This is a genomic window from Dictyoglomus sp. DH, from assembly GCF_055181375.1.
The window spans coordinates 1,037,505-1,095,175 of record NZ_CM143706.1 but is presented as its reverse complement, the minus strand read 5'-3'; the positions used below and the strand labels follow the sequence as shown (position 1 = coordinate 1,095,175).

The following is a 57,671-nucleotide window of genomic DNA, read 5'->3' as shown; positions in this document are numbered from 1 at the left end:
CAGGTACAGGTATATGAGCACCTAATCTATATACTGCAAAAATAAAAAGAGTAAAAAGTATCTTTTTCCTTAAATCTGGTATTCTAAAAGCCCTAGCTAAAGTATCAAACACTATTCAATCACCTCAGCTTTTCCGCCCACACTTTCTATCTTCTCTCGGGCTTTTTCACTAAAGGCATGAGCTTTCACAAAAAGAGGTTTAGTTAATTCACCATCACCAAGAATTTTTACACCATATCCAATTTCTTTTATTATTTTTTTCTCCAAAAGTATATTAGGATCAACAATCTCATTTGCATCAAACTTTTCCTCTAAAACTGAAAGATTTACTACAGTAAACTTTCTACGGGGAGGATTTGGAATACCATCCATTTTGGGTAATCTTCTAGTTAATGGGGTTTGACCACCCTCAAAACCAGGTCGTACACCATCTCCAGTCCTTGCGTTCTGACCACTCATACCTCTTCCTGCATATTTACCAGAAGCAGCATACCCACATCCCCATCTCTTAGGTCTTTTACGAGATCCTAATTTAGGCTTTAATTCAAATAATTTCAATTTTCTCCCTCCCTATTTTGGGTATTCTCTTCCTTAGGTTTTACATCTATTATCTCTCTTATCTTTTTATCTCTCATTTCAGCTACTTCAGGAATAGATCTAAGTTTTTTAAGAGCTTCAAAAGTAGCTTGAGCAAGGTTTATAGCTGTGGTAGAACCCAAAGCCTTAGCTAAAACATTTTTAATTCCTGCAAGCTCTAAAACTGCTCTCGCAGCTCCACCAGCTATAACACCTGTTCCAGGTGCAGCAGGCTTTAAAAGTATTTTAGATGCTCCTAATTTTCCATATACTTCATGTGGAATGGTACCTTTGCTTATTGATATCTTCACAGCATTCTTCTTAGCCCTTCTTACAGCTTTTCTAATAGCATCTGGCACTTCAGCAGCTTTTGCTATACCTACCCCAACAGTACCCTGCTCATCACCCACTACAACTAAGGCTCTAAAACGCAAATTTTTACCACCAGCAACCACTTTAGCTACTCTTCTTATCTCTATAACTCTTTCTTTAAAGACAGGTTCTAACTCTTTCAAAGAAGTTCCCTCCTTTTTTAGAATTCAAGGCCAGCTGCCCTTGCACTATCAGCAAGAGCCTTGACTTTACCATGATATAAAAATCCACCTCTATCAAAAACTACTTTTTTAATTCCCTTTTCTAAAGCTCTTTTTGCTATCACTTCACCCACTAATTTTGCAGCTTCTATATTCTTAGTAGATTTTAACTGTGATCTTAATTCCTTTTCCAGGGAAGAAGCCGATACTAAAGTATGACCTTTCGTATCATCAATTATCTGAGCATATATATATCTCAAGCTTTTAAAAACAGCTAATCTTGGTCTTTCAGGAGTCCCATAAATCTTTTTTCTTATTCTTAAATGCCTTACCTTTCTAAGTTCCTTTCTTGATCTTTTTATAATCATAATGTCAAACCTCCTACTTCTTACCAGCCTTACCAGCTTTTTGTCTAATCTTTTCGCCTTCGTATCTTACACCTTTCCCTTTATATGGATCTGCTGGTCTAATTCTTCTAATTATAGCTGCAAACTGCCCCACTAGTTCTTTATCAATACCCTTCACACTTATTTTAGTATTATCTTGTACTGTTACTGTAAGCCCTGTAGGAATATCAAGCTCTACGGGATGAGAAAAACCCAATTCTAACACAAGTTTATTGCCTTGTACCCTTGCTCTATATCCTGTGCCCTGCAATTCCAATCTTTTCTCAAATCCTTGTGTTACTCCTATTACCATATTATTTATTAAAGCTCTTGTTAAACCATGTAAGGCTTTAGTAAATTTTTCGTCATTAGCTCTCTCTACTACTATTTGGCCATCTACTTTCTTTACAGATACAAGAGTATGGAAAGTTCTTTCCAGCTCTCCTAAAGGACCTTTTACCTTTACCAAATTTCCATCACTTATTTCTACTTGTACATTTTGTGGTATTGGTATAGGTTTTCTTCCTATTCGTGACATATTTTACTCCTCCTTTTCTACCATACCATACAAATAAGCTCTCCACCGACCCCTAAAAGTCTTGCCTCTTTATCTGTCATAATTCCTTTAGAGGTAGATAAGATAGCAATTCCCAAACCTCCAAGAACCCTTGGAATTTCTTCTCTCTTAACATAATATCTCCTACCGGGTTTACTCACTCTTTTCAATTCCTGAATTACGGGAGTTTTTCCCTTATATTTTAGATAAATCCTAATATATTTTTGTGGGATCTCTCCTATTACCTCATATTTTGCTATATATCCTTCCTTAAGCAAAATTTCTGCAAGCTTTTCCTTAATTCTTGAATGAGGAATATCAACAGTAGGATGTCGTCTCATATTTGCATTTTTAATTCTAACTAACATATCAGCAATAGGATCTGTTACGTTCATAGCAACCCTCCTTACCAACTTGCTTTCCTAACACCTGGTAATTCGCCTTTTAAAGCTAATTCCCTAAAACATAAACGGCAAAGACCAAACTTTCTTATATATCCTCTTGGTCTTCCACATATTCTACACCTATTATATTCTCTGACTTTATACTTCTTAGGTTTAAGCCATTTTACAATTTGCGATTTCTTAGCCACAATTTCCTCCCTCGCTTTTCAAATTATTTTTTAAATGGCATTCCAAGAAGAGAAAGAAGCTCCTTAGCTTCTTCGTCTGTTTCTGCTGTTGTCACAATGGTAATATCCATCCCTCTTATTCTATCTATCTTGTCATATTCTATTTCAGGAAAAACTAACTGTTCTTTAAGACCTAAGGAGTAATTACCCCTACCATCAAAAGAATTAGGTGAAACACCTGAAAAATCTCTCACTCTTGGCAAAGCAAGATTTATCAATTTGTATAAGAAGGCATACATTCTTTCTCCTCTTAAAGTTACCTTTAATCCTATAGGCATTCCTTTCCTTAAGTGAAAGTTTGCTATAGATTTACGGGCTTTTCGTACAATAGGTTTTTGCCCTGTAATGATACTGAGATCTCGGGCTGCAGCTTCAATTGCTCCTGGATTTTGTACTGCTTCACTTACTCCAATATTTACAACAATCTTTTCAATTTTAGGTACAGCCATTGGATTTTTATATCCGAACTTCTTCATCATTGCAGGAATTACTTCTTGAATATACTTTTGCTTTAAAACTTCCATTATTACATTCCTCCCTTATTAAACACGATCAATAATTTCTTTACATTTAGAGCAAACTCTTACTTTTTTTCCATCTTCTAAAAATGTATGCTTTATCCTCGTAGGTTGGTTACAACGAGGACATATAAGCATCACTTTACACCTATATAAAGGTGCAGGTTTCTCAACTATTCCACCTTGCCTCATTTTAGCAGAAGGACGTACATGTCTTTTTACAATATTAACCCCTTCGACAACTATTTTCTCTTCAGCAGGAAGAACAGAGATAACCTTTCCTCTTTTTCCTTTATCTTTTCCTGATATTACGAGAACTAAATCACCCTTCTTAATATCCATCTCTATTCACCTCTATATGACTTCTGTTGCTAAAGAGATAATTTTCATAAAATTCTTTTCCCTTAATTCTCTGGCTACTGGGCCAAAAACTCTTGTTCCTCTTGGATTACCATCCTTATCAATTATTACTGCCGCATTATCATCAAACCTTACATAAGATCCATCTTTCCTTCTTATAGTTCTTCTTGTTCTAATAACCACAGCATATACTACATCACCCTTCTTGATATTAGCTCTTGGAACAGCATCTTTTACGCTGGCCACTATAATATCTCCAACCTGAGCTACTCTCTTTTTTCCTAAAATTCTAAAGCACATTATCTCTTTAGCTCCACTATTATCTGCTACTACCAATCTAGTTTGAGGCATTATCATTTAAATCACCTTCCCTTATACTGTCATTAGTAATATTCTCTTCCACGTTTTCCCCAGATAAGGTAGGTATTAATTCTGCTTTTTTCAAGATCTTTACTAATCTCCATCTTTTTTCTTTTGATAGTGGTCTTGTTTCCCTTATTAATACAATATCACCTTCACGAGCTTCTTGAAGCTCATCATGAGCCTTATACTTTTTCCTTCTTGTTACTGTTTTCTTATATAATGGATGAGTATAAGTCTGTTCTACTAAAACAACAATAGTTTTTTGCATTTTTGCACTTACAACTTTTCCTATCATTTCTTTTCTCTTGCCACTCATTTAATCTCTCTCCTTAAATTAAGATTTTTTAAGTTCACGCTCTCTCAGAATAGTAAGAATTCGAGCAATATCTTTTCTTATTTCCTTCAATCTATGAGGATTAGTTAACCCACCTGTTGATTGTTGTACTCGGAGATTAAAAAGCTCTGATCTCAATTTCTTTAATTCTTCCATTAACTCTTCATTGGTTTTTTCTCTTAACTCCATAGCTCTTCTCCCCATATATTAATCACCACCCAATTCTCTTGTTACAAATCTTGTCTTAATAGGTAATTTACTCCCAGCTATTCTTACTGCTTCCATGGCTTCTTCCTTAGGGATTCCTCCAATTTCAAAAAGTATTGTACCTGGCTTTACTACTGCTACCCATCCTTTAACATCACCTTTGCCTCCACCCATTCTACTTTCTGCAGGCCTTGCTGTTACAGATTTGTCTGGAAAAATCCTAATCCATATTCTTCCATTTTTCCCAGCATGTCTTGTAAGAGTTCTTCTTACAGCCTCTATTTGTTCACTCGTTATCCATGCTGGAGCTAAAGCTTGTATACCATAATCACCAAATACTACCCTATTACCACGCGTAGCTACTCCCTTCAATCTTCCACGATGTTGTTTTCTATGTTTAACTCTTTTAGGCATCAACATCGTAATTCACCTCATCTTTCTCATACATATCTTCATCTATAACCTTTTGAGGTGTAGCCTTTTCCGGTAACTCTTGAATAGGTTCTTTATGAAGTTCAGGAATATCTCCTTTATATATCCAAACTTTTACTCCTATTACTCCTGATATAGTGAAAGCCTCCGCAAAACCATAATCAATATCAGCAGTTAAAGTCTGCAAGGGAATACGGCCTTCTCTAAACCACTCTGATCTTGCAATTTCTGCACCATTAAGTCTTCCACTACACATTACTTTTATACCCTTTGCTCCAGCCCTTAAAGCTCTATTTATTGCTTGTTTCATTGCTCTCTTATAACTTATTCTTTTTTCTATTTGCATTGCTATATTCTCAGCTACAAGTTGGGCATCAAGTTCTGGATTTTTTACTTCTATCACATTAACAAAAACATTTTTATTAGTTAATTTAACAAGATTTTTCCTTATATTTTCAATTTCACTTCCACCTCTTCCAATGAGTACACCAGGCCTTGCAGTATGAATTGTTATATCAACTCTATTTATAGCTTTTCTCTCAATCTCAACACGTGATATTCCTGCTTGGTAGTAGTTCTTTTTAATATAATTTCTTATAGCCCAATCTTCATGTATTAAGGAGGAATAATCAGATTTTTCAGCATACCAATGACTTTTCCAATCTTTTGTTATACCTAATCTAAAACCATAAGGGTGTGTCTTCTGCCCCATATTATTCTTCCTCCTTCTCTTTTAAATAGATTACTATATGACTATTTCTAATTTGTATAATATCTGCCCTTCCTCTTGCACGTGGATTTAACCTCTTCCAACGTGGACCCTCATTTACAAAAGCCTTTGATACATATAATCTTTCAGCCCTAAGTCCATAATTGTGTTCAGCATTTGCTTTAGCAGATCTCAAACATTTTAGTATAAAATGTGCAGCTTTATGAGGAAGGTTTTCTAAAATAGCCTCAGCCTCACTAACCATTTTACCCCTTACAAGATCAATAACCCTTCTTGCCTTGTAAGGAGATATTCTAATATATTTGCTTTCAGCCTTTACTTCAATCATCTAAATTCAACCTCCCTACTTAATCGCTGTAATACGAGCAGTAGGTATTCTGTGACCTGTAAATGTTCTTGTAGGAGCAAATTCTCCCAATCTGTGCCCTATCATATTCTCTGTAATATACACTGGAATATGCTTTCTTCCATTATATACAGCAATAGTATGTCCTACCATTTCTGGAACAATAACAGATCTCCTAGACCAAGTCTTAATAATTCTTTTTTCGCCTTTCTCATTTAACTCTCTTATCTTTTTAAGAAGTTTTGGATCTACATATGGACCCTTTTTTAATGAACGACCCATGAGCTCCTCCCCTTTACTTCATTTCTTTTTTGTCATTTGCTCTTTGAATTATGAAACGATCAGAAGGCTTTCTCTTTTTCCTTGTCTTGTACCCAAGAGTTGGTTTACCCCAAGGAGTAAGAGGTCCTGGATGACCTATAGGTGCCTTACCCTCACCACCTCCGTGAGGATGATCTACAGCATTCATAGCAGAACCTCTTACATGAGGTCTTCTACCAAGCCATCTGCTTCTCCCTGCTTTTCCTAAGGATATGTTCTGATTATCCACATTACTTACCTGACCGATAGTTGCTCTACAATTTAAATCAAACAACCTTATTTCGCCCGATGGGAGCCTTACGTATGCCCATTTTCCTTCTTTACCTAAGATTTGAGCAGCTGTTCCAGCAGCCCTTACAAGTTGACCGCCTCTTCCAGGATATAACTCCAAATTATGAATCAATGTTCCATCAGGAATATTCTTTAAAGGAAGATTATTCCCTACTTTAATATCAACATTTTCGCCAGACATAATAATATCTCCAACTTTTAAACCTTCTGGTGCTATAATGTATCTTTTCTCTCCATCAGCATAATATAATAACGCTATCCTGGCAGTTCTATTTGGATCATACTCTATACTTGCTACTTTAGCTGGTATTCCATCTTTATCTCTCCTGAAATCAATTATTCTATAAAGTCTCTTATGACCACCACCTCTAAATCTTGTAGTAACATGGCCAAAATTATTCCTTCCACCACTTTTCTTAAGTGGTTTTAGCAGAGATTTTTCAGGTTCTTCTTTAGTAATCTCTGAAAAATCAGGCAATATTAAATGTCTTAATCCAGGTGTAATAGGTTTAAACTTTTTAAGTCCCATTCTTTTCTACCTCCTATACTCCACTAATAAGCTCTATTTTATAACCTGGTTCTAAAGTTACTATGGCTTTCTTTCTTGTTGAAGTAAATCCTTGAGAAAGACCCAATCTACGTCTTTTTGGTTTTTCGTTTATTATAGCCACCTTTTTAACCTTTACCTTAAAAATTTCCTCAACTGCTTTTCCAACTTCTATTTTATTTGTATCCTTAGCCACTTCAAAAACATACTTACCTTCTTTAGCCAAATTTAAACTTTTTTCAGTAAGAACAGGCTTTATAATAACAGTGTATGGATCTCTCATTTCAAAAATGCCTCCTCTATTACAGGTATAGCATCAACAGTCAATACCAAATAATCATATTTTAATAAATCATATACATTAAGACAAGATGCTACCATCGTTTTTACATTCTCTAAATTCATAGCAGCTCTTTTTAATGTTTCATCTTTTTGAGGTATACCTATAAGTACTTTTGCTTCTTTTAATCCAAAATTATTTAATATATTTACCAACTCTTTTGTTTTGGGTTGTGATAATTCAATTTTATCCAAAATATAAAGGTTATTTTCCTTAAGCTTAGTAGATAATGCAGATCTTATTGCAAGTCTTCTCACCTTCTTAGGAATCTTATAAGAATAATCACGAGGTTTTGGACCAAAAGGTCTACCTCCACCTACCCAATGAGTAGCTTTTCTATCACCCTGTCTTGCATGACCTGTACCTTTTTGAGGCCAAACCTTTCTACCACTTCTATTTACCTCTTCTCTCCTCTTGGTAGAATGAGTACCCTGTCTACCATTAGCTAAATGCATGACCACACATGTGTAGAAAAGGTCAGGTCTTTTCTCTATTCCAAATAATTCATCTTTTAACTCAATCTCTCCAATCTTTTCTGCTTTTTGGTTATATACAGGTACTTGAATCATTTTTCTATCCCCTTCCTATTACTTTATATCCTTAACAGCCTTTCTGATAATTAATAAATTACCTACAGGACCAGGAACAGCACCTTTAACCAAAATTAAATCTTTTTCTTTATCTACCTTTACAATCTTTAGATTTTGAACAGTGATAGTTTCATTGCCCCATCTTCCTGCCATTTTCTGACCTTTCATTACATGCTGAACTCCACCAGCACCAATTGACGCTCTTCTTCTATGAAATTTAGAACCATGAGACATTCTACCACGTGCAAAATTCCACAATTTGATATGTCCAGTATATCCATGCCCTTTACTCTTACCAGTTACGTCAACCAATTCTCCTTCTTGAAATATTTCTACTTTTATCTCTTGACCAGGAACAAAATCTGAAGTATTAAATACTCTTACTTCCTTTATAACTTTAAAGGGCGGAAATCCCAATTTTTTAAATATACCTAACAATGGCTTATTTAGCTTACTCTCTTTACACCTTTCAAACCCTAATTGAATAGCATTATATCCATCTTTTTCTTTAGTTTTTACATTTAATATAAGGCAAGGTCCACTCTTTATTACTGTTACTGGTATAACCTCGCCATTTTCACCAAAAATCTGGGTCATTCCAACTTTTCTGCCTAATATAGCTTTTGTTGTAGGAGCAGCCATAGTCTTTACCCCTCTCTATGTTTTAATTTCAACTTCAACACCAGCTGGAAGCTCTAAATTCATAAGAGCTTCCACTGTTTTTGCTGTTGGATTTTCTATATCAATTAGTCTTTTATGAATCCTTATTTCAAAATGTTCTCCAGAGTTTTTATTCACGTGTGGAGAACGTAATACCCAATATCTTGTAACCTTTGTAGGAAGAGGAATAGGGCCAGAAATCTTAGCCCCAGTTCCTCTTACTGTTTCTATAATCTTTTTAGTTGATTGATCAAGAACTCTGTGATCAAATGCTTTTAATTTAATTCTTATTTTTTGTCTATCTGAATAACTACTCATGTCTACTGATCGCCCCCATTATTCAATAATTTTAGTTACGACACCTGCACCAACAGTCTTTCCACCTTCTCTGATTGCAAATCTTAAACCTTCCTCTAATGCTACAGGCTTTATTAACTTTATCTCCATCTCTATATTGTCCCCTGGCATTACCATCTGTACTCCCTCAGGTAATTTTATCTCCCCTGTTACATCAGTAGTCCTGAAATAAAATTGTGGCTTATATCCACTGAAAAATGGCGTGTGCCTTCCCCCTTCTTCCTTCTTTAATACGTATACTTGCGCCTTGAAATGCGTATGTGGCTTTATACTCCCTGGCGCCGCTACTACTTGTCCCCTCTCTACTTCATCTTTGTCTATCCCTCTTAATAATATCCCTATGTTGTCTCCAGCTATCGCTTCATCTAATTGCTTCCTGAACATCTCTACCCCTGTTACTACACTCTTCTTTATCTCATCTGTTAACCCTACTATCTCTACTTCATCCCCTACCTTCACTCTTCCTCTCTCTACTCTCCCCGTAACTACTGTCCCTCTACCAGTTATGCTAAATATGTCCTCTATTGGCATTAAAAATGGCTTGTCTACATCTCTCTCAGGTAATGGTATGTAACTGTCTACCGCATCCATTAATTCCCATATCGCATCTACCCACTTGTCCTCCCCTCTCTTCGTGTTCGGATTCTGACTCATTACCTCTACCGCTTTTAATGCTGACCCCCTTATTACTGGTACTTCATCCCCTGGATATCCATACTTCGTTAATAAGTCCCTTACTTCCATCTCCACTAAGTCCACAATCTCTGGATCATCTACCATGTCTATCTTGTTTAAAAATACTACTATGTATGGCACGTTTACTTGCCTCGCTAATAGTATGTGCTCCCTCGTCTGCGGCATTGGCCCATCCGCCGCTGATACTACTAAGATCGCTCCATCCATCTGTGCAGCCCCTGTTATCATGTTCTTTATATAGTCAGCATGCCCTGGCGCATCTATGTGCGCATAATGCCTGTTTGGTGTCTCATATTCCGCATGATATAAGTTTATCGTCACTCCTCTCGCCCTCTCCTCAGGCGCTTTATCTATGTCTTCATACTTCAATGGCTTCGCTAACCCTTCCGCCGCTAATACCATCGTTATGGCCGACGTTAATGTCGTCTTACCATGGTCTACGTGACCTATCGTACCTATGTTTACATGTGGCTTCGTCCTTACAAATTTCTCCTTCGCCATCCTTTATCTCCTCCTATTCATTATTTTTTAAAATTTGAAGATAAGATTTTTTCCTGAATATTTAATGGCATTTCTTCATAATGAGAGAACTCCATTGAGAATATTCCTCTTCCCTGAGTTAATGAACGGAGAGTTGTAGCGTAGCCAAAGATCTCAGCAAGAGGAACAAGGGCTTTTATAACTCTTGAATTATTTATAAATTCAATTTTTTCTATTCTTCCTCTTCTGCTATTAAGATCTCCTATAACATCACCCATATATTCTTCAGGAACAATTATTTCTAACTTCATTATTGGTTCAAGAAGAACTGGATCACCCTTTAAAACACCATCTTTAAAGGCTTGTGAGGCTGCTATCTTAAATGCCATATCTGAAGAATCTACTTCATGATAAGACCCATCAAAAAGAGTAACTCTTATATCAGTGACAGGATACCCTGCTAATACACCTCTATCTGCAGCCTCTCTCACGCCTGCTTCAACAGCAGGAATGAATTGCTGCGGTATAACACCACCCACTATCTTATTAACAAATTCAAGTCCGCTTCCCCTTGGTAATGGCTCAAACTCAAGCCATACATGCCCATATTGACCTCTACCACCAGTCTGCCTAATGTATTTTCCTTCCATCTTTACTGGTTTTCTTATAGTTTCTCTATAGGAGACCTGAGGTTTACCCACATTAGCATTAACCTTAAATTCTCTCTTCAAACGATCAACAATAATCTCCAAATGTAACTCTCCCATACCATGAATAAGAGTCTGACCTGTTTCTTCATCATAAGTTACCCTAAAAGTAGGATCCTCTTCTGCAAGTCTTTGTAAAGCAAGACTAAGTTTGTCTTGTTCCTCGGTACTCTTAGGTTCAATTGCAACAGAAATAACAGGTTCTGGAAATGACATTCCTTCAAGAATTATAGGTCTATTCTCATCACATAAAGTATCTCCAGTGGTTGTATATTTTAAGCCTACAGCAGCAGCTATATCTCCTACATATACTACATCAATATCTTCTCTATGATTTGCATGCATTTGAAGAAGCCTTCCAATCCTTTCTTTTTTACCTTTCGTAGAATTATAAACGTAGCTCCCTTTCTCTAATTTACCTGAGTATACTCTAAAATAAGTTAACCTCCCTACATAAGGATCAGTCATAACCTTAAAAGCAAGAGCAACAAAAGATTCATCTTCGCTAACTATTCTTATCTCTTCTTCTCCAGTTATAGGATTTATACCTTTAACAGGTGGCAAATCCAATGGAGAAGGTAAGTAGTCAATAACAGCATCAAGCAAGGGCTGAACACCCTTATTTTTAAAAGCAGATCCACATAATGCTGGATATAATATTCCCTCAATAGTTGCTCTTCTTAACACCTTTTTTAGTTCTGATACAGGAATATCCTCTCCTTCTAAATATTTCTCTAAGAGCTCGTCATCGAGCTCTACAATTTTTTCAACAAGTTTATGTCTGTATTCTTCTGCTTGTTCTTTTAACTCTTCAGGTATTTCTGTAATTTCCCACTTAATACCAAGATCATCATAATAAACAATTGCTTTTCTCTCTAAAAGATCTATAACACCCTTAAAATTATCTTCGCTACCAATAGGTATTTGAACAGGTGCCACATTGACTCCTAATCTATCTTCAATCATTTCTACAACCCTGAAAAAGTTAGCACCCACCCTATCCATCTTATTTACAAATATGATTCTTGGCACATTATATTTAGTAGCCTGTCTCCATACAGTTTCAGATTGTGGTTGTACACCAGCAACCCCACAGAAAACAGCTATAAGGCCATCCAAAACCCTCATTGATCTTTCAACTTCAACAGTAAAGTCTACGTGTCCTGGTGTATCAATTATATTGATAACATGATCCTTCCAGCGACAAGTTGTAGTAGCAGCTGTTATGGTTATTCCTCTTTCCCTTTCTTGCTCCATCCAGTCCATTGTAGCAGTTCCTTCATGTACTTCGCCTAATTTATGAGTTCTTCCTGTATAAAACAGTATCCTCTCAGTAAGTGTAGTCTTACCTGCATCTATATGAGCCGCTATTCCTATATTTCTTAATTTATCCAGTGGAAATCTAGGCACTTTTATCTTCCTCCTTTTTAATTACCATCTATAATGAGCAAAAGCCTTATTAGCTTCTGCCATTCTATGCATTTCTTCTCTCTTCTTAATAGCCCCTCCTGTATTATTGAGAGCATCTAAAATCTCAGCTGCGAGCCTCTCTCTCATAGGCATACCCTTTCTTTCTCTTGCAGCTCTTACAAGCCACCTTAAAGCAAGAGAAAGTCCTCTTCGTGGAGGAACTTCTATAGGTACTTGATAAGTAGCTCCTCCTACTCTCCTTGGTCTTACTTCAAGAAGTGGAGTTAAATTTTGTACTGCTTTTTCTAAAACAGTTAAAGGATCTTGCTTTGTTTTATCTCTAATTATTTCCATTGCTCCATATACAATTTTTTCAGCAGTACTTTTTTTACCATCCAACATAACCTTATTTATCAACTTTTGTACAAGTACACTATTATAAACAGGATCAGGCGGAATCTCTCTTGGAGTAACAGGTCCTCTACGAGGCATTATTTCTTACCTCCCTCTTTTGGACGCTTAGTTCCATATTTTGATCTTCCTTGTTTTCTGCCTTCAACGCCAGCAGCATCTAAGGCACCACGTATAATGTGATATCGTACACCTGGTAGGTCCTTAACACGTCCTCCTCTTACAAGAACTACAGAGTGTTCTTGAAGATTATGGCCAATACCAGGAATATATGCCCATACTTCAACTCCATTAGTAAGCCTTACTCTTGCTACCTTTCTTAAAGCAGAGTTAGGCTTTTTGGGAGTCATTGTAGTAACACGAATACATACTCCCCTCTTTTGGGGATTACCCATAAGGGCTGGCGACTTACTTTTTCTCTCTTTTGGCTTCCTTCCTTTTTTTACTAATTGATTTATGGTAGGCAAAATTACACCTCCTACTCTATATCTTTTTGAAATTTTTATTAACAACTATAAAAGTATGCCCCTAAAAGCAAGCGAAAAAGTTTATCATTATATACTTAATTTTGTCAAGAGATTTCTTCTGGTTCACCTCCATTTTCTAAAACTTCAGCTTTTTGAGCTTGAGATTTTGCAGGAATAATTCTCTTAAATAGTCCTGTACCTGCTGGAATTAATCTACCTATAATAACATTTTCTTTTAATCCTTCCAAAGGATCCTCTTTACCTTTTACTGCTGCTTCTGCAAGAACTCTTGTTGTTTCTTGGAAAGATGCTGCAGAAATAACACTATCAGTTGTAAGAGCTGCTTTTGTTATACCTAGTACAACATCTTTTGCGATAGGTGGTACTTTTCCTTCTTCTTCAAGTTTCTGCCTGATCTTTTCAAAAGTAACTCTATTAACTAACTGACCAACCAAAAAGTTACTATCTCCTGGATCTTCTATTCTCACCCTATTAGTCATTTGTCTCACAATTACTTCTATATGTTTATCATTTATTTCTGCTCCTTGTTTTGTGTATACCTTTTGTACCTCATCCACAATATATCTTTGTAAGGCAGCAAGTCCTTCATTAGCTAAAATATCAGCTGGGTTTCTATAACCCTTAGTTAATTCTTGTCCAACTGTTACATAATCACCCTCTTTTACTAATAATTGAGCATTAGGTGGTAAAATGTGTTCATCCTTTCCATCTTCTCCTTCTATAACAATTTTTTCTCCTGACTTTGTCCTTACAATCTTTACAAGACCACTCTTACCAGCAATAATTGATCTTCCTTTTGGTTTTCGTGCCTCAAAAAGTTCTTCAACACGAGGAAGACCTTGAACAATATCTTCAGTTTTTGCAATTCTCTGCTGATAGGATGGGAAGTAAGCAAGGATTGTGCCAAATTCAACTTTTGAACCAACTTTTACATGTATCTTCAAACCTCGAGGAATTCTATAAATTTCCTCACCATCTGATGTTTTTATAATAATATAAGCCTCTCCCGTTGCAACAATACTATCTATAATCTCTCCATTACCTTCATTAATCTCTACCACTTCACCATCTTTACATGCTTGTATTTTGAAAGTTTCTCTACTATATTCAGCTATAATTTCTCCAGCCTCAATTCTGTCACTTATCCTAAATAGGAAACCAGCACCTTCTGGCAAAGGTACATTATATTCTTTTCCATCATCGCCTCTAATTATTAAAGTATAGACCCAATAATGAGATTCTTCGTTATATATATAATCAATTTTTCCTCTATCCCGATCATATTTAATCCCTACAAATGTAAATCTTCTACTTTCCCCATTTTCTTTCCTCACACTTAATACATCACCATTATATGGTGACATGATATATCTTAAGCTAGGTTCTATATATCCCAAACTCATCCCCTTGGTTACAACTTCCCCTTCGTGTACAGACAAAACAACACCAGGCGGTAATAAAATTTCTTCTTTTTCATTTACACCTTCAATTATTACTTTTGCCTTAGGACTTACCACTACTTTTTCTTTCTTTCCAAGCACTTCAAATCTCTCTCTAAATTTAATATTGTCAAATTTTACATTTCCAGTTACTCTTACTTGAATATTTTGATGACTTATAGAGGTTAATGCTACTCCACCAGTATGGAAAGTTCTCATAGTAAGCTGTGTACCAGGTTCTCCAATAGACTGAGCAGCAATAATACCTACAGCCTCACCTATATCAACTATTCTATGCATAGCTAGATCTTCACCGTAGCATTTTTGACAGATACCTTTTTCACTTTTACATGTCATAGGAGATCTTATTTTAATTCTTTTTATACCTGTAGCCTCTATTTTTTTAGCCTTTTCTACATCTATATATTCATTTCTACTTACTATTAGTTCACCCGTATCTGTATAGACATCCTCCGCTGCAAATCTTCCTATAATTCTATCCTTGAGAGTTAATACAATCTTTCCTTCGTCTTCTAATGGTTCCACATATATTCCATCATTTGTCCCACAATCTTCTTCTTTTATTACAAGACTTTGAGCAACATCCACTAATCTTCTTGTTAAATATCCAGAATCTGACGTTCTTAAAGCTGTATCTACTACTCCCTTACGTGCACCATAAGATGATATAAAATGCTCTGATATATTAAGTCCTTCATAGAAATTTGACTTAATTGGTATATCCATAATTCTACCTGAAGGATCAGACATTAATCCACGCATTGCTGCAAGCTGTCTTACTTGATCCACATTACCTCTTGCACCCGAAAAGGCCATCATAAATACTGAATTAAGCATATCAAAATTAGCAAGCATTATATCTTTTACTTCTTCGGTTGCTTTAGTCCATATTTCAATAGCCCTATGATATCTTTCTTCTTCAGAATAAAGACCACTTTCTACTGCTTTTTGTAAGTTTAAAGCCTCCTCTTCAGCCTTTTTAATAATCTTTTCCTTTGCTTCTTTTGGTATTTCTATATCCACAATTGAGAAGCTAACTCCAGCTTTTGTAGCATACATAAACCCTAATTTCTTGAGTTCATCCAAAAATTCTGCAGTCCTTCCCCAACCATACTCACTAAAGCACTTTTCAACAATTTTCCTGATTTCTTTTCTTGTTAAAACCCCATTATAATATCTTAATTTATCAGGTAAAACCTCATTTAAAATCAATCTACCTGGTGTAGTCTCAATATAAACTTTTTCAACAGGAAATTCCACTCTATACACTTCTTCCATGCTTTTTCTATAAACATACACTTTAGAATGTAAATCAACTTTTCTTTCATCCATAGCGAGTAATACTTCTTCAGGACTTGAGAATCTTATATTCTCAACTTCTCTTCCTGGTACCATTAAGGTAAGATAATAAAGCCCAATAACTATATCCTGAGTTGGTAATGTTAATGGTTTTCCATGAGCTGGAGAAATAAGGTTATTAGAAGAAAGCATAAGGATACGAGCTTCAGCTTGAGCCTCTAAGGAAAGAGGAACATGAACAGCCATCTGATCTCCATCAAAATCTGCGTTATATGGTGGACATACCAAAGGGTGGAGCTGAATAGCATTTCCATCTATTAATTTAGGCTCAAACGCCTGAATACTTACTCTATGTAAAGTAGGTGCTCTGTTTAAAAGAACAAGCTTTTCTTTGATTATCTCATCTAGTACATCCCATACTTCAGAAGTTTCTCTTTCAATTTTTTTCCTTGCATTCTTAACATTTGTAGCAAAACCATGTTCTATTAATTTATTTATTACAAATGGTTTGAAAAGCTCCAAAGCCATTTTTTTAGGCAATCCGCATTGATGTAACTTTAATTCTGGTCCTACCACAATAACAGCCCTTCCTGAAAAATCAACTCTCTTACCCAATAAATTTTGTCTAAATCTACCTTGTTTACCCTCTAAAATATCAGATAAGGATCTAAGAGGTCTCCCACTAGCATTAGTAACAGGTTTTCCTCTTCTTCCATTATCTATAAGCGCATCTACTGCTTCTTGCAACATTCTTTTTTCATTTCTTACAATTATTTCGGGAGCATTTATTTCTAAAAGCTTTGCAAGTCTATTATTTCTATTTATCACTCTTCTATAAAGATCATTTAAATCTGAAGTAGCAAATTTTCCTCCCTCAAGTTGAACCATAGGTCTTAAATCTGGTGGTATGACTGGTAATACCTCTAATATCATCCACTCAGGTTTATTTCCAGATAATCTAAAACTTTCCACAATCTCTAATCTTTTAATAAGTTTTGCTTTCTTTTGTCCTTGTAATTCATTTATCTGTTTTCTTAAATCATAAGAAAGTTCCTCAAGATCTATTTCTTTAAGAAGTTTTTTAATGGCTTCAGCACCCATTCCTACTTTAAAGCTATTACCAAATTCGCTCAGAGCTTTTTCATATTCTTCCTCTGTAAGAATCTGCATCTTTTGTAATGGTGTATCTCCTGGAAATAAAACTATATATGAATGGTAATAAATAACCTCTTCCAATTGCTTACTGCTTATATTTAAAAGTAATCCTATATAGTTAGGTACATTTTTAAAATACCATATATGAACTACAGGTACCGCCAATTTTATATGCCCCATTCTCTCTCTTCTAACATCACTTTTTGTAACCGTAACTCCACATCTATCACAAGTTATACCTTCATATCTTTGCCCTTTATATTTACCACAATGGCACTCATAATCCTTGACTGGTCCAAATATTTTCTCACAAAAAAGGCCATCCCTTTCAGGCTTAAAAGTTCTATAATTTATTGTTTCAGGCTTTTTAACTTCTCCATAAGACCAACTCAATATATCTTCTGGAGAAGCTAATCCAAAAACTAATTTATCAAAATCTTTAATTCTCAAGGTTTAATCCTCCCCTTCCTTAAGATTCATTTTCAAGCTTATAAAGATTTACTAATTTATTACCAATATAGGCTGAGACTTTTATGCCTAATCCTTGTAATTCCCTTACAAGAACCTTAAAGGATTCAGGAATACCTGGTTCTTTTATAAGATTTCCAGATACAATAGCAGAATAAGCTTCAGTTCTTCCAGTCACATCATCAGATTTATAGGTTAACATTTCCTCTAAAGTATGGGCAGCTCCATAAGCCTCTAATGCCCAAACTTCCATTTCTCCAAATCTTTGACCTCCAAATTGAGCTCTACCACCTAATGGTTGTTGAGTTACAAGAGAATAAGGCCCAACAGATCTTGCATGAATCTTATCATCAGCAAGATGTATGAGCTTCATTATATACATATAACCCACGGTAATTTTTTGATCAAAGGGTTCTCCTGTTCTTCCATCATAAAGAGTTACACGTCCATCCTCTGGAAGACCTGCTTTTCTTAACATCTCCTTAACAAGATTTGCAGATCTATTTTCTCCTAATACCTCATCAAAGGGTGGTACTATAGCATAAATACCGAGTTCATTAGCAGCCCATCCTAAATGAGTTTCAAGAATCTGTCCTACATTCATTCTAGAAGGTACTCCTAAAGGATTTAATATTATGTCTACAGGAGTACCATCCTCTAAGAAAGGCATATCCTCTTCTGGTAATATAGTAGCAATTACACCTTTATTACCATGTCTTCCAGCCAATTTGTCCCCTACAGAAATCTTTCTAATTTGAGCAACTCTTACTTTAACTATCTTATTTACTCCTGGAGGTAATTCATCATCATTTTCTCTTGTAAGAACCTTAACATCTATTACTTTACCCCATTCACCATGAGGCATTCTCAAAGAAGTATCTTTTATCTCCCTTGATTTTTCTCCAAAAATTGCTCTGAGTAACCTTTCTTCTGGAGTTAGCTCGGTCTCTCCCTTTGGAGTAACTTTTCCAACTAATATATCATTAGGACCAACTTCTGCACCTATCATTATTATTCCATCCTTATCTAAGTACCTTATAGCATCTTCACTTATATTAGGAATATCTCTTGTAATTTCCTCAGGGCCCAATTTTGTGTCTCTTGCCTTTATCTCGTATTCCTCAATATGGATAGATGTAAAGATATCTTCTTTTACTAATCTTTCGCTAATAATAATAGCGTCCTCATAGTTATAACCACCCCAAGGCATAAAGGCCACAAGGACATTTCTTCCAAGAGCAAGTCTACCTTTGGATGTAGATGGACCATCTGCAAGAATATCTCCCTTTCTAATTCTTTGGCCAACTTCAACAATTGGTTTTTGATTCCAACAAGTTCCCTGATTGGTTCTTCTATACTTTATTAAGTTATATTTTTTCTCCTTTTTATCATCTGTCTCTATAACTATTTCCGATGAAGTTACTCTTTTTACCACTCCATCCACATCTGAGATCACCATTACTCCAGTATTCCTTGCTACTGTCTCTTCTATACCAGTACCAACAAGTGGTGGCTCTGTATTTATTAAGGGGACAGCTTGCCTTTGCATGTTAGCCCCCATAAGAGCACGGTTAGCATCATCGTGTTCAAGGAAAGGTATTAAAGCCGTAGAAATACTCACTGTTTGATATGGAGAAACCCCAATAAAATCCACTTCCTTAGGAGAACAGAGAATAAATTTACCCTTTCTTCTTGCGTGTACTAATTCATCAACTATTTCTTTATCCTCATTGAGATGAACATCAAAAGAAGCAATGGTATATTTCTCCTCGTCAGTAGCAGAAAGATATACTATTTCGTTAGTTATTTTTCCATCTTTTACTTTATAATATGGTGTTCTAATAAAACCATAATCATCTACTATCGCTAACGTAGAAAGATAGTTTATCAAACCTGCATTTGGACCTTCTGGGGTTTCAATAGGGCATACTCTACCATAATGAGATGGATGTATATCTCTTACTTCAAAGGTGGCTCTTTCACGAGTTAATCCTCCAGGTCCTAATGCACTTATCCTCCTCTTATGGGCTAGTTCTGAAAGTGGATTTGTTTGATCCATAAATTGGGATAATGGATTTCTATTGAAGAATTCCCTCACTGCCGCCATCAATGGCCTTGTACTTACTAAGTTTATTGGACTTGCCTGTTCTGGATCAGTTAAAGCCATTTTTTCCCTTATTAATTTCTCTACTCTTGCAAGTCCAGCCCTAAATTGAACTTGTAAAAGCTCTCCTACAGATCTTATCCTCCTATTTCCTAAGTGATCAATATCATCAACATCATCTTTTCCTGTTTTAACCATAGTGATTCTTTTGATAATTTCTACAAAGTCTTCTTCAGTTAAAGCATAATTATCTAAAGGTATATTTAGACCTAACCTCTGATTAAGTTTATATCTTCCAACTTTTCCTAAATTATATTTTCTTACATCAAAAAATTGTTGCTTAATTACTCTTAAGGCTTCGTCCTCTTTGCTTGGAACATCCCCTGGTCTCAATCTACTACATGCTTCGAATATTGCCTGAGTTCTGTCACTTACGTTATCTCTTGAAAAAGTAGTTTCAAGATAACTTAATTCATCTTTTCCTAAATATTGTGAAAAGAAATCAAGCTCATATCCCAAAGCCCTAAGGATAAGAGATACTGGAAATTTTTTAATACCATTGGGATGAATAAAAATCATTCCATTGCCATCAAGTTCGAATTCTATCCATCCACCTCTCGTAGGAATAAGGGTTGCTATAATACTGTGCCCTTCTTCTTGGAAGAATACACCTGGAGATCTTGTTATTTGGTTTACTATGACTTTTTCTGTCCCATTTACAATAAAAGTAGCTCTTTCTGTCATTTGGGGAATATTTCCCAAAAATACCATTTGTTCTTTAATATCTTTTATGTTTTTGTTCTCATCCTTAAAGTAAAGCCTTGCTCTAACATATATGGAAGATTCATAAGTAAGACCCTTCTCTAAACATTCATCAGGAGATTTTTGGGGTGGATCGATTTTGATGCCATCTTCTGTTGTAACAAATACCAAAGAAAGTCCCTGTCTTGTTGATTCAATAGGACTAATTTCGTTTAAAACCTCTCTTAAACCATCTTTTAAAAACCAATTAAATGAGTCATATTGAATTTTAAGAAGATCAGGAATATTTTGAAAAATAGGTCTATCATCATCCCAAAAAACAGTAATGTTATAATCCTTTTTCCTCATACCTCATCTCCTTTTCCCTATTTTGTAATTAGACAAAACTATATTATACTATAGAGAGGTTGTATTTTAAATATAAAAAGAAAAAGAAATTCCTAAAAAATTTAGGAAATTTGTTTCACTTTTGGGTTTATTTTACTTTCTTTTTCTTATTTCTGATTTTTCTCTTTAATTTTTTATCACTATAAAAATTCCTATTAAAATAAATAATATACCAACAACTTTTTCAAATATACTCTTAGGAATATATCTTGTCAATAAACTACCAAGATAAGCCCCTAAAAAAGAAATTAAAGACAAGGCTAAAGCAGCACCTAAAAAAACCCAAAAAGGCTGTTTTGTTTTTACAGAAAGACTCAAAACAGCAAGTTGAGTTTTATCACCAAGCTCTGCTAAAAATATAGTTCCAAAAGTCAATAAGAGTATTTCTATTTTACTCTTTAAATCCAATTTATAGCACCTCCATATTATACACTAATAAAAAAGTAGTATAATATATGTCTAAATTATTTACAAGGAGGTGAAAAAATAAATGTGGAATGTGATAATTACTGGTATAGCAAGTTTTCTTACGGATATAAGTACAGAGATGTTCTATCCTTTAATATCTTTCTATCTTCTTGCTTTAGGTGCTGGACCTGCCATATTAGGAATAGTAGAAGGTTTTGCAGAAAGTTTATCATCTCTTTTAAAGGTTTACTCAGGTTATATTTCAGATAAAATTAGTAAAAGAAAACCCATTGCAATAGCAGGATACGCTTTTTCAGCCTTTGGTAAAATTTTTTTATATCTTGCAGGTTCATGGATTGGAGTTTTTATTGGTAGACTCCTTGACAGATTTGGCAAAGGAATAAGGACCGCCCCTCGAGACGCACTTATTGCGGAATCTTCTATAGAAAATCGAGGAAAAGCATTTGGACTTCATAGAGCAATGGATACTCTTGGAGCTTTTCTTGGGGTTCTAATATCTATATGGATAATAAGTTCTTTGGGAATCAAAGAAACATCTTCTAATTTATCTCTTTACATACCTACCTTTAAAAAGATAATACTAATAAGCATAATTCCCGCCTTTCTTGGTGTCTTAATATTATTCCTTGCAAAAGAAACCATGAAACATAATTCAACATCTAAATTAACTTTAAAACTAAAATGGAAAGACCTGGATAAAAGATTGAAAGCTTTTCTAATATTTACCTTCATATTTACCCTCGGAAATTCTTCTAACCAGTTTCTATTTTTAAGATCAAAGAATTTAGGTGCATCAATGCTTGATGTACTTTATCTTTATCTTTTATACAACTTAGTTTATACATTATTTTCATTTCCTGCAGGTGCTTTATCAGATAAAATAGGACGCAAGAAAATCTTGATCATAGGATATTTATTCTATGGTTTAGTATACATAGGCTTTGGATTTGTATCTAAATCTTCCTATTTATGGTTACTCTTTGGACTTTATGGACTTTATATATCCTTTACAGAAGGAGTTGAAAAAGCTCTTATTGCAGATCTCGCACCATCAGATTTAAGGGCTACGGTAATTGGTCTTCACGCTACCTTAGTGGGTATAGGACTATTCCCAGCCTCCTTTTTAGCAGGTCTTTTATGGGGTTATTTGGGTCCATCTGCTCCTTTTCTTTTTGGGGGATTTTTAGGAATACTTTCAGCTATAGGATTAATCTTTATTCTTTAATATTTTCATAGTATAATTAATAAAATTATGAAAGATGAGGAAGGCTTACTTCAAGAATTATTACAAGCATCAAATAATAAATATTCTTCAGAAAACCTGAAGAAAGCTTTCCTCTTTGCACAAAAGGCTCATAAAGACCAATTTAGAAAATCTGGAGAACCCTACATAACTCATCCTGTTGAGGTTGCCAAAATACTCATGAATCTTGGAATGGATGAAACCGTAGTAATAGCAGGTTTGCTTCACGATGTCTTAGAAGATACAAATGTCACTCCTTTTGAATTGGAAAGAGAATTTGGAAAAGATGTGCTTTCCTTGGTAGATGCTATTACAAAATTAGAAAGATTAAGTTTTTACCCCACAGAAGCTTATAAAGCTCAAAATTTGAGAAAAATGTTTATAGCCATGGCAAAAGACATAAGAGTAATATTAGTCAAGCTTGCAGATAGATTACATAATATGCAAACTCTTCAATACCATGAAGAAGAAAAAAGAAAAAGGATAGCAAAAGAAACCTTAGAAATCTATGCACCCCTTGCTCATAGATTAGGTGTTTGGGACATAAAGTGGAGATTAGAAGATTTAGCTTTTAGATACTTAGAGCCAGATAAATATCATTACGTAGCCAATAAAGTAGCTGAAACAAGAAAAAAGAGAGAAGAATTTGTTGAGAAAGCCATTGAAATAATTAAAGAAGAACTTAAAAAAGCTAACATAGAAGCAGAAGTCACTGGAAGAGCAAAACACCTCTATAGCATTTATCAAAAAATGATTCGTAGAGGAATTGAAATAGAAGAAATGTATGATTTATTAGGGGTAAGAATTATAGTAAACAATGAGATAGAATGTTATGAAGTATTAGGAATTATCCATAATTTATGGAGACCAGTTCCTGGAAGATTTAAAGATTATATTGCCAATAAAAAATCTAATAACTATCAATCACTTCATACTACAGTAATTGCTATGGATGGAAAACCTCTTGAAGTACAGATCAGAACATGGGAAATGCATAGAATAGCAGAATACGGAGTTGCTGCCCATTGGCTTTATAAAGAAGAGATAAAGAAGCCCGATTCTTTTGAAGAAAAATTATCATGGTTAAGACAACTGCTTGAATGGCAAAAAGAATTGTTAGATGATCAAGAATTTTTAGATTCTATAAGAAGTGATCTTTTTGAAAGAGAGATCTATGTTTTTACACCTAAAGGAGATATTATTGCCTTACCTCAAGGATCAACCCCTTTAGATTTTGCCTATGCTATACATACTGAAGTGGGCCATAGATGTAAAGGAGCTAAAGTAAATGGTAAAATAGTTCCTTTAAATTATGTTCTTCAAAATGGAGATATTGTTGAAATAATAACAAGTAAAGAGGAGGGAAAACCAAGTAGGGACTGGCTTAATATTGTAAGAACAAGTCAAGCTAAAAATAAGATAAAGCAATACTTTAAAAAGTTAGCAAGAGAAGAAACACTTCAAAAAGCCAAAGAAACTATTGAGAATGAAATAAAGAAAAATGAAGATTGGCTAAAAGAAGTGTTAAACAAAGATGAGATTTCTATAAATGATTTGTTAGAATCTTCCATTGGTAAAAATTTTTTGAATGAACATGGTTTCAAAGAAACAGAGTCTTTCTTACTTAGTATAGGTACCGGAGAAATAACCCCCCAACAATTTATTGAGAGGTTTAAGAAGGAGCTTAAAAAAGAAATTATAGTGACTTTGGGGGAAACTGAAAAAAACAAATTAGTAGAAGGTCTCGAAATATCTGGATTAGATAATATTATGATCAGGATTGCAGAATGTTGTAACCCTATACCAGGAGACCAAGTCATGGGTTATGTATCAAAAGGTAGGGGCATAGTGGTACATAGGAAAGATTGTCCTAATCTTATACACCTTAAAAATAGATACCCAGAAAGAGTTATTACTATTGAGTGGCAAAAACTCAAAGGTGGAGGAAAATATAAAACAGGTATCGAGATAGATGCTATAGATAGAGTAGGCTTATTGAAAGATCTAATAGAGAGAATCTCACAGGCAAGAATAAATATATTGGACTTAGGAACAAAGGTTGGAAAGGATGGAATAGCAAGAATAAAAGTAGTTGTAGAGATTGACAATCCTTTAACCTTCAATTATCTTATGGAAGAGATAAAAAAATTATCTGATGTCATTTCAGTTAGAAGAGCTGTGAGAATATAAATGAGGGCAGTCATACAAAGAGTAAAGAGAGCAGAGGTAAGAGTAAAAGGAGAAATAATAGGTAAAATTTCTCAAGGACTTCTAATCCTCTTGGGAATAGCCCAAGAAGATACAGAAGAAGATATTATAATGTTAGCAGACAAAATCATTAACTTAAGAATTTTCTCAGATAAAGAGGGTAAAATGAACTTATGCATTAAAGAAATAAATGGAGAAATCCTTGTAGTCTCTCAATTTACCTTATATGCTGATTGTAGAAGAGGAAGAAGACCCGATTTTACAAGGGCTGCAGAAAAAGAAAAAGCCTATTTTCTCTACAAAAAATTTATAGAATATATAAAAACATATATAGATAAAGTACAAGAAGGAGAATTTCAAGCTTACATGGAAGTTGAATTAATAAATGATGGTCCAGTAACTATTATAATTGATACTGAAGATCTTAAAAAACCAAGGAGGGCTAAAGAATGAACATAGAACTTCCCCGTGGAGTACAAGATATACTTCCTGAAGATATCCCATATTGGCATCTTATAGAAAACACAGCCAGGAAACTTTTTGAATCTTATAACTATGAAGAAATAAGGACTCCCATATTTGAATACACAGAACTTTTTAGAAAAGGCACTGGCGAAACTACAGATATTGTAATGAAAGAAATGTATACCTTTATAGATAAAAAGGGGCGTTCTCTTACATTAAGGCCAGAAGGCACTCCAGGAGTTATAAGAGCCTTTCTCACAAACAAAATATATAATCAGAAACCTGTATGGAAAGTATATTACATTGGTCCTATGTTTAGATACGAAAGACCTCAAGCAGGAAGATATAGACAATTTCATCAATTAGGAATAGAGGTTTTAGGAAGAAAAGATCCATATATAGATTTTGAGGTAATAAAATTAGCAGTAGATCTTTTGAAAAACCTTAAGTTAGAAAATTTAGAAGTGGAAATAAATTCGTTAGGTTGCATAAAATGTAGACCAAATTATAGAGAAGCTCTTATAAGCTATTTCAGAAAATACGAAGACCAACTTTCCCCCATAGATAAAGAAAGATTAGAAAGAAATCCATTAAGATTACTTGACTCAAAAGATGAAAAACTTATTGCTTTAAAAGATCAGGCTCCACAACCCATTGATTATCTTTGCGATGAATGTAAAATTCACTTTGAAAAAGTACAGAAATATTTAAGTTTAGATAATATCAAATATAAATTAAACCCAAAGCTGGTAAGAGGACTTGATTATTATACAAGAACCGTATTTGAGATTACCACCACAACTCTGGGATCTCAGAATGCAGTAGTCGGGGGAGGAAGGTATGATAATTTAGTAGAAACTTACGGTGGTCCATCCATCCCTGGCCTTGGTTTTGCTCTTGGTATAGAAAGACTTATTATTCTTTTAAAACAGCAAAACCATATATCTCTACCTTATATCCCTCTTATATTTATTACCCTTTCTGAAGATTATGTGGAGACAGGCATAAAACTTGCGAACATATTAAGAACAAAATATAGAGTTGATATAGGTTCTCCCCAAGAAAATTTAAGAACTCAATTAAAATGGGCAGATAAATTAGGGAGTTTTATTGTAATATTCTTAACTGAAGAAATCGAAAAAAATAAACTTAAGATAAAGAATTTTAAAACAGGAGAAGAAAAATATACAGATTTAAACTTCAATACTATCTTAGAAGACATTGAGACTATGCTATAATTACAAAGAATTTCACACAAGGGAAAGGTGGGAAAGATTTTGAAAAGGAACTACTATTGTGGAGAAATAAACTCAAAAAATATAGGTGAAACAGTAATTTTAAGTGGATGGGTACATAGAATTAGGCATCATGGTGGACTTATTTTTGTAGATCTTAGAGATAGAGGTGGAATTATTCAATTAGTATTTGATCCATCTATTTCTCAGGAAAGCTATGACATTGCAGATAATTTAGGTAATGAATGGGTAATAACAGTAGAGGGCAAAGTTAGAAAAAGACCTGAAGGAATGGAAAATCCTAAAATACCAACAGGAGAAATTGAAATCGAAGTAAGAAAAATAAAAGTAGAAAATACAGCTAAACCCCTTCCCTTTAACCTATGGAGCAATAAGGAGATTGATGAAACAGTTAGATTAAAATATAGGTATTTAGATCTAAGAAGAGAAAAAATGCAATATAATATAACCTTTAGGCATAAATTTATTCTTTCCATAAGAAATTTCTTATCTAAAAAAGGTTTTATAGAAATCGAAACCCCATATTTAATTGTAAGTACTCCCGAAGGGGCACGTGATTTTCTAATACCGAGTCGACTTCAACCTGGAAAATTCTATGCTCTCCCCCAATCCCCTCAATTATTTAAACAAATTCTTATGGTATCAGGATTTGATAAATATTTTCAAATAGCAAGATGTTTTAGAGATGAGGATTTAAGAGCTGATAGACAACCTGAATTTACCCAGCTCGATATGGAAATGTCTTTTATAGATCAAGAAGATATATTTAATATTATAGAAGAATTATTTAAAATAACTCTTAGAGAAACTTTAGATATGGAAATCCAAACCCCCTTTGTCAGATTAACTTACGATGAAGCTATGAACACATATGGAAGTGATAAACCCGACTTAAGATACGACCTAAAAATAACTGACTTAACAGATCTTTTTTCAAATTTCTCCTTAGATTTCATAAAAAATACTATCGCAAAAAATGGTGTAGTGAAAGGAATAATATTGAGAGGAATAATACCAACAAGGAGGGATTGGAGTATCATAGAGAACAAAGTGAGAGAATTAAAAGGTAAGGGAATAATGTGGTTCTCTTATGCAGATGGTGAATTAAAATCTTCTATTAACAAATATCTAAGTGACGAAGATAAGGCTAAAATCATTGAAACATTAAATTTAAAACCTGGTGATTCCTTTTTTAGCATTGCAGGTGAATGGAAAGAGGTAGTAAAAATCCTTGGAAGCGTGAGATTAGAGCTTACCCAAATATTTAATATTCCTAAAAAAGAAGGACTTTTTTTCCTTTGGGTTACAGACTTCCCTCTTTTCGAATATGATGAAGAAGAAAAAAGAATTGTAGCTGAACATCATCCATTTACTTCTCCAAAAGAGGAAGATCTTCCCTTATTAGACACTGATCCATTAAAGGTTAGAGCTCGGTGTTATGATTTAGTATTAAATGGTACTGAATTAGGGAGTGGAAGTATAAGAATTCATCAAAGAGAAATTCAAGAAAAAATATTTAATATATTAAATATTTCCCCTGAAGATGCAAAGAAAAAATTTGGATTTCTTTTAGAAGCCTTTGAATATGGAGCTCCACCCCATGGAGGTATAGCTTTAGGGATAGATAGAATAGTTGCTATTCTTACTAATTCCCCATCTTTAAGAGATGTAATTGCTTTCCCAAAAACTCAAAGTGGGACTTGTCTTTTAACAGGAGCTCCCTCAGAAGTTGATCCAAAACAATTAGAAGAAGTACATATTAAAGTAGTCTTACCTGAAGGAGAGAATTAAATGAATTTCTATGAAAAAGCTATTGAGCTTCATAAAGAGAGAAAAGGCAAATTAGAGATTAAGCCTAAAGTACCATTAGAGAATAAAACCGACCTTTCTTTGGCTTATACGCCTGGGGTTGCAGGAGTATCTCAAGCTATCCATAAAAAATCTGATTTAGTTTATGACTTCACTATAAAAGCAAATACCGTAGCAGTAGTTAGCGATGGTTCTGCAGTTTTAGGTCTTGGAAACATCGGTCCTTTAGGAGCTATACCCGTAATGGAAGGGAAGGCAATATTATTTAAGAAGTTTGCCAATATAGATGCTTTTCCTATATGCTTAAATACACAAGACCCAGAAAAAATAATAGAGATTGTTTATAATATATCTCCTATATTCGGAGGGATTAATCTTGAAGATATATCAGCACCAAACTGTTTTTATATTGAAGAAAAACTCATTGAACTATTAGATATACCTGTATTTCATGATGACCAACATGGTACTGCAATAGTAACTTATGCAGCTCTCATAAATGCTCTAAAGCTAAAGAATTTAAAACTGAATGAAATAAAAATAGTGATATTAGGGGCGGGAGCTGCAGGAATAGCTATAGCAAAATTTCTTATTTCTGAAGGTGCAAAATATATTAGGTTAGTTGATCGTCATGGTATCATATATCCAGGAAGAAAAAATGGTATGAATCCTGAAAAAGAAAAAATAGCATCAATAATTAATCCTGAAAAAGAAAAAGGAGAATTAAAAGATGCCCTAAAAGATGCTCACGTGTTCATTGGTGTTTCTCAGGCAAATCTTTTATCTCCAGAGTATATAAAATTGATGAAAAAAGACCCTATAATTTTTGCCATGGCCAATCCTGTTCCAGAAATAATGCCTGAAATTGCCCAAAAAGAGGGTGTAAGAATAATAGGTACTGGAAGATCTGACTATCCTAACCAAATAAATAATCTCCTCGCTTTTCCAGGTGTATTTAGAGGAGCCTTACTTGTTAGAGCAAGAGAAATAAATCAAGAAATGAAACTCTCTGCTTCTTTTGCCATTGCATCCTTAATCGAGGAACCAAGAGAAGACTACTTAATACCCTCCCCGCTTGACAAAAGAGTAGTTCCAAAAGTGGCGGAAGAGGTTGCTAAAGCGGCCATACGTACTAATGTGGCGAGAATGTTTAAAACAGAAGAAGAGATAAGGAAGGAATTGAAAATTATGTTAGGAGGAGAAGAAGATGAATAAAGAATTTAATACCATTGTTGTAATAGGATCTCAATGGGGAGATGAGGGAAAAGGAAAAATTATAGATATTATTTCACAAAATGCTGATGCAGTTGTAAGATTCAATGGAGGAAATAACGCTGGCCATACAGTGATAGTTAAAGATAAAACCTTTAAATTTAGACTTCTCCCATCCGGTATAGTTTCCGAAAAGGTAATTAATATAATTGCCACAGGAGTAATTGTCAATCTACCAGCTTTAGTAGAAGAGATTGAAGAATTAGAGAAAAACGGTATAAAGATAAAAAATCTTTACATTAGTGATAGATCTCCTTTAGTTTTGCCATACCATCCTATATTAGATAAATTTTTTGAAGAAAAAAGAGAAAAATCCAAAATAGGTACAACCGCAAGAGGTATAGGACCAGCTTACAGTGATTACATTGCAAGAGATAGTCTAAGAATAGGAGATCTACTCGATAAAGAATACTTTAGAGAAAGAATAACTCAAATATATGACTTTAAATCGAAAATATTATCTGAAGAATCTCTTGGATATAAAATAGAGGAAATTTATAATTCCCAAATAGAAGCTATAGAAAAATTATCACAAAAAGGTGTAATAATTACAGATACCTCTAAGCTTATAAATGATCTGATTGACTCAGGAAAAAAGGTATTATTTGAAGCTGCACAAGGCACTCTTCTTGATATTTATTATGGTACATATCCTTATGTTACCTCTTCATTTACCATAGCAGGAGGAGTATGTGTAGGAGCTGGAATAGGTCCTCAAAAAATTAAAAAAATAATAGGTGTAATAAAGGGATATACATCACGAGTTGGAGAAGGACCATTTCCAAGTGAAATTCACGACTCTATAGCAGAATATATAAGAGAGAAAGGACAAGAATATGGTACAGTAACTAGAAGACCTCGCCGTGTAGGTTGGTTGGATCTTGTAGCATTACGATATGCAAAAAGAATAAATAACTTTACAAGCATTGCTATTACTAAATTAGACGTATTGAGCGGTCTTGAGAAATTGAAGATTGTAGTAGGATATAGATATAAAGGAAAATTAATTGATGAATTTCCTTCTTCTTTAAATGTATTAAAAGATTGTGAACCTATTTTTGAAGAGATACCAGGATGGAAAGAAAATCTATTGGGAATATTAGATATCTCAAAATTACCTCAAAATACTATTAAATATTTAGAAATGATTGAAAAGGAATTAGATACAAAAATCGAAATAATAGGAACAGGACCCGAAAGAAACGACATAATTATAGTAAAAGATCCTTGGGAAGTATAGATGGAAATAGTAAGTAAATCTTCAGAACATACATATAAAATCGGAAAAACTATTGGAGAAAAGTTAAAACCAAGAGATATTTTAGCATTAATAGGAGATTTAGGAAGTGGAAAAACCACCTTTGTTAAAGGATTAGCTGAAGGCCTTGATATTAAAAATCCAATAAATTCTCCTTCTTTTCTGATAATAAAGGAATATAAAGGTAAATATCCATTCCTTCATATAGATGTATATCGTCTAAACAATCCTGAAATAGAACTTTTTAATATTGGTTTTGAAGAGTATCTTAAGGATGACTACATTATTGCCATAGAATGGGCTGATAGAATTTTGAATTACTTACCTGATAAAAGACTTGAAATTGAATTTCTTCATATGAGTAATAACGAAAGAAAAATAATATTTAAACCTAAAGGAGAAAGATATAAAAATCTCATAGAGGAGCTTAAAGAATGTTTATTTTAAGCATAAATACAGCATCCAATAAGAGTAATATTGTTTTGTGGAAAGACGGAGAAATTTATGAGCTTTTTTATTCTACTAATTCCAGAACATATGGTGAGACATTAACGAGTAATTTACAAGAGCTTCTAAAAAAATCAAAATGGAATTTAAAAGATGTGGATATCTTTAGCGTAATCACAGGACCAGGATCATTTACAGGTCTAAGAATAGGAGTAGTTACTATAAAAACTTTAGCCCAAATCTATAAGAAACCAACTGTTGGAATATCATATTTAGAAGCCTTAGCCTCTCAGATTGCTTTTAAAGGATTAAAAGTACCAATTTTGTCTGCAAGAAAGGGAGAGATACATGCAGGTTTTTATGTGGATGAAGATCCTATCTATCCTGAAGATGTTTATCCATACGATACATTTCTAAGCCTGCTAAATAGATTTAGTAAAGACTATCCTACAATAATAACTGGAGATACACCTGAAGATCTAAAATTATCACTTCCTAAAAATATAATATTAACCCCAGAATTTCTAAACTCAATCAGAGGAGAAACCCTCATATACATTACATTGAAAAAATATCAAAATGGGTATATTAAAGATTATTTAACACTACTTCCTGATTATAGACAAAAATCAAGTGCAGAAATTAACTGGGAGAAAAGACATGAAAGAACAGGATCAAAAAACTGAAATAAATATAGAAATAAGACCAATGAAATTTGAAGACATAGATTCTGTTGATGAAATAAATAGGTTATCTTTCTCTAATCCTTGGAGTAGAGAGAGCTTTGAAAAAGAATTAACATCTAATAAAATTGCAAGATATTTTGTAGCTGTACACAACGAAAAAATTGTCGGCTTTGTAGGGCTTTGGATTATATTTCAAGAAGCCCAAATAACCACAATAGCAGTACATCCTGATTATAGAGGAAGAAAAATCGGAGATAGATTAATGGATTTTGTTATAGATTATTGTCTTAAAAATCAAGTTAGAAATATAATCTTAGAAGTTAGAGTATCTAATACTATTGCTCAAAATCTATATTATAAAAAGGGCTTTCAAAAAATAGGTGTTAGAAAATGGTATTATAAAGATGGAGAAGATGCCTTAGTAATGGTAAAAAAGTTCTTTCTTTAAGGGGAAACTAATGATAACAATTGGTATTGAAACTTCTTGTGATGAGACAAGTATAGCATTAGTAGAGGACGGAACTAAGATTTTAAGCAACATAGTTTCATCACAAATAGACATTCATAAAATATACGGGGGTGTAGTCCCAGAAGTTGCATCAAGGCTCCATGTAGAGGTTATAAATAAACTTATTGATGTGGCCTTAGAAAAAGTAAATTTAAGTTTTAAAGACATAGATTTAATAGCAGTTACCCATGGTCCTGGTCTAATTGGATCATTATGGGTAGGAATAATGGTAGGAAAAACCTTATCCTTAGCATTGGAAAAACCAATTGTTGGAGTAAATCATCTTGAGGGACATATTTTTGCCAACTTCTTAAGAGAAGATCCCCCTACATTTCCCTTTATATCTCTTATAATATCAGGAGGACATACAGAATATCTTTTAGTGGAAGGAATAAGAAAGTATAAATTATTAGGACAAACTTTGGATGATGCTGCTGGAGAAGCTTTTGATAAAGTGGCAAGAATATTAGGATTAAGTTATCCTGGTGGTCCAGAAATAGAAAAAGTAGCAAAGAATGGAAACCCAGTTTTCAATCTCCCTAAGGTAAAATGCGATAGAGATTTAGATATAAGCTTTAGCGGATTAAAAACAGCTATATTGTATCTTATAAGGGATTTAAAAAATGAAGGGAAAGAAATTCCAGTAGCAGATATAGCTGCCTCTTTTCAGAAAAGAGTAGTGGAAGAATTAATAGAAAGAGCACTAATTGCTGTAAAAAAATTTAAAATTAATACATTAGTACTTTCTGGTGGTGTGATAGCAAATAGTTATTTACAAGAAAGGTTCAAAAAAATTTCTGTGGAGGAAAAGATAAAACTCTATTTACCCCCTAAAGAATTGTGTACTGATAATGCAGCCATGGTTGCTTCCGCAGGGTACTACCTATATAAAAACGGATATGTAAATGATCTTTCTTTATCAGCTATTCCAGATTTACCCTTAGGAGGTAGTTAATGAATAATTTGAACCGTACCCTTAAATCAGGGTTAAAATTTTCCATAATAATAAGTGCAGTTATTTTTGTTATTATCTTATTTTTTACTACAGATTCAAGAACTTGGAATGCTCTACTTACTCTTAAATGGAATTATGTTTTATATATTCTTCTCCTTAATTTTTTAAGTTGGATATTTGCAGCAATTAGATATAAAATTCTTATAAAAGGTTTGGAAGGGGTAAATATAAAATTAATGGAGGCCTTACAGATACACCTTGCTTATTATTTTGCATCAAGCATAACCCCTACATCAGCAGGTGGCGAACCCTTAGAAATATACCTTCTTTCAAAGAAAAATATTAAAGTTGGACAAGCAACTGCATTAAGTCTTTTCAGATATGTTATTAATTCTCTAACTTTTGCTATCTCTTCACCTATTGTAATATATTTTTATTCTTATCTTTTTCCTCAACAAATAATTAAAAGATTAGTTCAATATAGCGCCTTACTCTTTTTCTTAATTGTTTTAGGTTTTATATTTGCACTGTACAAACCAAGACCTATTATAAGATTTATTGCTTATATTCTTCTCAAGTTAAGAAAACTACCCTTCCTATCGAAAATACATCCTTATAAAATATTAAGAGTTGTCAATAATACTGTAAAAGATTTTCATAGCACTCTTTGGCTCTTCATAAAAGATAAAAAACTTACTATGTTCGGCTTTTTCTTCTTCAATCTTCTTTCTTGGTTTACTTATTTTTTAATAGCACCAGTTCTTATGATGAGTTTCCATTTGAAAGTTAATATAATCTCCGTAGTTTTAGTACAAATTCCAATCTTTTTCTTAATGTTCTATGTTCCCACACCAGGAGGAAGTGGAGTCATTGAAATTCTTCTTTCCCTCGCTTTTGCCCCCTTTGTACCCAAGTATATCTTGGGAATTTATATAATATTATGGCGAACATTTACCCATTATGTTACGTTATTAGCTGGTGCATTTGACTTCATATATGTCCTTGGGATCAAAAATTAGGAATAGGAAAAAATAAAAAAGAGGTGATTCTTCAATGATGAATACAAAAATAAAGGTAAACATAATATTTAAGCCAGGTATACCTTCTGCAAGAACAAAAGGTGGTGGAGATCAAACTGCTTGTAAGATGTTATATGAAGCTCTTAAAAAAAGAAATGATATAGAAGTCTATTATAATGGTCTTGTCAAAGATGGACCTTACGATATTCTTCATTTCCATTCCTTTGGAGATGTCTTCTTTAAATACGTAAAGAAAGAAAACAAAAGTAAAATTGTATTTACAGCTCATGTAATAGCAGATACCATGTTAGGTAGTGCTTTATTAGCTGAAAAATGGAAAGGTCTTTTTTCTCAATATCTTCTTCTCTTTTATAATCAGGCAGATGTAGTTATTGCTGTCTCCCCGTTAGAAGTAGAAAAATTAAAGGAAATGGGAGTAAAAACTAAGATTGTTTTTATACCAAATGGTGTGGATTTAAGTTTATTTAAGAAAGATGAAAATTTAAGAAGAAAGACAAGAGAAGAATTTAATATAAAAGACGATGACATTGTACTTTTAAGTGTAGGTCACATGATAAAAAGAAAAGGTTTTGATACTTTTGCAAAAATGGCTGAAAGATTGCCTCAATACAAATTTGTTTGGGTTGGCGGTATTCCTTTCTCCTTCTTAAGTGGAGGATATTCTGAAATAAAGAAAATTATTAAAAATCCTCCAGAAAATCTAATCTTACCAGGTCCATGTCCTCACGATGAACTCAACAAATTTTATAACATGGCTGATATTTTCTTTTTCCCATCAAGACAAGAAAACTTTAGTATTGCTGTCCTTGAAGCATCAGCTGTAGGCTTACCTCTACTTTTAAGAGATTTAAAAGAATACAAAGAACCTTTATCCCCCAATTATGTATCAGGTACAGAAGAAACATTTGAAGAAAATATAAAACTTCTTGCCGAAAACAAAAACTTAAGAGAAGAATACTCTAAAAAAGCCTTGAAAATTGCTGAGAAATACAATATAGAAAGAGTTGCCGATGAAACTGTAAAAGTATATAAAGAAATATTAAATGTGTCATGAAAATAGCATTCTTTACAAATAACTATTTACCAAACACAGGAGGAGCTGCCATAGCTGTAGAAAGCTATAGAGAAGCTTTGGAAAGGCTTGGTCATGAAGTTCATGTATTTGCTCCAAAATATCCACCATGGTTCCCTAAATACAAAGAAGACAATGAAAAACATATAATAAGATTTCCGTCTATTGCATTAAGATTTATAACTCCTCAACCGTTACCCCTATATTTCTCTTTCTTTGTAGAAGATTACTTTAGAAAACAAGATTTTGATATTGTCCATTCACATCATCCGTTTGTAATAGGAAAAACTGCTCTTAAACTTGCTAAAAAGTATAATAAACCAATTGTTTTTACCCATCATACTCAATACCATAAATATGTGCATTATATTCCCTTAATACCCCAAACCATAACCTCCAAAATTGCCATAAAAGAAAGCGTAAAATACTCTAATCAAGTAGATCTTGTAATTGCTCCCACAAAAGAAATTAAAGATATGATAATCAATTTTGGTGTAAAAACAAGAATAGAAGTCATACCTACAGGTATAGATTTTTCTTTATGGGAAAAACCTATTTCTAAAGATTTTTTAGACAAATTTCCATGGAAAGACAAAAAGATATTACTTTATGCTGGAAGACTTGCTAAAGAGAAAAATCTTGAATTTTTAATTCAAGCTCTTTCAAAATTATTAAAAGAAAGAGATGATATTGTGTTTTTAATTGTTGGTGATGGAGAAGAAAGAAAAAATCTAGAAAATCTTACAGAAAAATTAGATATAAAAGACAAGGTTATTTTCTTAGGATGGCATCCAAGAGAAGAGCTAATTTATTATTATAAAATAGCCCATATATTTGTTTTTGCATCCACCACAGAAACCCAAGGTTTAGTTACCTTAGAAGCTATGGCAGGAGGATGTGCTGTAGTAGCAGTAGAAGCCCCAGGCACAATAAGCTTAGTAGAAAATGGTAAAGAGGGTTTATTAGCGCAAGAAGATTACAATGATTTCTATCGAAAAGTTCTATATCTACTTAATAACGAATCACTTCTACATAATATGAAAAACAATGCAATTAAGAAGGCTACTCAGTTTTCGATAATGGAAAGCGCAAAGAAATTGGAAGAATTATATAAAGAAATCATAAAAAACAAAGAAAAAAATAAAAAAATTATAGAAAAATAAGAATTTTTGACATATATTTGCCATTTTTTTACGTATTTTTCTGTTGAATAGATATTTAAAGTTAATATATATTTATTTTGGTTTTAGCACTCATCTACTTAGATTGCTAATAAAATTATGAAAGGAGGTTGAGACTTGTGAAATTGCGTCCTATTGGTGATCGTGTAGTGGTCAAGGTTATTGAGCAAGAAGAAAAAACAAAAGGAGGTATTGTTCTTCCTGACACTGCAAAAGAAAAACCCCAGCAAGGAAAAGTAATAGCAGTAGGTACTGGCAGAATCCTTGATAATGGGCAAAAAGTCCCATTAGAAATCAAAGAGGGAGATAGAGTCATTTTTGCAAAATATGCTGGTACTGAAGTAAAAATTGAAGGTGAAGAATATCTCATCCTTAGTGAGAGAGATATCTTAGCTGTAATTGAAGAGTAAAAAAATTTAAAAAAGGAGGGAGAGAATATGGCAGCCAAATTAGTTAGCCTTGACATGCAAGCAAGAACAGCACTTATAAGAGGACTTGATATCGTAGCAGATACTGTAAAAATTACTTTAGGACCTAAAGGAAGAAACGTAGTACTTGAAAAGAAATTTGGAGCACCTGTTATCACTAACGATGGTGTAACCATTGCTAAAGAAATAGACCTTGAGGATCCATTTGAAAATATGGGTGCTCAACTTGTAAAAGAAGTAGCTTCCAAAACTAATGATGTAGCAGGTGACGGTACAACCACAGCTACAGTACTTGCTCAAGCATTAGTACATGAAGGAATGAAGCATGTAGTAGCTGGAGCTAACCCCATGTATGTAAGAAGAGGAATAGAAAAGGCGGTAGAGGCAGTAGTAGAAGAACTTAAAAAGATTGCAAAACCTGTAGAAACAAAAGATGATATAGCCCATGTTGCAGCCATTTCTGCTAATAACGATGAAGAAATTGGAAAATTAATTGCTGAAGCAATGGATAAAGTTGGAAAAGACGGAGTAATAACTGTAGAAGAATCTCAAGGTATTACAACTACCTTAGAACTTGTTGAGGGAATGCAATTTGATAGAGGTTACCTTTCTGCATATATGATTACAGATCCTGAAAGAATGGAAGCAGTATTAGAAGAACCATACATACTCATAACTGATAGAAAAATAAGTGCAGTAAGTGATATTCTTCCAATACTTGAGAAAGTTGTTCAAACTGGAAAGCCATTAGTAATAATTGCAGAGGATGTAGAAGGTGAAGCATTAGCTACTCTTGTAGTCAATAAATTACGTGGCGTTCTCCAATCCTTAGCTGTAAAAGCTCCTGGATTTGGAGATAGAAGAAAAGCAATGTTACAAGATATCGCTATCTTAACTGGTGGAGAGTTCATCTCTGAAGAAACAGGAATAAAACTTGAGAATGTAACATTGAATATGCTTGGAAGAGCAGAAAAAGTAAGAGCCAATAAAGACAAGACTACCATTATTGGAGGAAAAGGAAATAGAAAAGATATTGAGGCAAGAATAGCTCAAATTAAGAAACAATTAGAAGAGACTGATTCTGAATTTGATAGAGAAAAATTACAAGAAAGACTTGCAAAACTTGCTGGTGGAGTTGCTGTAATTAAAGTAGGAGCAGCTACTGAGGTAGAGCTTAAAGAGAAAAAACATAGAATTGAAGATGCTTTATCTGCTACAAGAGCTGCAGTAGAAGAAGGAATCGTACCTGGCGGTGGTGTGGCTCTTGTAAGAACTATTAAAGTTCTTGATAATGTAAAAGTAGAAAATGAAGATGAAAGGATTGGATTAGAAATTGTAAGAAGATCTCTTGATGTACCATTAAAGCTCATTGCTACCAATGCTGGTAAAGAAGGATCTATTATTGCAGAAAAAGTCAAAGAGATGGATGGGCCAATGGGATATGATGCTGCAAAAGATAGATTTGTAAATATGTTTGAAGCTGGAATTGTAGATCCTTGCAAAGTAACAAGATCTGCATTACAAAATGCTGCAAGTATAGCTGCATTAGTACTCACTACAGAAGGTCTTGTGGCTGAGAAACCAGAAAAAGAAAAGCAAACTCCACCTCCACCACCTGAGTACTAATTGAAAACAAAAGCCCCCAAGATTCTCTTGGGGGCTTTTGTTTTATTTAGATTATTCTTCTATAATCTTTTTTTTACCTCGATAAGTTCATCCTTAACTACAGAACTATGCTATAAAATATACTTAGTAAAGACTTTATCCCTTCTAAAACCTCCTCTATAAGCCTTTCTGGTTTATAAAGCCTCTTACTTACCTTATAATCTTTGTTGGTTTTAAAAGAATGCTATTATATACACCAATAACCTGCCAATACCTATTTTTTCCATTAATCTTACATAAAACCCTCCTACTTTTAAAATATGTTAACAAATTTCATCATTTCTATATTAATATTTTTTAATTAATTTTTTAATAATCTTCTGAGAAAATATTTCTCAGAAAATAGAAATACAATTGATAGATGACTGTATTCTCAAGTAATAGAATTAGAAATAAGATCATATCCTTACAAGGCACTCAGAATAAAAACTATAAGTAATTAGATTAAAACTATGATATAAAAAAACTTTTACTTAAATTTTTATCTTCATTTTTGGTGGCCCTACGGGGATTCGAACCCCGGTTTTTGGGTTGAGAACCCAACGTCCTGGTCCACTAGACGATAGGGCCACTTTATATTTTATGGCTGGGGAGGATGGATTCGAACCATCCCTACCTGATCCAGAGTCAGGCGTCCTACCAGCTAGACGACTCCCCAACTTTTACTTTTAAATATAATATATTAATAAGTGAGAATTTGTCAAGAATTGGGAGATATCCTCTAAAACCCGTTTCTATTTTAGAGAGTCAAATTCACCTCCTTTTTTTATTTTAGTTCGCCTGACTCATTATTTTTGTATTAAAAAATTTTTACCCCATCCTTAACAAAGTTTAAATTAAAAATTATTTTTTGACATCTTTTAAACTTCTGTAATGTTTCTTCTTATTTATTATTCGTATATTCTACTAATAAGATATCTTTACCATCTATTGTTAAAGCTAAAAATGTATCTTTTTCTTTTGGATAATAAAGATGATAAACTTGATCATAATTTCTCCATCAACAACTACAAACCATTTCTCACCTTTTTTGCAACATATGCAAATCTTTTCCCATCATCTGTAAAAGTTACATTATATACTTTATCAAACCAATCTTCTCTTTTTTCATTTATTATTAGAGACTGTTCATCTTCTTTTTCAGTAATCAAATACCATGAACCATTTTCATAAACATACCATTTAATTACTTTTTCTCCATCTTCCAATGTAAATAATTTTGTTTCTTTAAATCCTAAGCTTTGGGCAAGAGTTAATTGAAGAATAAAGAGTATTAGGATAAGGAAAATTAATTTTTTATTCATTTAATATCCCCCCTTTAATAATTCTCTCACTCTTGGAAGTTTTATATAAAACCTTATCACTTCTTCATCTACATCAAAGTATTCTGCAAGCTCCCAAATTTCTGTTATTCCCCTTCTTACTGCCTCTAAAAATTTTTCTTCAGGAATAAGATAAAATACTTGCCATTTTTTTGCTCTGTATTCTTTTATTGAAAACTCAATCTTTTCTCTATAATTTTCTTTCTTCTTATTATTGTATGTTGAACCAGTAAAGTAGTGTCAAAGTTCTTCAGCAAGAACACATTTTAATTTTCTATTACTTTTATCAATATATTTTTGCAAATGTTTTTAAAATTCCTATATAAATAAAAAAAACTTGTAATAAGCTGCGTCAAAAAGCCAAATTAAAAGAAACCTGAATGTCTTTTTAACTTCTATAACTTGCTTAATTCCTATTTTCTATATCTCCTTTGTTAATCCTATAAAATCATATAATTTTTCTCCTATAAAATATTTTCCTTTTAGCTCTATACATCCATCTATAATCTCTTTCACTATCTTTACTTCACACTCATAAGCTTTGCTGCCTTAACCCCCATATTATGCTTATTGTCTTTAAATTTGTAGACTTATTGACTTTATTCAGATTTGTAACTACCTTTCTCTATTCCATATAAATTGAAAATTTTCTTCAAGTTCTTTATTCTTAACTATGCAATGTTTAAAAAAATTAATAGTTAACACCGCAACTGTGATTATTAAAGTAATAATCCTCTGTAAGCATTTTTCATACCTTCAAGTAACTCTTTTGGAAGTGATTTGTCTTCATATACTGCTTTTAAGATCAAAAAAAGTAATATCAAATATCGTATATAATTATTTCAGGATTTTTTGTATAGCTTAATCATGATTTATTGCTTCTCCTAGTATTTTTAAACTTAAAATCCTATCTTCTCTTTCATCATATTATTCTCTCGAAGCCATACTTCTATTTTGTATATATAATGCAAGACAATTCTTAAATTCACCATAGAATATTCATACTTTGAATACATAATTTATCAGCTTCTCATGATCCACTTTGTAGGGTTTTTCACAAAATATATAAAAGTTCCCCCTTTTAATTTATATATTAATAACTATTTTCGTCTCAATAAAAACTGCATTAATCAATATTTTTTCAAGGTACTTAGGAAGATTATAAGATTCAAAAATTTTTAAAATTTTATAAGTAATTTTTACGTGAGTCTTTATTATTATCATTATTTCCCATGGCCTCAGTAATTTTCTTAAAACTCTAATAAATCTTTTCTCAGCTACATTATTTGTTAAGCCTAAAAATAATTATGCTGTAATTTTTTCATGAATACATATTTTAAAAATATCATGTATCATTAGATTAATTTTTTCGCTTCTTTTTATTTCTATTAGATTAAAATCAGGTTCACCACAGACATCTACACCTAATACTTTATATGTGGAAAGGAAATTCAAAATATTAAAAAATGAATCCATATCCATTGTGCCTTGTTCCCAATTCGTAAAGATATATTTTTTATCAAGTATGTCTTTATCAATACTTATATAGACAGGGAAGTTTATGTGTTTTTTTAAGATATAAAAATCATTTTTAATTATTTTCAATTTTCTGAATAAATTATCTTTAAAAGAAATATTTTCATTATCAGTCACAACTACTACTTTTTCAATAAAGGGCAATCTTATTGCGTCTCTTATCCAGGATCCACAACTTATATATCCCTCAAAGGTTTCCATAAAATCCAAATGATGATCAATAACTACTAACTCAAAAGGGAATTTTATATTCCTTATTAAAAGATAGGTTAAATAGTGAAAATCACTTTTTCCTAAAAATTTAATTCCTTTATAATCAAAAGGAATTAATTTTTTAAATTCTTCTAATTTCTCATAGGAACATAGATATCTGACCTGGGAAATATTATTAAAAGAAATCAACCTTCCTATAGAAAGAAGCTGATCTTGATTTGTATAAACATTGTCAAAATTTAATATCAAGGTAGGAAAATTAGTTGACATAATTTTCCTACCTCCTTAAGTAAATATTAATTATTTAGAAAATTTTCTTACTGATACTTTTACAGTTGATAACACCTATTGGTCTATATATTCTTATTTTCATTTTTTAACCATTCTCTCAATTTCAATGTGAAATTTACCCCTTGACGTTTCCTTTATATCAAGAACTCTAAAACTACCAAGATTATGAACAGTTACTATATCTCCTATACTTAATTCATAAAAAGAAACCTGAATCTTCCTTTCATTGACCTCTACCCCACCACCTTTAATATAAGTTTGCATTTTACTTCTTGATATTCCAAGTGCAAAGCTCCCTATTGCATCCACCCGCTTAGATGCTTCTGTAGTACGTAATATTTTAGATGGCTTTGTATAACTTTGTAATTCATAAAAGCTTAATATTTTAAATTCAAAATTAGAGTCATTAAAAACTTCTTCTATATCATCTCTAATTTCATTAGCGAATATAATTTTCCAACCATCATGGGTTAGCCATATATCCCCAATTTTATCTAATGAAATGCCCTTTTCTTTTAAAAATTCCAATATAAAATTAGAATTTATTTTTTCATAAGAAATCAGATTTATTCCTGCAAAATATTTATTTAAATCCAAATATTCTATCAATTCTATTTTATCAGAGATAAAACCTCTTTTCCTTTCAGCTCCACTTATACCACCTTCAAGCCTTGTATATAACGTATTTTGAAAAAGAAAACTGATTTTTTGAAATAAATATTGTTCTGTAAGAGACAAAAAACCTGTTGGATTTATACCTCCTTTTTGCCTCACTCTTTGGAACACCTTATAAATTTCTCTTACCTTTTCTTTATCTTCCTCTCTCTTTAAATCTTGAATAATATCTTCTAAATTTCTCATAATAATTAATAATATCACGAGAATCTCTTTTAAAAAAAGCTTCTTAAGGGTAAAATCTATAAATATATAATACTTTTAAGAGGTGAAAAAATGAAGATAGGAGTTTTAATAGGTGTTAAATCTACAGAAAAAGAAATTGCCATGAAAACTGCCCAAAATATTATTTCTGCTTTGAAGATTAAGGGCTATGAATATTGTGAAATACATATTGATGAAAATATTGTTGAAAATATAAAAAGGGAAAAAATTGATGTAGCTATAATTTCTGCTCATGGTTTATATGGTGAAGACGGAACTATTCAGGGACTCTTAGAGCTTCTTGGTATACCTTATGTAGGCTCTGGTGTCCTTGCCAGTGCATTAGCTTTAAATAAAGTTATGGCTAAAAAAATATTTCTATATCATAAAATACCTACTCCTAAATGGATTGAAATTTCAAAAAAAGATATGGAAACAAAAGATTTAGAAAAAATTCTTGAAAACATAAAGGAACTAAAGAAACCCTGGATAGTTAAGCCCTCAAACCAAGGTTCCACAATAGGATTATCTATAGCAAATGATAAAGATGAATTAACAAAAGCTCTTGAATATGCCTTTAGATTTGATCAATATATTCTAATAGAAGAGTTTATAAGAGGAAAGGAAATAACAGCAAGTATTTATGACATAGATAATACAATTTGCCTTCCTTTAATAGAAATTATTCCAAAAACAGGTTTTTACGATTATCAAACTAAATATACTCCAGGATTAAGCGAACATATAATTCCCGCAAGACTTTCTGAAGAAACTTACAAAAAAGCCCAAGAGCTTGGTGTTTTAGCTCACCAAGCTCTTGGTTGTAGACATCTTTCAAGAGTTGACATGATTGTAGAAGAAGATACACAAAATATATACGTTTTAGAAGTAAATACTATTCCAGGTATGACAGAAACAAGCTTATATCCCGAATCTGCTAAAGCTTTTGGAATAGAATTTCCAGACCTCATTGACAGCTTCATAAAATCTGCCTTAAGAAGTATTTAATTACCTCTTATTCTTTTTTACTTTGGGCTCAGCTGAAATTTTTCTATATAATGGGCAACTTTGAGGTAAAAGTGGTAATCCTGCCCTTCTCCTTCTATAAGCATAAATACCAAAAGCAATAAGCAATAAAGATACTGTCTGGGATCCTGTTAAGTATAAAAAGTTTCTAGGATTGTCTCTAAATATTTCTACAATAAAGAAAGCTAATGAATAATAGACAAAGAAATTAGTAGCTACCTCACCATCAGAAGTCTTTCTATTCTTAACTCTTAGTAAATATACAAAAACAATTAGGAAAGCAATTGTATAATAAAGTTCGGTAGCATGTCTATATCCATATATATTTGGGAATTTTACTCCCCAAAGTAATGGGGTTTCATATCCATAACAACAACCATTTAAAAAACAGCCAATTCTTCCAATTGCGCTACCTATAGCAATACTTGGAGTTATAACATCTAAAAACTTCCAATAAGGGATTTTATGTCTCCAAAGATAAATCAATACCACAATTGTTGCTGCAAAAAATCCACCAAAGAATATCAATCCACCATCCCAAAGTTGCAATATTGATATGGGATTACCTTTATATGCATTCCAATATTTTATTACATAAACAATTCTTGCTCCTAAGATTCCTGAAATAATACTCCACACTGATACATTCAATACATGGTCTGGATCAATTTCCTCTCTTTTTGCCCATCTCATTGCTAATAGAATTCCAATAAGGAAACCTAAGGCTACTAAAGTGCCCCACGAATAAATTACAATTGGTCCAATTTTATACTTTAAAAATTGGAATTGGGGAATTGTAAACAATTTCGGGTACATTTTACCTCTCTACCTCCTTCATTTATTTTATTAGTTTTAGAAATAGAAAAAATCCTCCCAAAGTAATAAAAACATCAGCCAAATTGAAAACAAAAAAATTTTTCATATGAATAAAGTCTATCACATAACCACAAAAAACTCTATCATACAAATTTCCTAAAAGTCCTCCTAATATAAATGCTATTCCTAAAAAGCTAAATTTTTTATATAGTATCAAGAGCACTATAAGGGCTAAAAAACTAAAAAAAATAAGAAAGAATCTCGGAATATATATTCCTAAAGCAGCACCATAATTATGCACAAGATTAAAGCTAATTACAAAATCTAATTTTATTCCATCACAAAAATGCCTATTGGCCATTTCTTTCGTTATTCTATCTATTAAAAAAAGAATAAGTATAATCCAGTATTTCATAAATAATATATTAAGGCAAATTCACCACAGTCTGGAAATTTCGGACATCTAACACAATCACTCCAAACCTTAAAGGGTAATGTTCTTTTATCAACCTCTACAAAACCCAACTTTTTAAAATACTCTGGAATATATGTAAGGGCAAGTACTCTCTTTAAACCAAGAAATTTTGCTTCATTTAGACAAGTAAATACAAGTTTTCTTCCATAACCCCTTCCTTCGTATTCTTTTTTAACAATAACTGACCTCACTTCTCCAAGGTCTTCCCAAATAATATGTAAAGCACAAGTACCTATAATTTTTTTATCTATCTCTAATATGTAAAAATCCCTAATATTTTCATAAAGATCACTTAAAGATCTCGGAAGAAGAAGACCTTTTTCAGCATATTCATTAATTAGTTTATGAATTTCAGTTACGTCTTGTATTTTCGCTTTTCTTATCATACTTCTAACCTCGGTAAGAAAGATTCTACAAATTCTTTAGGATCAAAGGGTTCAAAATCATCTTTATCCTCACCTATACTTACAAACTTTACAGGTATTCTAAAGGTCTTTACAATATTAAAAATTACACCTCCTTTTGCAGTACCGTCTAATTTAGTTAATATTACTCCGGTAAGATCAACAGCATTTCTAAAAGTCTCTACCTGTTTTATAACATTTTGACCTAAGGTAGCATCTACTACAATAAGATTTTCAGAAGCTTTATATCCTAAAGTTTTTTCAACAACCCTTTCAATCTTCTTCAACTCTTCTAAGAGATTACTCTTTGTGTGCATTCTTCCAGCAGTATCTACCAATAAAACATTTTTATTTCTTGCTTTAGCAGCTTCTATAGCATTATAAACAACCGATGCTGGGTCAGCTCCTTCTTTTTGAGCTATAACATCTACTCCTACCCTCTCTCCCCAAAGCTTAATTTGATCAATAGCTGCTGCCCTAAAAGTATCTCCTGCAGCTATTATTGGAGAATAGCCCATATTTTTTAGGTAATAGGCCATCTTACCAACTGCACTTGTTTTTCCTGTACCATTTACCCCTAAATATATAAAAACATTAATCTTTTCTGGAATAATATTAAGCTGAGAATTCATCCCATTAAAAATACTCAAAAAGAAATTAAACATAAATTCTATAAGTTCAGAAGTGGATGTGATTTTTTGTTTTTTAATTTCATTAATTAACTGATTTGTCAATTCTAAACCTAAATCACTTTGAATAAGTTCCATTTCCAATTCATCCAAAAGATCATCATTAATCTTAGAAAAGCTAAAAATGTTCTGTAATTTCTCTGCAAATTTTTGTAATTTAGGTAACCTATTCCAAAAGCTCAATTTGCAACCTCCTCTGCTAATTTCCAAGAAAATACTTGCGAAGAACCCTTATCATTTAAAGTCACACCATATATTATATCAGCATATTGCATCAAAACAGGATTATGAGATATAAGAATAAATTGATTCTCTTTACTCAATTCCTTAATTTTCCTGCCTAAAATCATGGCATTTTGATTATCCAGAGCAGAATCAATTTCATCCCAAAAGCAAAAATTAACATGAGCAAGTTCTACCGCAGAAAGCAAAATAGATATACCTACTAAACTTTTTTCTCCTCCAGAAAGCATAATAATATTTCTCCAACTCTTCTTTTGAGAGGAAATTCTAAGTTTTATATCAGAAGTCAATGGATCACTTTCATTATCTAAGAAAATTTCAAGGTTTGAATTAGGAAAGAAAAGTTGCCAATTTTTATTTACTAAATCCTTAAATTGTAAGAAACAACCCACAAATCTTTTTTCGGCCTCTTCCCTCGTTTCCCTAATTATCTTTCTCAAAGAATTAATAGATCCATACACATCATCTATCTGTACAATAAGCTCTTTATATTTTTTTTCTTCTTCCTCCAATTTTGTTTTTGCCAAAAAGTTTACAGGGCCTAACTTTTCCAACTCTTTAACAAGATCTTTCTCCAAAATCCTTAGTTTTTCCTCGGGAAGATCTATTTTTAATTCCCAATCCTCCTGGTAATTATTCTCTATGTCTCCTTCTAACTCTCTTATACGATTTAATAAATCTTTCTTTTTTTCCAAAAGAACAATCTCTTCTTCTCTGTTTTCTTGCCATTTCTTCTCTAATTCTTTAATACGAGTCGTAAGAAGACTCTGTTTTTCAAAAAACTCATTATTTTCTTCAATTACTCTTCCCTTTTCTTCTAATAGCTCCTTTATTCTACCTTCTAAATAATTAATGTTTTTACCTAAAACGGATAAATCATCGTCAATTTTCATTATTTCTTGGTCTATGTTTTTCATCCTTTTTCCAAGATAACTATATCTTTCCTCTAAAAGGTTAAGCTCTTTTTCTAAAGCTATTTTTTGGATCTTATAATTTTCATACTTATCTCTCCATATTTTTATATCCCTTTGTAAACTATTGATTTCATCTATGATAGCTTTTAATCTATCCTCTAAAAAAAGTCCTTCTCTTTCGTATATTTCTAACTTTCTTCTTCTTTCCAATAGATTTTGTTTTTCTTCCCTTTTCTTCTTAATTAGATTTTTAAGTTTAATAATTATTGGATCTAATTTTACTCTTATATCTTTCATTTTATCAATTTCATTTCTCAATATCTCTAAATCCTTTTTTAAAAATTGGTTGCTTTCAATAAGATCTCTTATCTTTTCCTCATTCTCTACAATAGACTTTTCTGATAAAAGTGTAGCCTCAATATTGAATCTTATTCCACCACTTATGGTTCCTGATGGTAAGAATACTTCCCCTTGAAGGGTAACAATTCTCCATCCATCATTGAGAATGTCTTTATTATCAACAGCAGAATCAAAATTATTAAAAATAACAACATTACCTAAAATATTTTTAACTAAATTATCATATTGATAATCATATTTCACAATATCAATTGCTCTAACCGCTACATTTTTCAGTTTTTCAGGAAGTTCTTTAATTTTATCATATCTATTTAAGGTTAATGGTCTAAAAGTAGCCCATCCAGCTCTTTTTTCTTTTAAAAAGTTTATTAATTCCTTTGCTGTTTTTTCATCATCCACAATTATGTCATAGATAGTATTTCCTAAAAGATTATATAAAGCCTCTAAATATTCAAAGGGTATTTCTATAATGTTTTTAAAAATATCATGTATTTTCTCTCTTCTGTAACGTATAATTTCTCTTACACCACGGGGATAATTGTCTATTAAATTTTCCTTTAATTCACCTATAAGATTTTTTAACTTGTTTATCTCCACAATATTTTTTTCAAAAATTTCCTCTTTTTTTCTAAATATTTTATTCTTTTCAATATAATCTCTCTCCAAGCTCTCTCTATAATTTTTAAGATTAAATAATCTTTTTTCCCAATTTTTAATAACTATATCAATTTTCTCAATTTTATTATCTATAATCTCTACATTTTCATCGGAAAAATAAAACTCAGAAAATTCCTTAATTTTTTGTTCCAACCTACTTTTTTCTATAATTTTCTCTTGTAAAGCAATTTCTCTATCTTTCAAAATATCAAAAATTTCATCATAATTTTCACTATTAATACTTTCTAATTTTTTCTCAATATCATTCCTTTGTGTTCCTACAAGATAAAGCTCTTTTTCTAAATCAGTCCTTTCTTCCCTTATACTTTTCAACCTTTCAGTTAGAAGATTTCTCTTTTCTTCATCTCTACTTTTTTCGATACTCAATTTTTGAAGTTCATTATCTAAACTCTCCAAATATGCTTTTTTATCTTTCAAAATCTTATCTATATTTTCTTTTTCTCTTTGAAGCTCTTCCTTATTCAATATGATAGAATCTATAACATTCTCAAGCTCTTTTAACCTTAAATCTATATTCTCAAATTCCTTTTTATATTTTTCAAGATTTTTTAAGGCTTTTTGCCGTAAACAATATTTAAGAGACTCCCGAACGTCAGCAATTTTTTTATTTATCTCTTCATATTTTCGGGCCACCCTAGCTTCTTCTTTTAAAATATCTAAATTGGCTTCCATCTCTTTTCTTTTCTCTTCAAGTCTATTCCATTCATTTTCAACTACTTCCAACTTTAACAAAATATCCTTTACCTTCTCATGATAACCGGATATTCCAGCTATACTTTCAATGATTTCTCTTAACCTTTCATTTTCTTTTACTACTAAATCATCTATCTCTCCCTGATTCAAAAAAGCAAAGCTATATCTACCAAGACCAAGATTTAAAAAAAACATCTGAATATCTTTTAGTCTGACCAGTTTATTATTAATATAGTAATTGCTTTCTTCCTCCCTATATATTTTTCTTGAAATTTCTATTTCTTCATCATCTAACTGCAAACACAAATCAACCTCTGCAAAATTTGAGGGAGGATGAAATTTATTTCCCCCAAAAATTACCTCGTCTACTTTTTCTGCCCTTAAGGTTTTAACTCTCTGCTCTCCTAAGACCCACCTTATAGCATCTAAAATATTACTCTTACCACTACCATTAGGGCCAGTAATAACAGTAAAATTTTGAGAAAATGGTATTTTGGTTGATCCTATAAAAGATTTAAAATTGTGAAGTTCTAATCTTTTAAGATATATCATTTCTAATTTTCTTCAACCCCTCTTTTGCAGCCATAATTTCTGCTTCCCTTTTACTCTTACCTATACCTTCAGACCACTTTTCTCTATCTACCCAAAGTTCTACATAAAAAGTTTTATTATGTTCTGGACCTTCCTCTTTCACTACTCTATATTGAGGTTCTTTTCCTTCTTTAAGAAGTATTGATCTTAATAGGTTTTTCCAATCTACTTCTAAATTTATATTTTTTATATCTTCCTCAAAAATTCTCCAAATAAAATCTTTTACAAAATCATATCCTTTATCCAAATATATTGCTCCAATGAAGGCCTCAAAAAGATCACATAGTACAGACGGTTTATCTCTTCCTCCTCGTTTTTCTTCTCCTGTACCTAGTAATACCAGTTCATCTAAGCCCAAAGCTTTTGCTTTTTTATATAACATCTCTTCTTTTACAAGAAAGATTCTCATCTGAGTTAATACACCCTCTGTTGCATGCTTATAATAATCAAAAAGAAGATCAGTGATAACCATATTTAATACTGCATCACCCAAAAATTCTAATCTTTGATTATCTATTTTAAATTCGGGATTTTCATGCTTAAAAGATGGATGAATAAGAGCTTCTAAAAGTAGCTTTTTATTATTGAATGAAACTCTAATATTTTTACCTATCTCTTGACTGATTTTATCTATATCTATTTTAACTTTTTTCATTCTTCAAATTTTTTAAAAATTAATGATGCATTTTGTCCGCCAAAACCGAAAGAATTCTTTAAGGCATATTTTACTTTCCATTTTCTACTTATGTTAGGTACATAATCCAAATCACATTCTGGATCTTTTTCCTCATAATTTATAGTAGGATGCAATATACCATTGTATATAGACAACACTGTAGCCACAGATTCTACAGCACCAGCAGCACCAAGTAAATGTCCAATCATAGATTTTGTAGAACTAACTGGAATATTGTAAGCATAATCCCCAAAAACTTTTTTAATCGCTAATGTTTCTATTTTATCATTCAATTTAGTTGAAGTACCATGAGCATTTATATAATTTATATCCCTTGGATCTATTTGAGCATCTTTTATTGCACGTTTCATAGAAAGAACAGCTCCATTTCCTTCTGGATCTGGTGCAGTTATATGATAGGCGTCATCAGATGCTCCAAAACCGACAATTTCTGCATAAATTCTTGCTCCTCTCTTTAAAGCATGTTCCATTTCTTCAAGTATTAATATTCCTGCACCTTCTCCCATCACAAAACCATCTCTTTTAGCATCAAAAGGTCTACTTGCTTTTTCTGGAGGATCATTCTGGGTAGAAAGAGCTTGTAGAGCACAAAAACCAGCTATTCCCATAGGAGTTATCGAAGCTTCTGATCCCCCAACAATAGCAAAATCCGCTTCACCAAAGGATACTAAGCGATAACCTATACCAATTGCATGGGCTGAAGATGCACAAGCTGAAACAGGAGAGTAATTTGGACCTTTAAAACCAAAAAAAATAGAAATATTACCCGATGCTATATTTATAATAACCATAGGTATTAAAAAGGGACTTACCCTGTTTACACCCTTTTCAAATAAGACTCTAAATTGATTTTCTAAAGTCTCAAAACCACCAATCCCAGATGTAACAATTACAGCAGTATTTTCTTTTTCTTCTTCTGTAGGGTTCCAATTAGCATCTTCCATAGCAAGTTTTGTAGCAGCAACAGCAAATTGAGAAAATCTATCCAATCTTCTGGCTTCCTTTCTATCTATAAAATCTTCTGGGTTAAAATCTTTAACTTCTCCTGCAATTTTTGTTGGAAAATCATCTACAGGAAATTTAGTTATGTAGGATATTCCAGATTTCCCATTTATAATTCCATCCCAAAACTTATCTTTACCAATCCCAAGAGGTGAGATTACACCTATTCCGGTTACTACAACCCTTCGTCTCATCCATAAAACCCCCTTAATAAAAATGAGGGTACTGGATTTTTCCAGTACCCTTTCTACCATACTTATAATCTTTTCTCAATATACCTTACTACATCTCCTACAGTTTTAAATTTCTCTGCCTCCTCATCTTGTACATCAATACCAAACTCTTCTTCTAATGCCATAATTAGTTCTACAGCATCTAAAGAATCTGCACCTAAATCCTCCTGAATATTTGAATCCATAGTAACAAGATTCTCATCTACTCTAAGTTGATCTACAATTATTTTTTTGACTTTTTCAAAGATAGTAGCCTCATCCATTTTACAGTTCACCTCCTTCCTCTTGAGAAATTATATATCACCTTTTTAGATTGCTAATCCTCCATCCACATTAAGAACTATTCCTGTAATATAGGAAGCCTCGTCTGAAACCAAAAATTTTACAGCATTTGCCACATCTTCAGGATCCCCAAATCTGCCTAAGGGAATTTCATCTAAAACTTTCTTTTTCATTTCTTCAGAAAGAACATCTGTCATTTCAGTTTTTATAAAGCCAGGAGCAATTGCATTTACTGTAATACCCCTTGATGCTACCTCTCTTGCTACAGCCTTTGTAAAGCCTATAATACCAGCCTTAGCTGAAGCATAATTAGCTTGTCCAATATTACCCTTTAGTCCTACTACTGATGAAATATTAATAATTCTACCACTTCTTTGTTTCAACATAATCTTTAATGCAGATCTTGTACAAAGAAATACACCTCTTAAATTCGTATTTATTACTTGATCCCATTCTTCACTTTTCATTCTTATCAGAAGATTATCCTTAGTAATTCCTGCATTATTGACTAATATATCCAATTTTCCCCATTTTTCAATAACAAAATTGAACATCTTTTCAACTTCTTCCTCTACACTTACATCAGCCTGATAAATTTCTCCCTCCCCACCTAACTTTTTTAATTCCTCTAAGGTTTCCAATGCTGATTCTTTTTTACCTTTATAATTGATAAGGACTTTAACTCCCTCTCTTGCAAGAACAAGAACTATAGCTCTACCAATCCCTCTACCCCCACCAGTAACAACTGCAACTTTGTCCTTTAACATCCTAATTCCCCCCTTAAAATTTCTAAATCTTCCGATTTTTCTATTCCTATAATTTTTACCTCTGGAATTATTTTCTTTATCAATCCTTGAAGCACCTTTCCCGGACCAACCTCAACAAAATAATCTATTCCTAAGTTATATATACTTTTTATTGATTCAATCCATCTTACTGACCCTGTAAATTGTTTTATAAGTATATCCTTAACATTTTTTTCTACAAAATCACATGTAGTACTACTAAGCACATTATATTTAGGCTTATTAAAATTAAAATTGCTTAAATAATCCCTAAAAATCTCTTCAGCTTCTTTCATTAAAGGAGAATGAAAAGGACCACTAACAGATAAATGTACAACCCTTTTTATCTTATCTTTCATCTTTTGATACCATAAATCAAAAGCTTCTTTTTCTCCAGAAAGAACAATTTGTCCAGGAGAATTATAGTTAGCAATAAAGATATTCAAACCCTCTTTTTGAGATTCTTTTACGCTATTTTCTATCTCTTCCAAATCTCCACCAAGAATAGCCCACATTCCACCTTTAACCTTTTCTGCCACTTCACTCATTACCTCAGATCTTTTTTTAATTAGATTCAGACCATCCTCAAAATTATAAACCTCTGCATAATAAAAGGCAGAATATTCTCCCAAGCTATGCCCTATTCCATATTCTGCATAAAAACCTTCCTTTTTCAAAAAATCTGATAACATAGCACTTACAGAAAAAATAGCTGGTTGAGATATCCTCGTATCCTTTAAAACCTCTTCTGGACCATTCTGAACCTTATCAATAAAATCCTTACCTAAAATCTTTTCTATAACTTGAAAGTAATACCTATATTCAGACTTCTCTAAAAATGGGCTAAACATACCCACATATTGAGATCCCTGTCCTGGAAAAACAAAACATACTTTCATAGGCTAAACCCCTCAACTTCATTTTAACTTTCAATATTTTTCCATCTTAATACAGCAGAACCCCAGGAAAGACCAGCACCAAAACCGACTAAAGCTAAAATATCTCCGTCTTTTATCTTACCTTCTAAAACAAGCTCTTCAAGAGCAAGTGGTATGGAAGCTGTAGAAGTATTACCATATTTATGTATGTTAATAGCGACTTTGTCAATAGGAATACCTAATCTCTCTGCTCCTGTTTCAATAATCCTGATATTTGCTTGGTGCGGAATAAGCCAATCTAAATCAGCAGGGGTCAGTCCTGCCTTTTTTAGAGATTCTTCTGTTGTTTCACCTAAAACTTTTACTGAAAATTTAAAAACTTCTCTTCCATTCATTTTAATATAATGAAGCTTATTCTTTAATACCTCTTCAGAACATGGATTCTTTGCACATCCTCCAGGAATTGCTAACAAATCAGCTCCCGATCCATCTAATTTAAGATCCCAAGAGAGTAAACCATAACCCTCACCTACTTCTCTTAATACAACAGCTCCTGCACCATCCCCAAAAAGAACACAAGTATTTCTATCTTCCCAGTCAACAAATCTTGAAAGAACTTCTGTTCCTATAACTAAAACTGTTTTAACATCTCCTGATCTAATAAATTGGGCGCCTGTAATTAAAGAAGATACAAAACCAGTACAAGCACTAAGCAAATCAAAACCACCTGCATTTTTTGCCCCAATTTTATTTTGTATAACTGCAGCCATAGACGGAAAAATCATTTCTAAAGAAGCAGATGTAACAATAATAAGATCTATTTCCTCAGGTTCTACTTTAGCCATTTTCAAGGCTTTTAGTGCAGCTTCTGCTCCAAGATCTGATGGATTTACACTACTATCAGCTATATGTCTCTCTTTTATTCCTGTACGTGTAGTAATCCATTCATCAGAAGTATCTACCATTTTCTCCAAATCATAATTCGTTAAAACCCTTGGGGGAACTACCGTCCCAATCCCTATTATCCCTACACCCATTTTAAATCTCCTTATATTATTCTTCCTTCTCTTCCTTTACCTTTAATACTTCCCTTCCCTCATAATAACCGCAAAATGGACATATTCTATGAGGTCTTATCATTTTATGACAGTGAGAACATTCTACTAACGCAACACCACTTAGTTTATACCTCACCCATCTACGATCTCTTCTTGTAGTAGATAGTTTTTTCTTCGGAAGACCCATTGCTATTTCCCTCCCTTTTTATCTAAAAACTTTTTAAGTGGCTCCCATCTTGGATCAACCTTACTATCTTTTGAACATTCACACTCACCTAAGTTAAGGTCCTTCCCACATACAGGACATAATCCTTTACAATCGGGACGGCAGAGTGGTTTTACAGGTATATTTAATCTTATACTATCCTCAAGAAGAGGATCTAGAAAGAGACTCTCTTTTTCAAGTACAAATTTAAAATCTTCATCTTTTAACTCAATAATATCTCCAGGGCTTATGTTTCTTTGTATAGGAATATCCCATAAATATATTTCCTGAATCTTGGCTTCTAAATTATAAGGAAAATCTTTCAAACATCTACTGCATACAAGACTTAATTTTGTCTTAATATTACCTTTTACTAATACTTCTTTACCTAAATTTATAAGCTTTAATCTTATATGAACAGGTTCTAAAAAAAGCAAATCTTCGTAATGAGGAATAAAATCTTCCTCGTAAATAAACTCCTTTCCTACCTCAGAATGTAAATCAGCAAGATAAATTTCCACAATATCACCTTCTTTTTATTTATTCCCTACAATTTTAACTGTTTCTCTTGCAATCATTAACTCTTCATTAGTTGGTATTACCCATACCTCAACCTTTGAATCAGGAGTACTTATCTTTAATTCTTCACCTTTTACTTTATTTTTCTCTGGATCAATCTTTACACCAAGATGTTCTAAACCCTCACATATTAAACTTCTCTCTAATGGTCCTCTTTCACCAACTCCAGCAGTGAATATTAAAATATCGAGTCCACCTAATATAGCATAATAGGCACCAATATATTTTTTAATTCTATAAGCAAAAACCTTTAAAGCCAACAAGGCTCTTTCATTACCTTTTTCAGCAGCTTCTCCTACATCTCTAAAATCACTACTTACTCCGGAAATACCTAAAATACCACTTTTCTTATTAAGAATGTTATCCATTTCTTTTGGAGATAAATTTTCCTTTTCCATCATAATAAGTGGGATCGCAGGATCAATATCACCACATCTTGTCCCCATAACTAGTCCTTCTAACGGTGTATATCCCATACTAGTATCTATTGATTTACCATTTTTAATGGCTGTAATACTTGCTCCATTTCCAAGATGGCAAGAAATAATTTTTAATTCTTCCAATGGTTTTCCAATTAATTGAGCAACTCTCCTTGAGACATAATAATGAGAAGTACCATGAAAACCATATCTCCTAATCTTGTATTTCTCATACCATTCATAAGGAAGGGCATAAATGTATGCTTCTTTTGGCATGGTTTGATGAAAGGCAGTATCAAATACTAAAACTTGTGGGGCTTCTGGTATTAAAGACATACAGGCCTCAACACCTTGGATATTATAGGGATTATGAAGAGGAGCCAAATTTTCACATTCCTTTAATTTCTTATAAGTTTCTGGGGTCACTAAGGTAGCCTCAAAAAAGCTTTCTCCACCATGTACAACCCTATGTCCTACAGCATCAATATCATTATGAGAACTTAATATTCCATCATTTTTATCTACCAACAATTTAAATATCTCTTCTATTGCTTTCCTATGAGTAGGTAAGGGCACTTCATAAATTTTTTTAGATTCTAAGCCTCTTTGATATATAATTCTTGAACCATCAAGGCCTATCCTTTCAGCAAGCCCCTTTGCTAAAACACTCTCATCCTTCATATCAAAAACCTGATACTTTACTGATGAACTTCCACAGTTCAAAACAAGTACTTTCATAGCTACCTCCTTTTCTACCTTGAAATTTATCCACGTAATTATACTATAGCAAGGAATGTTTCACAAGATTTACAAAAGATGTTAATATTTTTTTAAATTTTTCTTATATGTTCGACAGGAATATTATTCTTTCTAAATATCTCATTCACTAAAGCAAGATCTTCTGTCTCTAGTCTAAGCACTAAAAAACCATAATCCTCAGAATCACTTGGAAAGGTAGCCATACTCATAATATTTATTCCCTTTTCAGCAATAAGATTTACAATTTTTGCTATTTCTCCAGGAGTATTTTTTATTCTTAATGTATATCTCAAACCTTTTTTACCATCTCCAAGCATCTCTATAAAAGCCTTAAAAATATCACTTTCTGTTATTATTCCAATAACTTCTCCATTTTCTATAACAGGTAAAGCACTTATCTTATTATCTCTCATGATTAAAGCAGCCTCCTCAATAGGAGCATCTACATCTACTGTTATAGGATTGGAAGTCATTGCATCTTTTACTTTTAATTTTTCTAAAAGATAATTGATTTCAAAAATACTTAAAGATGTAGCTTGAGATGGTGATACAGACCTTAAATCTCTTTCCGTTACAATACCTACAAGCTTTCCTTTTTCCATAACAAGTAATCTTCTTACTTGGGATTCTTGCATTATCTTCCATGCTTCCAAAATGGAAGTATCAGGAGATACACTTATAGGATTTTTGGTCATTCGCATTCTAACAAGCATAATAAATCAACCTCCTAAGTAGGCCTTCTTAACGGCCTCATTATTAGCAATCTCCTCTGTCGGACCTGAAAGGACAATTTTCCCTGTTTCCATAACATATACCC

Annotated in this window: 64 protein-coding genes, 2 tRNA genes and 1 pseudogene (2 of these 67 cut by a window edge); 17 read left to right on the top strand and 50 right to left on the bottom strand. The window is 32.7% G+C overall.

The features are described 5' to 3' along the window. The 28 genes and pseudogenes from secY to ACY3JJ_RS05145 form a co-directional block, all read right to left on the bottom strand. A protein-coding gene (gene secY / locus ACY3JJ_RS05280) for a preprotein translocase subunit SecY (RefSeq protein ID WP_463091122.1) crosses the window boundary here: on the bottom strand, positions 1-112 show its 5' end (the start). Its footprint begins 1,148 nt before the window's first position; only the first 112 of its 1,260 coding nucleotides appear in the window; its start codon is at positions 110-112; the stop codon falls past the left edge of the window. Then, positions 112-558 carry a 50S ribosomal protein L15 gene (rplO, locus tag ACY3JJ_RS05275; RefSeq protein ID WP_463091121.1) on the bottom strand — a complete coding sequence of 149 codons (447 nt, stop codon included), beginning with the start codon at positions 556-558 and terminating at the stop codon, positions 112-114. Before rplO ends, secY begins: the two co-directional genes overlap by 1 nt. Further along, positions 555-1,091 carry a 30S ribosomal protein S5 gene (gene rpsE, locus ACY3JJ_RS05270; RefSeq protein ID WP_463091120.1) on the bottom strand — a complete coding sequence of 179 codons (537 nt, stop codon included), beginning with the start codon at positions 1,089-1,091 and terminating at the stop codon, positions 555-557. The genes rplO and rpsE overlap by 4 nt, the downstream gene beginning before the upstream one ends. A gap of 17 nt (positions 1,092-1,108) precedes the next feature. After that, complete coding sequence (rplR, locus tag ACY3JJ_RS05265; RefSeq protein WP_463082228.1) at positions 1,109-1,477, bottom strand: 50S ribosomal protein L18; 369 nt, start codon at positions 1,475-1,477, stop codon at positions 1,109-1,111. Between the two features lie 13 nt (positions 1,478-1,490). After that, positions 1,491-2,033 carry a 50S ribosomal protein L6 gene (gene rplF / locus ACY3JJ_RS05260; protein WP_463091119.1) on the bottom strand — a complete coding sequence of 181 codons (543 nt, stop codon included), beginning with the start codon at positions 2,031-2,033 and terminating at the stop codon, positions 1,491-1,493. 17 nt (positions 2,034-2,050) lie between these two features. Continuing rightward, complete coding sequence (rpsH, locus tag ACY3JJ_RS05255) at positions 2,051-2,446, bottom strand: 30S ribosomal protein S8 (RefSeq protein ID WP_463082230.1); 396 nt, start codon at positions 2,444-2,446, stop codon at positions 2,051-2,053. Positions 2,447-2,457: 11 nt separating this feature from the next. Next, entirely contained in the window at positions 2,458-2,643 is a 186-nt protein-coding gene (locus tag ACY3JJ_RS05250; RefSeq protein ID WP_012548533.1) for a type Z 30S ribosomal protein S14, read from the bottom strand. A 23-nt stretch (positions 2,644-2,666) separates the two neighbouring features. Beyond that, entirely contained in the window at positions 2,667-3,206 is a 540-nt protein-coding gene (gene rplE / locus ACY3JJ_RS05245) for a 50S ribosomal protein L5 (RefSeq protein WP_463082231.1), read from the bottom strand. Positions 3,207-3,224: 18 nt separating this feature from the next. After that, positions 3,225-3,542: a 50S ribosomal protein L24 gene (rplX, locus tag ACY3JJ_RS05240; protein ID WP_463091118.1), complete on the bottom strand. Its 318-nt coding sequence runs from the start codon at positions 3,540-3,542 to the stop codon at positions 3,225-3,227. 12 nt (positions 3,543-3,554) lie between these two features. After that, positions 3,555-3,917, bottom strand: coding sequence for a 50S ribosomal protein L14 (rplN, locus tag ACY3JJ_RS05235; protein WP_463082233.1), 363 nt, complete (start codon positions 3,915-3,917; stop codon positions 3,555-3,557). Positions 3,918-3,990: 73 nt separating this feature from the next. Then, positions 3,991-4,239: pseudogene (rpsQ, locus tag ACY3JJ_RS05230) on the bottom strand (30S ribosomal protein S17); the annotation flags it as partial. Positions 4,240-4,257: 18 nt separating this feature from the next. Then, positions 4,258-4,461, bottom strand: coding sequence for a 50S ribosomal protein L29 (gene rpmC / locus ACY3JJ_RS05225; protein ID WP_463082234.1), 204 nt, complete (start codon positions 4,459-4,461; stop codon positions 4,258-4,260). A 3-nt stretch (positions 4,462-4,464) separates the two neighbouring features. Then, positions 4,465-4,884, bottom strand: coding sequence for a 50S ribosomal protein L16 (gene rplP, locus ACY3JJ_RS05220; protein ID WP_463082235.1), 420 nt, complete (start codon positions 4,882-4,884; stop codon positions 4,465-4,467). After that, positions 4,871-5,608: a 30S ribosomal protein S3 gene (gene rpsC, locus ACY3JJ_RS05215; protein WP_463091117.1), complete on the bottom strand. Its 738-nt coding sequence runs from the start codon at positions 5,606-5,608 to the stop codon at positions 4,871-4,873. Before rpsC ends, rplP begins: the two co-directional genes overlap by 14 nt. 1 nt (position 5,609) lies before the next feature. Beyond that, a complete protein-coding gene (rplV, locus tag ACY3JJ_RS05210; protein ID WP_148805470.1) occupies positions 5,610-5,954 on the bottom strand; it encodes a 50S ribosomal protein L22 in 345 nt (114 codons plus the stop codon). A gap of 15 nt (positions 5,955-5,969) precedes the next feature. Further along, positions 5,970-6,254, bottom strand: a complete 285-nt coding sequence (rpsS, locus tag ACY3JJ_RS05205) for a 30S ribosomal protein S19 (RefSeq protein WP_012547998.1) — start codon at positions 6,252-6,254, stop codon at positions 5,970-5,972. Between the two features lie 13 nt (positions 6,255-6,267). Further along, entirely contained in the window at positions 6,268-7,113 is an 846-nt protein-coding gene (gene rplB, locus ACY3JJ_RS05200; RefSeq protein WP_463082238.1) for a 50S ribosomal protein L2, read from the bottom strand. Between the two features lie 13 nt (positions 7,114-7,126). Beyond that, positions 7,127-7,414, bottom strand: coding sequence for a 50S ribosomal protein L23 (gene rplW / locus ACY3JJ_RS05195; RefSeq protein ID WP_463082239.1), 288 nt, complete (start codon positions 7,412-7,414; stop codon positions 7,127-7,129). Beyond that, entirely contained in the window at positions 7,411-8,040 is a 630-nt protein-coding gene (rplD, locus tag ACY3JJ_RS05190; RefSeq protein ID WP_463091116.1) for a 50S ribosomal protein L4, read from the bottom strand. The genes rplW and rplD overlap by 4 nt, the downstream gene beginning before the upstream one ends. A gap of 18 nt (positions 8,041-8,058) precedes the next feature. Then, entirely contained in the window at positions 8,059-8,703 is a 645-nt protein-coding gene (gene rplC / locus ACY3JJ_RS05185; protein ID WP_463091115.1) for a 50S ribosomal protein L3, read from the bottom strand. Positions 8,704-8,718: 15 nt separating this feature from the next. Beyond that, the gene (gene rpsJ / locus ACY3JJ_RS05180) at positions 8,719-9,039 is read right to left on the bottom strand and encodes a 30S ribosomal protein S10 (RefSeq protein ID WP_148805460.1); all 321 of its coding nucleotides are present in this window, start codon (positions 9,037-9,039) and stop codon (positions 8,719-8,721) included. An 18-nt stretch (positions 9,040-9,057) separates the two neighbouring features. Next, the gene (tuf, locus tag ACY3JJ_RS05175) at positions 9,058-10,275 is read right to left on the bottom strand and encodes an elongation factor Tu (RefSeq protein WP_463091114.1); all 1,218 of its coding nucleotides are present in this window, start codon (positions 10,273-10,275) and stop codon (positions 9,058-9,060) included. A 20-nt stretch (positions 10,276-10,295) separates the two neighbouring features. Beyond that, positions 10,296-12,371, bottom strand: a complete 2,076-nt coding sequence (gene fusA, locus ACY3JJ_RS05170) for an elongation factor G (protein ID WP_463091113.1) — start codon at positions 12,369-12,371, stop codon at positions 10,296-10,298. 21 nt (positions 12,372-12,392) lie between these two features. Beyond that, positions 12,393-12,863 (bottom strand): 30S ribosomal protein S7, encoded by a 471-nt coding sequence (rpsG, locus tag ACY3JJ_RS05165; protein ID WP_463091112.1) that lies wholly within the window; start codon positions 12,861-12,863, stop codon positions 12,393-12,395. Continuing rightward, on the bottom strand, positions 12,863-13,249 hold the full coding sequence (rpsL, locus tag ACY3JJ_RS05160) for a 30S ribosomal protein S12 (RefSeq protein WP_148805443.1): 387 nt from the start codon (positions 13,247-13,249) through the stop codon (positions 12,863-12,865). Before rpsL ends, rpsG begins: the two co-directional genes overlap by 1 nt. Before the next feature lie 104 nt (positions 13,250-13,353). Next, positions 13,354-17,634, bottom strand: a complete 4,281-nt coding sequence (gene rpoC / locus ACY3JJ_RS05155; RefSeq protein ID WP_463091111.1) for a DNA-directed RNA polymerase subunit beta' — start codon at positions 17,632-17,634, stop codon at positions 13,354-13,356. A gap of 19 nt (positions 17,635-17,653) precedes the next feature. Then, on the bottom strand, positions 17,654-20,866 hold the full coding sequence (gene rpoB, locus ACY3JJ_RS05150) for a DNA-directed RNA polymerase subunit beta (RefSeq protein WP_463091110.1): 3,213 nt from the start codon (positions 20,864-20,866) through the stop codon (positions 17,654-17,656). A 165-nt stretch (positions 20,867-21,031) separates the two neighbouring features. Beyond that, on the bottom strand, positions 21,032-21,313 hold the full coding sequence (locus ACY3JJ_RS05145; RefSeq protein ID WP_463091109.1) for a TMEM165/GDT1 family protein: 282 nt from the start codon (positions 21,311-21,313) through the stop codon (positions 21,032-21,034). Positions 21,314-21,395: 82 nt separating this feature from the next. On the opposite strand from ACY3JJ_RS05145, the gene ACY3JJ_RS05140 reads away from it, so the two are divergent. The 16 genes from ACY3JJ_RS05140 to groL all read left to right on the top strand — a co-directional run bounded on the left by ACY3JJ_RS05140 (position 21,396) and on the right by groL (position 38,788). Further along, on the top strand, positions 21,396-22,559 hold the full coding sequence (locus tag ACY3JJ_RS05140; RefSeq protein ID WP_463091108.1) for an MFS transporter: 1,164 nt from the start codon (positions 21,396-21,398) through the stop codon (positions 22,557-22,559). A gap of 27 nt (positions 22,560-22,586) precedes the next feature. After that, complete coding sequence (locus ACY3JJ_RS05135; RefSeq protein ID WP_463091107.1) at positions 22,587-24,767, top strand: RelA/SpoT family protein; 2,181 nt, start codon at positions 22,587-22,589, stop codon at positions 24,765-24,767. Beyond that, complete coding sequence (gene dtd, locus ACY3JJ_RS05130; protein WP_463091106.1) at positions 24,768-25,238, top strand: D-aminoacyl-tRNA deacylase; 471 nt, start codon at positions 24,768-24,770, stop codon at positions 25,236-25,238. It begins immediately after the preceding gene. Next, positions 25,235-26,488, top strand: coding sequence for a histidine--tRNA ligase (gene hisS / locus ACY3JJ_RS05125; protein WP_463091105.1), 1,254 nt, complete (start codon positions 25,235-25,237; stop codon positions 26,486-26,488). The genes dtd and hisS overlap by 4 nt, the downstream gene beginning before the upstream one ends. 39 nt (positions 26,489-26,527) lie before the next feature. Further along, a complete protein-coding gene (aspS, locus tag ACY3JJ_RS05120; protein WP_463091104.1) occupies positions 26,528-28,297 on the top strand; it encodes an aspartate--tRNA ligase in 1,770 nt (589 codons plus the stop codon). Next, complete coding sequence (locus tag ACY3JJ_RS05115; protein ID WP_463091103.1) at positions 28,298-29,530, top strand: NAD(P)-dependent malic enzyme; 1,233 nt, start codon at positions 28,298-28,300, stop codon at positions 29,528-29,530. Continuing rightward, a complete protein-coding gene (locus ACY3JJ_RS05110; RefSeq protein ID WP_463091102.1) occupies positions 29,523-30,827 on the top strand; it encodes an adenylosuccinate synthase in 1,305 nt (434 codons plus the stop codon). The genes ACY3JJ_RS05115 and ACY3JJ_RS05110 overlap by 8 nt, the downstream gene beginning before the upstream one ends. Continuing rightward, positions 30,828-31,292, top strand: a complete 465-nt coding sequence (gene tsaE, locus ACY3JJ_RS05105; RefSeq protein WP_463082254.1) for a tRNA (adenosine(37)-N6)-threonylcarbamoyltransferase complex ATPase subunit type 1 TsaE — start codon at positions 30,828-30,830, stop codon at positions 31,290-31,292. Then, a complete protein-coding gene (gene tsaB / locus ACY3JJ_RS05100) occupies positions 31,280-31,978 on the top strand; it encodes a tRNA (adenosine(37)-N6)-threonylcarbamoyltransferase complex dimerization subunit type 1 TsaB (protein ID WP_463091101.1) in 699 nt (232 codons plus the stop codon). Before tsaE ends, tsaB begins: the two co-directional genes overlap by 13 nt. Next, positions 31,953-32,426: a ribosomal protein S18-alanine N-acetyltransferase gene (gene rimI / locus ACY3JJ_RS05095; protein WP_463091100.1), complete on the top strand. Its 474-nt coding sequence runs from the start codon at positions 31,953-31,955 to the stop codon at positions 32,424-32,426. The genes tsaB and rimI overlap by 26 nt, the downstream gene beginning before the upstream one ends. Before the next feature lie 10 nt (positions 32,427-32,436). After that, positions 32,437-33,441: a tRNA (adenosine(37)-N6)-threonylcarbamoyltransferase complex transferase subunit TsaD gene (tsaD, locus tag ACY3JJ_RS05090; protein WP_463091099.1), complete on the top strand. Its 1,005-nt coding sequence runs from the start codon at positions 32,437-32,439 to the stop codon at positions 33,439-33,441. After that, the gene (locus ACY3JJ_RS05085) at positions 33,441-34,460 is read left to right on the top strand and encodes a lysylphosphatidylglycerol synthase transmembrane domain-containing protein (protein ID WP_463091098.1); all 1,020 of its coding nucleotides are present in this window, start codon (positions 33,441-33,443) and stop codon (positions 34,458-34,460) included. Before tsaD ends, ACY3JJ_RS05085 begins: the two co-directional genes overlap by 1 nt. Before the next feature lie 34 nt (positions 34,461-34,494). Beyond that, on the top strand, positions 34,495-35,535 hold the full coding sequence (locus tag ACY3JJ_RS05080; protein ID WP_463091097.1) for a glycosyltransferase family 4 protein: 1,041 nt from the start codon (positions 34,495-34,497) through the stop codon (positions 35,533-35,535). Then, complete coding sequence (locus tag ACY3JJ_RS05075) at positions 35,532-36,716, top strand: glycosyltransferase family 4 protein (protein WP_463091096.1); 1,185 nt, start codon at positions 35,532-35,534, stop codon at positions 36,714-36,716. The genes ACY3JJ_RS05080 and ACY3JJ_RS05075 overlap by 4 nt, the downstream gene beginning before the upstream one ends. A 137-nt stretch (positions 36,717-36,853) precedes the next feature. Next, positions 36,854-37,144: a co-chaperone GroES gene (groES, locus tag ACY3JJ_RS05070; RefSeq protein WP_148805409.1), complete on the top strand. Its 291-nt coding sequence runs from the start codon at positions 36,854-36,856 to the stop codon at positions 37,142-37,144. A gap of 27 nt (positions 37,145-37,171) precedes the next feature. After that, complete coding sequence (gene groL / locus ACY3JJ_RS05065) at positions 37,172-38,788, top strand: chaperonin GroEL (protein ID WP_463082261.1); 1,617 nt, start codon at positions 37,172-37,174, stop codon at positions 38,786-38,788. A 533-nt stretch (positions 38,789-39,321) separates the two neighbouring features. Here the strand turns inward: groL and ACY3JJ_RS05060 are convergent. The 6 genes from ACY3JJ_RS05060 to ACY3JJ_RS05035 form a co-directional block, all read right to left on the bottom strand. Beyond that, positions 39,322-39,397, bottom strand: a tRNA-Glu gene (locus ACY3JJ_RS05060). 13 nt (positions 39,398-39,410) lie between these two features. Continuing rightward, positions 39,411-39,485, bottom strand: a tRNA-Gln gene (locus tag ACY3JJ_RS05055). Between the two features lie 349 nt (positions 39,486-39,834). Then, positions 39,835-40,131 carry a hypothetical protein gene (locus tag ACY3JJ_RS05050; protein ID WP_463091095.1) on the bottom strand — a complete coding sequence of 99 codons (297 nt, stop codon included), beginning with the start codon at positions 40,129-40,131 and terminating at the stop codon, positions 39,835-39,837. A 1,104-nt stretch (positions 40,132-41,235) separates the two neighbouring features. After that, positions 41,236-41,373: a hypothetical protein gene (locus tag ACY3JJ_RS05045; protein ID WP_463091094.1), complete on the bottom strand. Its 138-nt coding sequence runs from the start codon at positions 41,371-41,373 to the stop codon at positions 41,236-41,238. An 81-nt stretch (positions 41,374-41,454) separates the two neighbouring features. Continuing rightward, positions 41,455-42,168, bottom strand: a complete 714-nt coding sequence (locus ACY3JJ_RS05040) for a hypothetical protein (protein ID WP_463091093.1) — start codon at positions 42,166-42,168, stop codon at positions 41,455-41,457. 99 nt (positions 42,169-42,267) lie between these two features. After that, complete coding sequence (locus ACY3JJ_RS05035) at positions 42,268-43,050, bottom strand: S4 domain-containing protein (RefSeq protein WP_463091092.1); 783 nt, start codon at positions 43,048-43,050, stop codon at positions 42,268-42,270. A 90-nt stretch (positions 43,051-43,140) separates the two neighbouring features. On the opposite strand from ACY3JJ_RS05035, the gene ACY3JJ_RS05030 reads away from it, so the two are divergent. Continuing rightward, entirely contained in the window at positions 43,141-44,076 is a 936-nt protein-coding gene (locus tag ACY3JJ_RS05030; RefSeq protein WP_463091091.1) for a D-alanine--D-alanine ligase family protein, read from the top strand. Here ACY3JJ_RS05030 and lgt read toward each other — a convergent pair whose 3' ends face one another. The 16 genes from lgt to ACY3JJ_RS04950 all read right to left on the bottom strand — a co-directional run. Further along, positions 44,077-44,910 carry a prolipoprotein diacylglyceryl transferase gene (gene lgt, locus ACY3JJ_RS05025; RefSeq protein ID WP_463091090.1) on the bottom strand — a complete coding sequence of 278 codons (834 nt, stop codon included), beginning with the start codon at positions 44,908-44,910 and terminating at the stop codon, positions 44,077-44,079. A 22-nt stretch (positions 44,911-44,932) separates the two neighbouring features. Next, entirely contained in the window at positions 44,933-45,325 is a 393-nt protein-coding gene (locus tag ACY3JJ_RS05020) for a signal peptidase II (RefSeq protein ID WP_463091089.1), read from the bottom strand. Next, a complete protein-coding gene (locus ACY3JJ_RS05015; protein WP_463091088.1) occupies positions 45,322-45,771 on the bottom strand; it encodes an N-acetyltransferase in 450 nt (149 codons plus the stop codon). The genes ACY3JJ_RS05020 and ACY3JJ_RS05015 overlap by 4 nt, the downstream gene beginning before the upstream one ends. Further along, entirely contained in the window at positions 45,768-46,661 is an 894-nt protein-coding gene (ftsY, locus tag ACY3JJ_RS05010; RefSeq protein WP_463091087.1) for a signal recognition particle-docking protein FtsY, read from the bottom strand. Before ftsY ends, ACY3JJ_RS05015 begins: the two co-directional genes overlap by 4 nt. Beyond that, entirely contained in the window at positions 46,658-49,918 is a 3,261-nt protein-coding gene (locus tag ACY3JJ_RS05005; RefSeq protein ID WP_463091086.1) for an AAA family ATPase, read from the bottom strand. The genes ftsY and ACY3JJ_RS05005 overlap by 4 nt, the downstream gene beginning before the upstream one ends. Then, positions 49,905-50,612: a ribonuclease III gene (gene rnc, locus ACY3JJ_RS05000; protein WP_463091085.1), complete on the bottom strand. Its 708-nt coding sequence runs from the start codon at positions 50,610-50,612 to the stop codon at positions 49,905-49,907. Before rnc ends, ACY3JJ_RS05005 begins: the two co-directional genes overlap by 14 nt. Continuing rightward, entirely contained in the window at positions 50,609-51,850 is a 1,242-nt protein-coding gene (gene fabF, locus ACY3JJ_RS04995; protein WP_463091084.1) for a beta-ketoacyl-ACP synthase II, read from the bottom strand. Before fabF ends, rnc begins: the two co-directional genes overlap by 4 nt. 62 nt (positions 51,851-51,912) lie before the next feature. Then, positions 51,913-52,152 carry an acyl carrier protein gene (acpP, locus tag ACY3JJ_RS04990; protein ID WP_148805450.1) on the bottom strand — a complete coding sequence of 80 codons (240 nt, stop codon included), beginning with the start codon at positions 52,150-52,152 and terminating at the stop codon, positions 51,913-51,915. A 45-nt stretch (positions 52,153-52,197) separates the two neighbouring features. Continuing rightward, a complete protein-coding gene (gene fabG / locus ACY3JJ_RS04985) occupies positions 52,198-52,938 on the bottom strand; it encodes a 3-oxoacyl-[acyl-carrier-protein] reductase (RefSeq protein WP_463091083.1) in 741 nt (246 codons plus the stop codon). Next, entirely contained in the window at positions 52,932-53,855 is a 924-nt protein-coding gene (gene fabD / locus ACY3JJ_RS04980) for an ACP S-malonyltransferase (protein WP_463091082.1), read from the bottom strand. The genes fabG and fabD overlap by 7 nt, the downstream gene beginning before the upstream one ends. A 23-nt stretch (positions 53,856-53,878) precedes the next feature. Then, a complete protein-coding gene (locus ACY3JJ_RS04975; protein WP_463091081.1) occupies positions 53,879-54,871 on the bottom strand; it encodes a beta-ketoacyl-ACP synthase III in 993 nt (330 codons plus the stop codon). 16 nt (positions 54,872-54,887) lie between these two features. Continuing rightward, positions 54,888-55,079 carry a 50S ribosomal protein L32 gene (gene rpmF / locus ACY3JJ_RS04970; RefSeq protein WP_463091080.1) on the bottom strand — a complete coding sequence of 64 codons (192 nt, stop codon included), beginning with the start codon at positions 55,077-55,079 and terminating at the stop codon, positions 54,888-54,890. Positions 55,080-55,081: 2 nt separating this feature from the next. Beyond that, the gene (locus ACY3JJ_RS04965) at positions 55,082-55,618 is read right to left on the bottom strand and encodes a YceD family protein (RefSeq protein WP_463091079.1); all 537 of its coding nucleotides are present in this window, start codon (positions 55,616-55,618) and stop codon (positions 55,082-55,084) included. Between the two features lie 15 nt (positions 55,619-55,633). Then, the gene (locus ACY3JJ_RS04960) at positions 55,634-56,833 is read right to left on the bottom strand and encodes an acetate/propionate family kinase (protein ID WP_463091078.1); all 1,200 of its coding nucleotides are present in this window, start codon (positions 56,831-56,833) and stop codon (positions 55,634-55,636) included. Positions 56,834-56,925: 92 nt separating this feature from the next. After that, positions 56,926-57,567: a CBS and ACT domain-containing protein gene (locus ACY3JJ_RS04955; protein ID WP_463091077.1), complete on the bottom strand. Its 642-nt coding sequence runs from the start codon at positions 57,565-57,567 to the stop codon at positions 56,926-56,928. A 6-nt stretch (positions 57,568-57,573) separates the two neighbouring features. Continuing rightward, positions 57,574-57,671, bottom strand: the end of a protein-coding gene (locus ACY3JJ_RS04950; protein ID WP_463091076.1) for an ABC transporter ATP-binding protein. Its footprint extends 607 nt past the window's final position; the window shows 98 of its 705 coding nt (coding positions 608-705); its start codon lies beyond the right edge, outside the window; the stop codon is at positions 57,574-57,576.

Excerpts from the sequence above, each read along its gene's own strand:
- rplR (WP_463082228.1), bottom strand. The coding sequence starts at position 1,477 with ATGATTATAAAAAGATCAAGAAAGGAACTTAGAAAGGTAAGGCATTTA.
- rplF (WP_463091119.1), bottom strand. The coding sequence starts at position 2,033 with ATGTCACGAATAGGAAGAAAACCTATACCAATACCACAAAATGTACAA.
- rpsH (WP_463082230.1), bottom strand. The coding sequence starts at position 2,446 with ATGAACGTAACAGATCCTATTGCTGATATGTTAGTTAGAATTAAAAAT.
- rplE (WP_463082231.1), bottom strand. The coding sequence starts at position 3,206 with ATGGAAGTTTTAAAGCAAAAGTATATTCAAGAAGTAATTCCTGCAATG.
- rplX (WP_463091118.1), bottom strand. The coding sequence starts at position 3,542 with ATGGATATTAAGAAGGGTGATTTAGTTCTCGTAATATCAGGAAAAGAT.
- rplN (WP_463082233.1), bottom strand. The coding sequence starts at position 3,917 with ATGATAATGCCTCAAACTAGATTGGTAGTAGCAGATAATAGTGGAGCT.
- rpmC (WP_463082234.1), bottom strand. The coding sequence starts at position 4,461 with ATGGGGAGAAGAGCTATGGAGTTAAGAGAAAAAACCAATGAAGAGTTA.
- rplP (WP_463082235.1), bottom strand. The coding sequence starts at position 4,884 with ATGTTGATGCCTAAAAGAGTTAAACATAGAAAACAACATCGTGGAAGA.
- rpsC (WP_463091117.1), bottom strand. The coding sequence starts at position 5,608 with ATGGGGCAGAAGACACACCCTTATGGTTTTAGATTAGGTATAACAAAA.
- rplV (WP_148805470.1), bottom strand. The coding sequence starts at position 5,954 with ATGATTGAAGTAAAGGCTGAAAGCAAATATATTAGAATATCTCCTTAC.
- rpsS (WP_012547998.1), bottom strand. The coding sequence starts at position 6,254 with ATGGGTCGTTCATTAAAAAAGGGTCCATATGTAGATCCAAAACTTCTT.
- rplB (WP_463082238.1), bottom strand. The coding sequence starts at position 7,113 with ATGGGACTTAAAAAGTTTAAACCTATTACACCTGGATTAAGACATTTA.
- rplW (WP_463082239.1), bottom strand. The coding sequence starts at position 7,414 with ATGAGAGATCCATACACTGTTATTATAAAGCCTGTTCTTACTGAAAAA.
- rplD (WP_463091116.1), bottom strand. The coding sequence starts at position 8,040 with ATGATTCAAGTACCTGTATATAACCAAAAAGCAGAAAAGATTGGAGAG.
- rplC (WP_463091115.1), bottom strand. The coding sequence starts at position 8,703 with ATGGCTGCTCCTACAACAAAAGCTATATTAGGCAGAAAAGTTGGAATG.
- rpsJ (WP_148805460.1), bottom strand. The coding sequence starts at position 9,039 with ATGAGTAGTTATTCAGATAGACAAAAAATAAGAATTAAATTAAAAGCA.
- tuf (WP_463091114.1), bottom strand. The coding sequence starts at position 10,275 with ATGGCGAAGGAGAAATTTGTAAGGACGAAGCCACATGTAAACATAGGT.
- rpsG (WP_463091112.1), bottom strand. The coding sequence starts at position 12,863 with ATGCCTCGTAGAGGACCTGTTACTCCAAGAGAGATTCCGCCTGATCCT.
- rpoB (WP_463091110.1), bottom strand. The coding sequence starts at position 20,866 with ATGAGGAAAAAGGATTATAACATTACTGTTTTTTGGGATGATGATAGA.
- ACY3JJ_RS05140 (WP_463091108.1), top strand. The coding sequence starts at position 21,396 with ATGTGGAATGTGATAATTACTGGTATAGCAAGTTTTCTTACGGATATA.
- ACY3JJ_RS05135 (WP_463091107.1), top strand. The coding sequence starts at position 22,587 with ATGAAAGATGAGGAAGGCTTACTTCAAGAATTATTACAAGCATCAAAT.
- dtd (WP_463091106.1), top strand. The coding sequence starts at position 24,768 with ATGAGGGCAGTCATACAAAGAGTAAAGAGAGCAGAGGTAAGAGTAAAA.
- hisS (WP_463091105.1), top strand. The coding sequence starts at position 25,235 with ATGAACATAGAACTTCCCCGTGGAGTACAAGATATACTTCCTGAAGAT.
- ACY3JJ_RS05115 (WP_463091103.1), top strand. The coding sequence starts at position 28,298 with ATGAATTTCTATGAAAAAGCTATTGAGCTTCATAAAGAGAGAAAAGGC.
- ACY3JJ_RS05110 (WP_463091102.1), top strand. The coding sequence starts at position 29,523 with ATGAATAAAGAATTTAATACCATTGTTGTAATAGGATCTCAATGGGGA.
- tsaE (WP_463082254.1), top strand. The coding sequence starts at position 30,828 with ATGGAAATAGTAAGTAAATCTTCAGAACATACATATAAAATCGGAAAA.
- tsaB (WP_463091101.1), top strand. The coding sequence starts at position 31,280 with ATGTTTATTTTAAGCATAAATACAGCATCCAATAAGAGTAATATTGTT.
- rimI (WP_463091100.1), top strand. The coding sequence starts at position 31,953 with ATGAAAGAACAGGATCAAAAAACTGAAATAAATATAGAAATAAGACCA.
- tsaD (WP_463091099.1), top strand. The coding sequence starts at position 32,437 with ATGATAACAATTGGTATTGAAACTTCTTGTGATGAGACAAGTATAGCA.
- ACY3JJ_RS05085 (WP_463091098.1), top strand. The coding sequence starts at position 33,441 with ATGAATAATTTGAACCGTACCCTTAAATCAGGGTTAAAATTTTCCATA.
- ACY3JJ_RS05080 (WP_463091097.1), top strand. The coding sequence starts at position 34,495 with ATGATGAATACAAAAATAAAGGTAAACATAATATTTAAGCCAGGTATA.
- ACY3JJ_RS05075 (WP_463091096.1), top strand. The coding sequence starts at position 35,532 with ATGAAAATAGCATTCTTTACAAATAACTATTTACCAAACACAGGAGGA.
- groL (WP_463082261.1), top strand. The coding sequence starts at position 37,172 with ATGGCAGCCAAATTAGTTAGCCTTGACATGCAAGCAAGAACAGCACTT.
- ACY3JJ_RS05050 (WP_463091095.1), bottom strand. The coding sequence starts at position 40,131 with ATGAATAAAAAATTAATTTTCCTTATCCTAATACTCTTTATTCTTCAA.
- ACY3JJ_RS05045 (WP_463091094.1), bottom strand. The coding sequence starts at position 41,373 with ATGATAATAATAAAGACTCACGTAAAAATTACTTATAAAATTTTAAAA.
- ACY3JJ_RS05040 (WP_463091093.1), bottom strand. The coding sequence starts at position 42,168 with ATGTCAACTAATTTTCCTACCTTGATATTAAATTTTGACAATGTTTAT.
- ACY3JJ_RS05035 (WP_463091092.1), bottom strand. The coding sequence starts at position 43,050 with ATGAGAAATTTAGAAGATATTATTCAAGATTTAAAGAGAGAGGAAGAT.
- ACY3JJ_RS05030 (WP_463091091.1), top strand. The coding sequence starts at position 43,141 with ATGAAGATAGGAGTTTTAATAGGTGTTAAATCTACAGAAAAAGAAATT.
- lgt (WP_463091090.1), bottom strand. The coding sequence starts at position 44,910 with ATGTACCCGAAATTGTTTACAATTCCCCAATTCCAATTTTTAAAGTAT.
- ACY3JJ_RS05020 (WP_463091089.1), bottom strand. The coding sequence starts at position 45,325 with ATGAAATACTGGATTATACTTATTCTTTTTTTAATAGATAGAATAACG.
- ACY3JJ_RS05015 (WP_463091088.1), bottom strand. The coding sequence starts at position 45,771 with ATGATAAGAAAAGCGAAAATACAAGACGTAACTGAAATTCATAAACTA.
- ACY3JJ_RS05005 (WP_463091086.1), bottom strand. The coding sequence starts at position 49,918 with ATGATATATCTTAAAAGATTAGAACTTCACAATTTTAAATCTTTTATA.
- rnc (WP_463091085.1), bottom strand. The coding sequence starts at position 50,612 with ATGAAAAAAGTTAAAATAGATATAGATAAAATCAGTCAAGAGATAGGT.
- fabF (WP_463091084.1), bottom strand. The coding sequence starts at position 51,850 with ATGAGACGAAGGGTTGTAGTAACCGGAATAGGTGTAATCTCACCTCTT.
- acpP (WP_148805450.1), bottom strand. The coding sequence starts at position 52,152 with ATGGATGAGGCTACTATCTTTGAAAAAGTCAAAAAAATAATTGTAGAT.
- fabG (WP_463091083.1), bottom strand. The coding sequence starts at position 52,938 with ATGTTAAAGGACAAAGTTGCAGTTGTTACTGGTGGGGGTAGAGGGATT.
- fabD (WP_463091082.1), bottom strand. The coding sequence starts at position 53,855 with ATGAAAGTATGTTTTGTTTTTCCAGGACAGGGATCTCAATATGTGGGT.
- ACY3JJ_RS04975 (WP_463091081.1), bottom strand. The coding sequence starts at position 54,871 with ATGGGTGTAGGGATAATAGGGATTGGGACGGTAGTTCCCCCAAGGGTT.
- rpmF (WP_463091080.1), bottom strand. The coding sequence starts at position 55,079 with ATGGGTCTTCCGAAGAAAAAACTATCTACTACAAGAAGAGATCGTAGA.
- ACY3JJ_RS04960 (WP_463091078.1), bottom strand. The coding sequence starts at position 56,833 with ATGAAAGTACTTGTTTTGAACTGTGGAAGTTCATCAGTAAAGTATCAG.
- ACY3JJ_RS04955 (WP_463091077.1), bottom strand. The coding sequence starts at position 57,567 with ATGCTTGTTAGAATGCGAATGACCAAAAATCCTATAAGTGTATCTCCT.